The sequence below is a fragment of the Thermoleptolyngbya sp. C42_A2020_037 genome, assembly GCF_015272455.1.
Taxonomy (GTDB): domain Bacteria; phylum Cyanobacteriota; class Cyanobacteriia; order Elainellales; family Elainellaceae; genus Thermoleptolyngbya.
In genome coordinates this window covers 1-57,671 of record NZ_JACYLP010000040.1, presented here as the reverse complement: position 1 = coordinate 57,671, position 57,671 = coordinate 1, and the positions used below count along the sequence as shown (strand labels likewise).

The following is a 57,671-nucleotide window of genomic DNA, read 5'->3' as shown; positions in this document are numbered from 1 at the left end:
AGCACCGACGCAATCTTGCCTTTTTGCGCCGCAATGTCCGCCCAGGCCTGCTTGCGGATGTAGCGGTAGGCCGCTTTGCCGCCAAACAGGACTGATTCGGGTTGCAGGCGGAACAGGGCACGGGGGGCGATCGCCTGCACCACAAACGCACCCGCCACGTCCTTCGCGCCATACACATACCAGCCCGTCTCGTTATAGGGCGATTTTTCCAGGTCGTGGGTGGTCGAGGGATAGCTGCCATAGGCCTTGGCCAGCACCACCTCCGGCAGCCGCATCGTTTCCAGCTTGCCGCTAAATTGCCGCGTCGCCCGGTCAAAATGCGTCACCACAAACTGGTCGCTGCCCGCCACCGGCCGCTCAAACCGCACCAGCGCGTAGAATCGTCCCGTAATTTGCACAGGCGTATCGGCAATCAGCAGCACGTCGCCCTGCACCACCACAGGCGGTTCCAGCCGCACGATCAGATCATCCACCGGATGCCCCGCCGCCAGCGACTCTAGCGCGTTCACTCGCCGCCAGTGGTTGAGCCGATCGGGATGCACCATGCCGCCGTAGCGACTGCTGAATTCTGCCTCGGCGCTAAAGTGGACATCCTTCACGACCGAGTTCATGCTCTTTTGCACGTTGGGGTAGTCCACCCAGCGCAACCGCACCCGCTGCCCCACCAGATAGCGGTAGCCTTCTGGGGCATGATGAACTTCCAGCCAAGTTCCCTGGACGTGCGATCGCTCTTCTGGCTTGGGCAAAATGAGCCGTCCCATCCACTCACCGATGGGGCGATACCACTGGGGGTCAACGGTTTGGGCGATTGGGTAATAATCAGGTCGGTTGAACGCGGCTGCCTGGTACAGGGCATAATTGCTGGGCGTTTGGGGAATCCTGTCGCCGGCCCGCAGCGCCTCCCCCCGCAAAATTTGCAGAATCGTCTCGATGGTCTGCTGCAAATGGGTGCGGCCGTCGGGCAGCGTTGCCTGGGGGTCCATATAGCCGCCAGGAACCTGATGCCCCACCGGCCCAGCCGAGAGAACGGTGACTTTGCCCTTGCGCTTGCCCCGATTCCAGTAGGACAGCGGGAACAGCTTCCAGCGGCCGGGAAAGATCATGGGGCCGACCCGCTCCACCACATCCTTATCGCCGACGATGTGATAAAGATGCTCCAGCACCAGCACGTTGTTGTTGGCGCTCATTACGCCGCCGAGAGAAATTACGTCGATGGGGGCATTGGTAGACCGCTTCAGGTAGGGTGCAGCCGCCACAGACATTTCGCCGCCGCCGCTATAGCCCAGCAGCGTAATCGGCACGCGGCTGCCGGGCCGATAGCCCCGCCGCACCAGCCCGTCGAAAATCACCTGGGCAATGCCCTGATTGTAGATTGGGCCATAGCGCTTATCGGACGACACCGCCACGATCAGCACGTTTCGCAGATTGACCAGCATCCCCAACAGCGCCGCTGGGTTGTTCCACCGCATATTGTCTGCCAGTCGCCACAAAAACGCCAGCGGCCGGTCTTCATACAGCGGACGATTCAGCACCGAATACAGCATCAGCCCCTCGACCAGTTCTATCCCTCTGGGCAGAGCCGGCTTGAGGGCATTCAAAAAGTCTTCGATATCGGGGGTATATTCTTCGCCCGACTGGGCAATGCCGTCCAGATACACCAGGTAATGGTTGATTGGTGGAAGATGGGGATCAGGGCGATATTGCTCCGCAGCGCCGGGGCGATCGCCCGCCTGCAACCCCTCCGACCCCGTTTGAGCCGTTTCATAGAACGACGACTTAACCGCCGTCGTGTCTAGGTCGTCGCCGTACCAGCCTGCCCACCAGCCCAGCGACTCCAGCGGCGCAATGATCCCTGCAAACACCGTCGCTACGACACCAATCCAGGCTAAATCAAACGTCAGGCGAAACGGGGTCGGCAGGCCGTCATACCAGCCAAACAGCCCATCCCGCACTGGGCGCATCAGCACAAAAATCAGCCAGAAGGCGATCGCCAGCGCCAGCAGCCCCAACACCACCTTTACCGCCTGAGGAACGCCGCGTGTTTGATAGTCAAGCTGCAACACGGGGTCATCTGCTTCTGGCACGTCCAGCGGACGCAGCGAATAGCCAGAAGACGGCCGCTCCAGCACCGCCTGAGACACGCTGCGAGCCGCCTCTGGATGCGATCGTCCCGCAGCCGCCACCAACTGACGCACCTCCGGCAAAGCTACGTCCGACGCGGGGATAATTGGCTCTGCGGGGCGGGCCCCAGACAAAACGCGCTCCTGCAATTCGCGAGAGCCTTTGGCCAACTCGACCCCCGCCACGCGATCGGCCAGACGGCGACCAAACTCGGCAATCGGCTGGGCGATCGTGCCTTCCAAAAGCTGCTTTACGACCCAGCCCAGCAGCACATAGGTCAGGGCTTCGCTGGCGCTGAGCCGGGCCACCACCGCAAACCCCACCAACATCGACAGCAAGTTCCACACCGACAGTAAATTCTGAATCGGGTAGCCCAGGTAGGGCAGCGCTCCTAGAAATCCAAACAGCAGCGGCGCATAGCCCAGTCCCAGCACTGTCACCAGCGTTGAAAAGGGCACTCGCACAAACCCCGGCAGCAGCCCAATTAGCCAAGTGCTAAGGGCAAGAAACAGAAACCCGAAGGCAAACAGGATGGCATTTAGCAGCAGGCTAAAGACAAAGCGGCTGGGCTTGACGCGATTGACAAATAGAATAATGCTCTGCCCTACTCCCAGCGATAGCCCTGCCAGCAGCACGATGAGCAGCGCTAGCCAGAAGCCGCCGGGCAGCGTCACAACCCGCCGAAATGCATCGAATTGTAGCGAAAAAGCCCCGCCGATTAGCTCAGTTGCCTGATTCCATGCTGTCTCAGCCATGATTTCACTCCTGAATGGCGCAATGGGCGATCCTGCTGACGGCTAAACCGTTGCTGCGATGATAAACCGCGCCGGGCCAATTCAGAAGTTAAGTTGCCACAAAAAATTGCCGCAAAGCAAATTCACGCAAGCGCTCAGGCCGAAACTGGTCTTTCGGCAATGCCATTGCACCGGCCGCTATTCCACCAGATGGTGATCCATCACGTAGCGGACGAGTTCGGCGCGGTTGCTGGTGTTGGTCTTGCGGAGGAGGCTGCTGACGTATTTTTCGACCGTGCGGGGGCTGAGGTGGAGGCGATCGCCAATTTGCGAATTCGACAGACCATCCGCCAGCAGCGACAGCACCCCCTGTTCTCGCAGCGTTAGACCCAGATCGCTCTCTGGTTCCGCAGCGGAAGGCTCCTCGGCTGACCGATGCGGGCTGGATTCCGCCGCCTCCGATGCGCGGATCTGCCGTCGCCATTCGGTCTGGATTAACTGCGATCGCTCCAGCAAATTTCGCACCACCGCCCCCAGTTCCTTCAGGTCAAACGGCTTCGGCAGATAGGCATCACACCCAAGCTGATAGCCCCGAATGCGCTCCTCTGTGCGGCTCAGCGCCGTCAGAAAAATCACAGGCAAGAGCCGGAGCGCGGGCTGCGATCGCACCTGCCGCACCAGCTCAAACCCATCCATGCGGGGCATGGCCACGTCAGTCACGATCAAATGCGGCTGCACTTGATCGACCAGGGCCAGGGCCTGCTCACCGTTTTCCGCCATCACCACCAGATAGCCAGACAACTCTAAATAGTCGCCAATCGAAAGCCGGGTGCCCAGATCATCATCCACCACCAGAATCGTCAGAGGCATTGCGGAGAGCCTGAGTTCAGAACCATTGAGTTAATACAATAAATACAATAATTTCCACCGATTTCCACTAGCCTAAGCCAAGATTGTCAGAATCCGTCAATTTTCCCCAACCGAGCCGACCCAAACGCCAGGAAGGGCGATCGCCTCTCCGCTGCGTCTCAGCCTGCTTGATAACCAAATCTAGATACCTTTGCCCATCGAATGCCTGTTTAGCTTGGGACTTTAAATTTGAACCTTAAAACTAAAGTGGCAGTAGTACGGCGCGATTCCCTTTAACCTGTGGACATGCCAGACGCTAAGCCGGACTAAAAGCGATGCTTGCGATCTGGGAAGGGCGCGTGGGGGCTGTTTGACGGAGCATTTGTGGCGTAGCCCAGCAATACGGAACTTTCAGAACGGAACCTTCAGAACGAAACAGCAGTCTTTTAGGGTCAGATGGAGACAGGGCGACCCGCGACCCGCTGCCCTAGCAAACCAGCTTTACAAAATCAACCTGGAATTGGCTAGGCAGACCGCAAGACAAGCCACAACCAGCAGGTCATCGAGAAAAGTGGACTAGTAGAAACCTGACGCAGGAAAAATCGACACAAGAAAAACTGACACAGGAAAAACCGACACAAGTGAAACTATATCCTGATCATCAGCCATCCAGAATAAAGACGACTGCTGATATCATAACTTTGTCAAGATTTGTAAGTTTTCTTCAAACTGCCCCGTTCACATCCAGCGGCTCCAAGCCGTCCTGATCAATGGATTGGGTCAGCGCTCTAAGAGAATAGCGGCTCCAAATTAGCGATTGTGGTGTAGGAGAGTGCAGGCGTGCAAAACGGATTTGTTGGAACTGCGGATACCTCAGCGCCACGCGGCTCGCATGATCCCATTCGAGTTGGCGTGATCGGCGTTGGCAATATGGGCCAGCACCACACCCGCGTCCTCAGCTTGCTCAAGGACGTAGAACTGGTGGGCATTTCTGATGTCAACGTTGAGCGGGGGCTGGATACGGCAAGCAAGTATCGGGTTCGGTTCTTTGAAGACTATCGCGAACTGCTCAAATGCGTAGATGCGGTCTGCGTAGCAGTTCCTACCCGGCTGCACTACTCTGTGGGGCTGACCTGTCTCCAGGCGGGGGTGCATGTGCTGATCGAAAAGCCAATTGCCGCCAGCATTGCTGAGGCAGAGCTATTGGTCAACGCGGCGGCCGAGTCCAACTGCATCTTGCAGGTGGGGCATATTGAACGGTTTAACCCGGCGTTTCAGGAACTCAGCAAGGTGCTGAAAACAGAAGAACTGCTGGCGCTGGAGGCTCACCGCATGAGTCCCTATTCCCAGCGAGCAAACGATGTGTCGGTGGTGCTGGATCTCATGATCCACGATATCGACCTGCTGCTGGAACTGGCCGCTGCACCGGTCACGCGATTGACCGCCAGCGGCAGCCGCGCGTCGGATTCTGGCTATCTGGACTATGTAACGGCGACGCTGGGCTTTGCCAACGGCATTGTGGCCACGCTGACTGCTAGCAAAGTTACCCATCGCAAGATTCGCCGCATCGCCGCCCACTGCAAAAATTCCCTGACGGAAGCCGATTTTCTGAACAACGAAATCCTGATCCATCGGCAGACGACGGCCAACTATCGAACCGACTACGGGCAGGTGCTTTACCGTCAGGATGGGCTGATCGAGAAAGTGTACACCAGCAACATCGAGCCGCTGCACGCCGAGCTAGAGCATTTTGTGCAGTGTGTGCGCGGTGGCAAACAGCCTTCGGTAGGCGGCGAACAGGCCCTCAAGGCATTGCGGCTGGCCAGTCGCATTGAGCAGATGGCGCTGGACGGGCAGGTGTGGCAGCCAGATGATCTGAGCAGCGTGCAGTCGGAGGTGTCGGCGATCGCCCTCTAGCCCCTTCTGGCCTCTTTTAGACTCTGGTCGTCGCAGGTGGCTTCAGGCGCTACCTTGGGCTGGGCAAGTCTTCTGACGAATCTGGCGCTGATCACGAATCAGGCGACAAATTCAGGCAACCAATCAGGGTCGGATCTTTGGGATTTATCGACAGGCTCCCCACTCTTTACTATGGAAAGGTAAGTTGTTTTGAGTGCGAGAGGCTATGGGGCTTGCTCAGCAGCGGCTCGTGCAGCAGGTGGCGCGGGCCTTTCCAGACGGACTGTTCTATAAAGAAACCACCGAGCGCGTGGTGGCGTTGACCATCGACGACGTGCCCACGCCCGGCGAACCAGAGGATGAGTCTACCCAAAAGATTTTGGAGGCGATCGCCGAACACAATCGCCAGATTGAAGATCCAGACCGTCATGTACGGGCCACATTCTTCATCATCACCAGCCACCTCAGCCCCGAAAGCACCATCATTCCCCGCATTCGCGCCTATGGGCACGAAGTCGCCAACCACGGCATCGTAGACGACACAACCGCCCTCCAGCACCCCGAACTGTTTGCCCTGCAAATGCGTGAAGCCCACAACCGCATCTGCAAAGACTGCAATCAACCCATCCGCTGGTATCGCCCCGGTCGTGGGCTATATGCCAAGAGCATGGTGCCCAAGCTGCAAGCCATGCCCGGCTACGAACCTCGGTTTGCCCTGGCCTCCATGATTCCGGTAGACACCTTCAAGCCAACGGACAACGCCCTATTTAGCGCCTGGTATGTGTCGCGCTTCGTGTTTCCCGGCGCTATCTTGGTGATGCACGGCGGCTCTGCCGAGCGCTCCGAAAAAACCGCCGCCGCCATTCCCCTGCTGCTCGACTACTTGCAGCGTAAAGACTATCGCGTCGTCACGCTATCCGAACTTTGGGATAACTATTAGGCTGTGGAATGGGTAGGCTGTGGAATTAGGCCTTGGAAATCTAAAATCCAAAATCGCAAATCCAAAATCAAGAATCGACCTAAACCCTGCGATTGGCTTCCATTGCTCCTGCCCTTTGCATTGCACCCCCAAACCTGTCATGATCAGCCTATGCTGATTTACATTTTTTCATGTTTGCTGGCAGCGCTGCTCTGGCTAGGCGCATTGCCCTTTGGAATCGCGGCTAAGGCAGCCCCGACACAACCACCGGAGCCGCTTCCGGTCGAGCTTCCATCGCTGAGCGAGCTGCGCGAAAAAGCCTTTGACGCAACCAACCGGGGCAACTTCGCAGAGGCAGAAACCTATTGGACGGAAATCCTGAAACAGTTGCCCGACAACGCGGCCGTGTGGAGCAATCGCGGCAACTCGCGGGTCAGCCAGAACAAACTGCAAGCGGCGATCGCCGATTTTGACAAAGCCACCGAGCTGGCTCCCGATGCCCCCGATCCCTATCTCAACCGGGGCGCGGCGCTGGAGGGGTTGGGACGCTGGGAAGAGGCGATCGCCAACTATAACAAAGTGCTAGAACTCGACCCCAACGACGCGGCTGCCTATAACAATCGGGGAAACGCCAAGGCAGGACAGGGCAACTGGCAGGCGGCGATCGAAGACTACCGAAAAGCCGCAGACCTCGCGCCCGATTTTGCCTTTGCCAGGGCGAATTATGCGATCGCCCTCTACGAAACCGGGCAGACCAACGAAGCCATTCGCACCATGAAAAACCTCGTCCGCAAATACCCCCGCTTTGCCGACATGCGGGCCGCCCTCACGGCCGCCCTCTGGGTCGCGGGTAATCAGGGCGAGGCCGAGAGCAACTGGTACGCCGCCGTCGGGCTGGATGCGCGATACAAAGACCTGGACTGGGTTGCCAATGTCCGCCGCTGGAGTCCATCGCTAGTCAGCGCTCTAGAGAAGTTTTTGACGTTGAAGTAAAACGAAGTAAAACTGAATCCAGCCCCGCCCGGAGCCTGACGAGTGATGAGTTTCTCTGACATCCAAAACCATTGGGCAAAAGCGTTTATCGAGGCGTTGGCCGAGCGTGGCATTGTGCGGGGCTTTGAGGACGGCACATTCCGCCCTGAGCAGACGATTACTCGCGCTGAGTTTGCATCCCTCCTGCGTTCTGCCTTTTCGGTTGCGCCCAAGCGACCTTACGTGCCGTTTCAGGATGTGCCAGAGAGTTTTTGGGCTGCCCCTGCGATTCGCTGGGCTTATGAAACCGGGTTCATGTCTGGTTATCCTGACGGATCGTTTCGTCCCGCAGAGGCGATCGCCCGTGTGCAGGTTTGGGTGGCGCTGGTGAGCGGGCTGGGGTTTGCGGCATCGGGTCAGGCTCCGCTCTTCGACCTATATGCGGACGCGGGCGAGATCCCCGACTGGGCACGACGGGCGATCGCCACGGCCACAGAAACGGGGCTGGTGGTAAACCATCCCGACCTGAAACGAGTGCGATCGCAGCAGGCGGCTACACGGGCCGAGGCGGCCAGCTTTGTGTATCAAGCACTGGTGTGTTTGGGCCAGGTTCCCGTAATCGAGTCGGTGTGGATTGTGCGCTGGGTGCGGACGGTCGCAGTGTCGCATCGGCGCGAGTTTCGGGCGGCGTGGGTGGCAATCGTGTGGAATATCGACTTTCCCAGCGCCCGCACGCTGACCACCGACCAGCAGCAGGCAGAACTGATTGCCATTTTTGACCGACTGCGATCGCTCCATTTCAACGCCGTAATTTTGCAAATTCGCCCCGAAGGGGACGCACTGTATGCCTCAACGCTGGAGCCGTGGAGCTTTTGGCTGACGGGCACTCAGGGCAAACCGCCCAGCCCCGCCTACGACCCGCTGCAATGGGCGATCGCCCAGTGTCGCCAGCGCAACCTGGAAATTCACGTCTGGTTCAACCCCTATCGCGCCCGCACGTCTCAGCAAACGGTCAACGTTTCGCCCCACCTAGCGGCGACGAATCCTGATGTGGTCTACCCTTGGGGCAACCAGCTCTGGATGGACCCCGGCGCAACCGTTGTGCAGGAACGCACCTACGCCGTGATTCTGGACGTGTTGCGCCGCTACGACGTAGACGGCATTCACCTGGATGATTATTTTTATCCTTACCCAATTGCTGGGCAGAGCTTTCCCGACGACAAAACCTATCAGACCTATCGCAACGGCGGCGGCACGCTCTCGCTGAAGGACTGGCGGCGGGATAACGTAAATCGCCTGGTGCAGCGCCTTTCCAGCGGCATCAAAGCCACCAAGCCGCACGTAAAATTTGGCATCAGCCCGTTTGGAATTTATCGCCCCGGCCAGCCGCCGCAAATCCAGGGACTCGATGCCTACGACCAACTTTTCGCCGATGCGCTGAAGTGGCTCCAACAGGGCTGGGTCGATTACCTCGCACCGCAGCTTTATTGGCGCATCGACCCACCCGCCCAGAGCTATCCCGTGCTGCTAGAGTGGTGGGCAGATCAGAATATCCAGAAGCGCCATATCTACCCTGGCAATAACTTATCTCAGCTTGATGGCAAAGCCTGGGACGTAACCGAAATTGAGCGGCAGGTGGCTATCACGCGCCAGCTAGAAAGTAAACTCGCCCTCGGCAATATTTTCTATAGCATGAAGGCGCTGCTGACGAATCGCGAGGGCATTGGCGATCGCCTCCAGACCAATATCTACCGCACCGCCGCCCTGCCGCCCGTCATGCCCTGGCTCCGCAGCTTGCCCCCCGTGCCGCCGCAAAATGTGCGCGTCTTGGGGAATCGACTGGTCTGGAGCAGCGCCGCCAGTGCCCGTTCCTGGACGCTCTATCGCCAAGCAGGAAGCACCTGGACGCTGCAAAGTATCTTACCTGCCGCCACAACGCAGCTTACCCTGTCGCCCGGAACCTACGCACTGTGTACGGTCGATCGGCTGGCGAATGAGAGCGCGGGCGTAGTAGCAGTCGTGTAAAGGGAGATAAGAAGAAGAACAGTTAGAGAATCTTTGTAAAGCAGGTATCTGCTATGCACATCATACTCTACCTTAGTCTTGCTAATTTATTAAATTCATTATCTTTGTGATCCACTGATTTTGTGATTCATCTAGAGCAATGATAAGATACACGGGCTGCAAGTAAGATTTTCCAAAGTCGCAGGCTCAATCTAATCTTTGTATATTAGTTACAAACTCGTGTATTAGTTACAAACTCAATTTCATATATTCCTTCAGAAATCAGACGATTCTCTCTTGGAAAGGGGTTCAATCTATGTCAGATGAGAAGCTGAATGAAAAACGAAGAGTGCTAGCTCAAGTTGCTGGGTTCATAGGATCTGTAGCAATTGCTACTATCGCTTGGACTATTGTTGCACAGGATGGTGCAATTCTGGAGAAGCAGCTTTTTTCAAGATCCGAAACGGCTTTGGAAACAATTCCTATCTTCATCTCGCAACCAGTTCTCATCTCTCCACAAACGCCTTCTCAACCAGAGCAAAGTGTATTACCGCTGCCTGACGAGATATATGAGTATCAAGAAGGCGGACAGACTAGAGTATTTGTCCGCGTTTCAGATGTGGTTTGGCATGAAGTGAATGAGTTTGGGGAAACCTTCAACACGTTCAAGGAGATTGAGCGAGATTCTAACTTCATTATAATTTACGACAAGGAGAGGCGAATGAAAATCAAGATACCCATCGAAAGAGGTTATTTCTTAATTACTTGGGAACCACGAGGCTGGATTGATATTCCGTATCGTTATGTAGTCAAAAAAGCTGATACAAAATAGCTATCCAAGCAGCTTTCGTGGCGTGCCGTTCATGTTTTGCATTTATGCTCAAAACTAAGAGCTTAGCCTTCCTCCTTTTCAAGTTTCGCCATTCAACCAGATTCACAACTCTACTCTCGAAGATTTCCAAACAATATACGTTCAGGGTTGCATTCTATCCTCAGAGGAGCATATGCAGAAATCTATTGCTTTAGTATTAGTTATCTCGACCTTGTCGCCAGGACTTGCCGCTTGTGATCAATGGTCAATTTTTCAGTCTGCTCCTTCTTTTGAGGAGAATAGCGCTTTTATTAAGGAGACTAATCAGACTACAGTTTCTTTTACCACTTGTAAGATAGATACCACTGAAGTACCAGAGGCTGAGTCTGACAGGGAGCTACTCTTAACTCTATGTCAGGATTACTATGCGAGAATCCGGCAAATGCTGGGTTCGGACGGCGCTGAGCAGCCTAGCAGCATACAGATCAGGCTCAAGAAAGGGAGGACAGATCAGGTTGCTGATGTCTCTGGTGGCACAATTAGTCTTTATGAGAATTGGTTTATGAAGCACCAAGGAGATCCAGACCGAAGAGAGATTAAAGGAGTTTTGGCTCATGAGATGACTCATATTATGCAAGCTTACAAGACTGAGGTGCCACAGTGGGTTGTTGAAGGTATAGCAGACTACGTTCGACATGCGATGGGGCTTAGCGATAAGAGCGCTGTGCAATGTGAGGATGGAAAGCATTATGAGGAATCTGTGTATCGATGTGCACCTGCATTCCTGACATATGTAGAGGAAAGCTATCCTGGGACGATCGCCCAAATTAATACGCAGTTTAGGACAACTGGATATGATGCCGACTTTTTTACTCAGGTAACTGGCAAGCCATTAGATCAACTATGGCAGGAGTGCCTGGGTACAACTTGGTGTAGCGGCGGACGAGAAGCGCTTGGCGGTTAGGTGTAGCACTGAATGACAATCTTGCTGATGAGCGCTTTGAGGAATTGTCATTCACCGAATTGCCATTCAGCAACCTCATCAGAAATAGAGGATAATCAGCTTGAGCAAGAGTTTTGCCCCCTTACTCTGCTTCTTTATAAACCTATGGCATCTACTGTTTCTACGTCGGATTCTGCTTTGGAACCTGTGACCGTTTTTTTCTCGTATTCACATCGGGATGAGCGACTGCGAGATAAGCTGGCCCCTCACCTGTCGATGCTGCAACGGCAGGGAATTATTAAATCCTGGCACGATCGCAAGATTAGTGCTGGAATCGAGTGGGCAAGGGCAATCGACGAGCACCTCAACGCGGCAGAAATCATTCTGCTGCTGGTGAGTGCTGATTTTCTGAATTCTGACTATTGCTACGACATTGAGATGCAGCAGGCGATCGCCCGTCACGAGTCTGGCGAAGCGCGGGTAATCCCGATTATCCTGCGCCCAGTGGATTGGAGTGGTGCGCCCTTTGGTAAGCTCCAGGCATTTCCCAAAAACGCCAAGCCTGTGACCAAGTGGAGCAACCAAGACGAAGCGTTTGCCAACATTGCTCAGGGTATTCGCCAAGTGGCGCAGGAGATGGCAGTGGCGCTGCGCGATCGTCCCTCAGAACCTGCATCTAATCGTTGGACTATAACTCCGCAAAACTTGAGCGTAGCGCAACGGACTGAAACCTCACCGACTGAGGAATCTGTTGTAGCTTTAAGCTTTGGAGAACTAGAGGAACTGGGCGGGCAGGTGCCGCTGGATTCTCCTTTCTATGTCTATCGACCGCCAATTGAGGAGCGATGCTACGAGGCGATTGCCAAGCCGGGCGCACTGATTCGGGTAAAAGCACCCCGACAGATGGGCAAGTCCTCCCTCACAATTCGAATTTTTGATTATGTCGAAAAACAGGGATATCGCACGGTTTGGCTAAACTTGCAGCGGGCAGGTGAGCAGTCCCTATGGAGTTTGGATAGTTTTCTCAGGTGGATTTGCGATCGCACCAGCCGCAGCCTGCGCCTGCCCAATCAAGTGGAAGAATACTGGCAGGGTATTTCGGGCAGCATGGACAAATGTACTGACTATTTTGAACTGTACTTGCTGGAAGAAATTAGTGCGCCGCTAGCAATTTGCCTGGATGAAGTGGATGAAGTATTCAAATATCCCACAATTGCCAGCGACTTTCTAGGGCTGCTGCGCTCCTGGCACGAAGAGTCCAAGATCAATCCAGTATGGCGCAACTTTCGTCTGGTGCTTACTCATTCAGAGGAGGTCTATGTGCCGCTGAATATCAACCAATCACCATTCAATGTTGGTGTGTCAATTACTTTGCCACCCTTTACTCATGCTCAGCTTGCGGACTTGGCGCAGCGTCACGGACTTCACTGGTCTTATGCCGAGGTGGAATTACTGATGGACATGGTGGGTGGCCATCCTTATTTAACGCGGGTGGCGCTCCAACAAATTATGCGGGGAGAGGTGACGCTGGCACAGTTTTTGCAAGTTGCGCCGACGCAGGAATGGATTTTGGGTAGTCATCTACGGCGACATTTGGGAAATCTGGAGGAGCGTAATTTGGCGATCGCCATGAAACAGCTTGTGACGGCAGAGGGGCCTCTCCGGCTGCCAATTCCCGAAGCGTCAAAACTGGTCAACCTAGGGCTGGCTCGATTTCAGGGCAATGATGTAGTCCCGCTTTGCAATCTCTATCGCCAATATTTTAGGGAGGTGCTGAAATAGGGAGCAACAAGCTCGAAAGGGCACAACAGCACAAGCGGGCAAACAGAGCCTATGGCAAGATTCATCACAAAATGCAGCAAAGCCCGAGTCAGATCCCTGTAAAACTGGGGGCAAAGATTGAGGCACTGCTAGCAGCAACAGGACTTATGAAGGAATGACGAACCGTTTCCTGGCTGCCTACGATTATCAGAGTGAGGGCGGGGCACTGCCTGCTGACTCACCAACCTACGTGATGCGTAAAGCAGACGATGAGATGTTTGAAGCGCTGCGGGCGGGGCGGTTCTGCTATGTGCTAAACGCGCGGCAGATGGGCAAGTCCAGCCTGAAGGTACGGACAATTCAGCGGCTTCAGTCAGCAGGCATCGCCTGTGTCGCTGTCGATTTACAGGGTATCGGGACATCTGTAACGGAGGAGCAGTGGTATTTCAGCATTTTGAACCGCATCGTGCGATCGCTCCAACTACGGCAACAGTTTGACCTCAGTCGCTGGTGGGAAGAGCATCACCGCCTGAGCTATGGGCAGCGGTTTAGCCTGTTTTTGGAAACGATACTACTGACGGCAATCGCTCAGCCCATCGCGTTGTTTATCGATGAAGTAGATCTCACCCTCAGCCTGCCCTTTAGCAGCGATGACTTTTTTGGCGTGCTGCGAGAATGGTGTAATCGCCGTGCTGAGCAGCCCGAACTGCGGCGGCTAACTTTTGCTCTGTTTGGTGTAGTAGCACCAACTGACCTGGTACAGAATAAGCAAATTACGCCCTTCAACGTGGGACAGCCGATCGAACTGAGAGGGTTTCAACTTGCAGAGTCTTGGCCTTTGCTGCCTGGACTCATGGCTAAATCAGCCAATCCCCAAAAACTGCTAGCTGCAGTGCTTTACTGGACTGGCGGACAGCCTTTTCTGACCCAAAAGCTCTGCAAACTGATTGCCACAGCCAATACAACGCCTGAACCGGGGCAGGAAGTACCCTGGGTTAAGGCACTGGTTCAGTCTAAAATTATTGATAACTGGGAAGCACAAGATACGCCACCTCATTTAACCACTATTCGCGATCGCCTCCTATACGCCAAAGAGCAGACTGGAGTACTGCTAGGCCTGTATCAGCAAATTCGCCAGCAAGGCGAAGTGACTGCCAACGGCAGTCCCGAACAGATGAATCTACGCCTGACAGGCTTGGTTGTAAAACGAGACGGCAAACTGCGCGTATACAACCGCATCTACGAGCGTGTGTTTGGGCAAGATTGGATCGATGGTGCTTTGGCAACGCTGCGTCCACCCTATTATCAAGCAGCCTTGACCGAATGGCAAAAGTCAGGCGACGAGTCGCACTTACTACGGGGAGAAGCCTTGCAAAACGGGCTGCGCTGGGCCGAAGGCAAGCAACTGAGCGACCTGGATGGGCAATTTTTGCGGGCTAGCCAGAGAGCCGAAATGCAGTTTGTCCTTCAGCAACTAGCGGCCGAATCTAAAGCCAATCAAATCCTGATGGCAGCCAGGCAGCAGGCCGAAGCTGAGTTAGCGAAAGCAAGCCAACAACTCCAAGCCACAAAACACAAAATTCGACAAAGCACACGAACCTTAATCATCACAGCTGGGCTGGCAGGAGTTGCGCTGATGCTGGCGATCGCCGGATTTGATTGGGCAGGTCGGCAAGCAACTGTTGCAAAAGCCATACAAACTCTAGCTCAGATCGAACGGTTGAACGCTCAAGCACTCGGACAAAAAGATCAGGTGATGGGCTTAGTAACGGCCCTACAGTCAGGGCAGCAACTTCAGGCCTTGATAAAAAGCCAGAAACTCCAGACCCAAGATTCTACCTTGGTCAATCGCCAGACTCAGGATACTACCCTGGTTAACCAGCAGTTAGAAATAGTCCAGTATCCTACTGCTGTCCCGCTTTACGCAGCAGGACAAATCTTGTCATCTATTCAACATCGCTCTGTGCAAACTCGGCAAGGTGGAGTCCTCAGCATAAGCTGGAACTGTGACGGAAAAACACTCGCAACAGGCGGGAGCGACGGCACAGTCAAGCTATGGAGCCACACTGGAGAACTGCTAAAAACACTAGAAACCCAGCACATCAAAGTAAGTAGCATAAGCTGGAGTAATGATGGACATACCCTTGCCACTAGCGGCATCAACAGTACAGTCAATCTATGGAGTCGCACGGGGGAGATGCTGACCGCGTTTGATACTCAGCAAGGCTCTATCAGCGGCATAAGCTGGAGCGACGATGGGGAAACCCTTACCACAGGCGGCTCTGATGGCACAGTCAAGTTATGGAGCCGTACAGGGAAGATGCTGAGTGCGTTTGACACGCAGCAAGGTACGATTCACAGCATAAGCTGGAGCAGCGATGGACAGATCCTTGCCACGGGTGGAGTCAATGGTACAGTGAAGCTGTGGAACCGAGTAGGGAAACTGCTGCACTCCCTCGACACCCAGCAAGGTACAATCCACAGCATAAGTTGGAGTAGGTATGGACATATCCTTGCTACCTCAGGAGAGGATGACAAGGTGAAGCTTTGGAGTTCTACTGGTCAACCGCGACCTACCCTTGAAACCTGGCAAGGCAGGATCTCCAGTGTGAGTTGGAGTCGCGATGGGCAGACACTAGCTTCAGGCGGAGAGGATGGTACGGTCAAACTGTGGAGCCTTAGTGGAGAACTGCTGGATACGTTCCCTCATACCTATGACCAGGGTATCGCAAGGATTAGCTGGAGTTTTGATGGACAAACTTTGGCAATTGGGGGGGAGGACGGTACGCTGATCTTGTGGCATATTAATCAGCAGAGGCAGAAAACCCTCGAGACACCGCACGATTTTGTTAGGGCTATAGGCTGGAGTCACGATGGACGAACCCTCGCAACAGGTGGAGACGATGGCACAGTGAGGCTGTGGAGCCGTAGTGGACAACCTTTAGAAAGCCTCAAAACCCAGCACCAGACTGTCAACAGCTTGGATTGGAGCAGCGATGGAGAGGTTCTAGCGACAGGCGGGTATGATAACGTTGTCCGAATCTGGAGCCGTAGGGGGCAACTGCTGAGGACTCTCCAGACCCAGCACCGTATTATTAACAGCATAGTCTGGAGCGGCGATGGGCAAATCCTTGCTACTAGCGGCGAAGATGGCACGGTGCAGTTGTGGAGTCGCGCTGGCGAGCTGCTGCATTCCTTGCATACACAGTATCCGCGCGTTCAAAGTCTAAGCTGGAGCAGTGACAGCCAAGTCCTCGCTATTGGCGGAGATAGTAGCACTGTCCAAATTTGGAGCCGCACTGCGGAGCATTTGGATTCCTTTGATACGCAGCATCGCTCTGTCTGGCGGCTGAGCTGGAGTGGTGATGGGCAAGTCCTAGCAATAGGTGGCTCTGGTAGTGTTCTAGAGTTTTGGAGTCGAAACGCGCAGCTGCTGTCTCGTCTGGATACCCAGCAACGCTCGATTTGGAGCATAAGCTGGAGTGGTGATGGGCAAATTCTGGCAACGGGTGGAGACGATGGCACAGCGAAGTTGTGGAGCCGCACTGGTCAGCCGCTAAAAACCTTTAAGACTGAGCATGGCATTATCTTGAGTGTGAGCTTGAGCCATGATGGGCGAACTCTCGCCACTAGTGGGACTGACGGTACAGTCAGCTTTTGGTCGATCAAAAACTTGGAGGAAATGCTGGCTCAGAGTTGCGACTGGCTACGAGGTTACCTGATTGCCTCTCCAAAAGATTTGCAAACCCTGCTCATTTGCCAAACGCCTGAACTACTGCACGCCGCGGCTATTAACTTAGTGGCAGATAGTGACGATCTTGCGGCTGGCGGCAATTTGGAAGATGCTATTGCAGGCTATCGTACAGCCCAGAAGTGGAACGCCGAAATTCGCTTTGATCCCAGACAGCGGGCTAGAGAGCAGTGGTTGAAAATACAGCGCAAAACCCGCAGCAGATAGAACTTCCGTCAGATACAGAAATAGGAGCTATCACTCTGCAACATCAGATTCGGGGGTTGGACTAATTTTCACTGATGTTCAGAAGCTGATCCTGATTGGCTTTCTAAAGTAGCACTATAGACTGGTTGAGGAAGGACATGAAAAAATTTGTGACGAAGAGCCTTGCCTCCTTGAACCCTAATGTAGCTAAGATTTGCGGAATGGTTATAAGACTTCAAACAGTCTGAGCCACAGCCTATAATGCTCGCTACGCTAAGTTAGAGTATATTGTGCTGGTGCTGTGCGATGACGGTTTCTTCTTCTGCACCCAAAACGGCTAGCCAATCTACAGATATTGTTTATCCCACTGGGGATGGCTCTCCTGTGGCGGAAACCTTTGACCATTTATATGCGCTGCTGATCACGCTGGAAGTGCTGAAGCAATACTTGCGTGGGCAGCAAGCAACCGTCCTGGGAAACCAGTTCTTGTACTATGCACAGGGCTATCCCCGCGCCCGCACTGCGCCCGATGTAATGGTGATCTTTGGGGTGGAACCAGGCGGCCGCGACAGTTTCAAGATTTGGGAAGAAGGCACAGTCCCCAGCGTTATTTTTGAAATTACTTCCCCCAGCACGCGAATAAAGGACGAAACCTTCAAGAAAGACCTGTATCTTCAACTGGGTGTGCAGGAATATTGGCAGTTTGACCCAAAGGGCGAGTGGATTCCCGAAAAACTGCGGGGCTATCGCTTGCATGACTTCACCACGTTTGCTGGACAAGAGGAATCGGTATACGAACCAATTACAGACGGGCAGTGCCAGCCGCTGCAACTGCGCCTTGTCGCTGAAGGCAAGTTGATCGCGTTTTATCGGCTAGATACGGGCGAGAAACTGCTGCTTCCTGAAGAAATGGCAGATGCGCTACGACAGGAAACGCTAAGCCGTCAGGAAGCAGAGGCGATCGCCCAGGCAGAGCGACAGCGGGCTGAAGAACTGGAAGCACAACTGGAACGCTATCGCGAACGCTTTGGTGAATTGCCGGAGGACTAGCCCGCATCTTGAAACAGACGCTCTAGCATAATGATTTGCTGCCATCGATGGCGATCGCGCTTCTGCTTAATGAACACAGAGATCGCCGCGCTCAGCAGCGGAATTGTGAGCAGCCAGAATCCTGTAGTTAGGGGAAAACTGGGCGGCGTGGGTTGGGGCGATCGCTGATAAGCAACACTGGTGCAAACAGGAGGAATAAACGGTTGCATAACGGTATTGGGGCTGAGCGAGACGATCGGCTAAACGCGCTGGCGCTGAATCAGTTGGCTAAACAATCCAGGCTGGGTGGCCAGCGCCTCAAAGTCGCCCTCCTGCATGACGCGGCCGTTTTGCAGGACGTAAATGCGATTGGCATTGCGAATCGTGCTGAGACGGTGTGCCACCACAATTCGTGTCACGCGCAAGCGATCCAGACTCTCGCTGACAATGGCTTGGGTGCGGTTATCCAGGGCGCTGGTGGCTTCGTCAAACAGCAGAATGCGGGGACGCAGGGCCAGGGCGCGGGCAATTAGCAAGCGCTGGCGCTGTCCACCCGAAAGGTTTGTGCCGCCCTCGCTGACGACCGTGTGCATTCCCATCGGCATCGCCTGCACGTCATCGGCCAGTCCTGCCATGCGGGCTGCTTCCCAGGCTTCCTCCATGCCAATCAGCGCCCCGCTGGCAATGTTTTCAAAAATCGATGCAGACATTAGGCGGCTATTTTGCAGCACCACACCAAGCTGTCGTCGCACCGCTTGCATATCCAGCCCAGACAAATCCTGTCCGTCATAATAGACCGTGCCCGACTCTGGCGTGTCAAAGCCCAGCAGCAGCCGAAACAGCGTCGATTTGCCACTGCCCGATGGGCCCACCAGCGCAATGAACTCTCCCGGATCGGCGTGAATGCTCACATTATCCAGCGTCAGCGGTCCGTCTTCGCGATAGCGAAACACCGCGCGATCGACAGCAACTTGCCCGGTTAAACGATCCGGATCGGCCTTGTCATCCGCCACTTCTGGTACGGCATGAAGAATAGGTAATGCCCGCTGCCAGATGGGTAACACTTCCATCACATCGACTACTGTAGTGCTGAGACTGGTCGCCCCACCGATAAACGTACCGAACGCGGCATTGAACGCTAGAAACGTGCCGATGGAAAAGCTGCCGTCCTGAGGTTGGGATTGCTGAAGTAACTGTACTGCGAATGCAAACAAGACGGCTGGCGTTAAGGCAGATAACAAGTTATTGATCACTGCCAGATTATCCTCAATGCCCTGCGATGCCAGCGTTAGCTTCAACTGCTGGCTGTATTGCCGTCCCCAATAGGCAAAGGCGCGAGTCTCTGCTCCGGCAACACGAAATTTTGCCACGCCGTTGATGATTTCTCTCATGATGCCTTGCAGTTTGCCCTGGCGATCGAGCAGGGGACGTGCCTTTCGCAGGGTCAGGATACTGGAGATGACCGTCACGCCGATGTTAATCAGGGCAACGAGGAGGGCGATCGCCGCTAGGGGCGGACTGTAGTAAAACAGCAGACCCAGGTTCAGCAGCGAGAATATGCCAGAGAACAAGCTTTTGAGAATAGTATTGCCCAATTTTTGCCGAATTTGGCTGACGGCAGACACCCTTGCGCTCAGATCGCCGATGGAATATTGCCGAAAGAAGGACAGCCGCAGCGCTAGCAGTCGATCCCACACTGCCGCCTGGGTTGAGGCATCGGCAACGGTTTCCAGCCGCATCAGCGCAATGCTCTGGGTGATCTGAAACAGGGTCGCACCGATCGCCGTAGCCAGCAGCCCCAGCGCGATTTGCAGCAGCAAGCTGCGGTTGGCATCAGGAATGGCCTGATCGATCAGCAGGGCCGTTGCCTGGGGCGTGACCATGCCCAGCAGCGTTGCCCCCAGCCCGGCCAGCAGCACGACCCACAGTTCTTTGAAATGTCCCCGCAGGGCAAATTTCAGCAGCGCCAGGGGCTTGGCGACGGCGGGCAGCGGGCGATAGAAGGTGTAGGCAGTGGGCGCAAGGGTTTCCGCAGCGCGGGCATCGCAGATCGTGCAAGTTTGGCGCAGCGGGTCAAGCAGTTCGTAGCGCGAGGCAGAGCGAGGCAGCAGCGCCACGGGACGGCCGTCTTCTAGCGAGTAGGCCAGCAGCGGGCCACCGTCCTGATGCCACCAGCCCTGTCGCAGGGTGACGCGGCGAATGCGGATGTGGGAGGCACGGGCGATCGCCTCGATGGGATCTTTTAGCCGCCGCAGATCTTCTGACTTGCCAGGGGGTGAAATGGCAATCCCCAGGGCCCGCCCCACGGCCCCAGCCGCCGCCAGTAGCGCCATTTCTGGGTTCGTGGCGATCGCCGCGTCTGCTGCATGTCCTGAGAATGTATGTTCTGACGAAGTGGGCGCAGCATCAAACACGGTCGATAGTTCGTCCAGCGTCCGCGCCACCGCTTCCGTATTGAGCTGCTGCCGTTCGCGATAGCGTGCGAGTTCCTGATGTTGTTCCTGAGCTTCGAGCATCTGGATTCCCTGCATCACCTTTGCTTGCAGATGGCTCAGTCCAGCTATCAGGGCGATCGCCGACCGGGCTTCACTGGTGCAGGTTTCCAGTTCTACAATATCGCTAGCTTGGAGCCAGAGATGTCGTTCCAGCGGCAGCCACACCCCCAGTTCCAGTGGCAAACTCGACACCCCTTGCAGCATTGCAGTTCCTTGCAGCACGCGCACCCAGGTTACGGCACCCTGAGGCGGCTGAAACACTTCTCCCGCACCCAGCACGCCATATCGATTCATCGGTGTTGGCATCTTTGTTGCGGTCATTCCTGCCAGCGTGGTGCCCAACCGATGAACCCAGCCCTCGATCTGCCGCTGGGCTACCTGCGGTTCGTCGTGCAGCCATTGGAGGAACTCGGAGGGCGATCGCCCTGCCAGATCCGTCTCTTCCAGGGCCACCGCCATCAGTTGATACGGCTGCGATAACCCCGATTTGCTAAACTCGGCTGTGTCGGCTGCAAATACAGCCTCGCCCGCGTTGACGCTGAACAAGTATCGCCGCCGCCCGCGTGGAATTCCATCTTGCATTGGCACAGCAAACAGCGCCAGTGAACCGGATTGTACCTGCCAAACTGTCTGGTGGTCTAGCAGTAAGGGTTCATTTCCGTGCAGCGAGCGGGAGGGATGAATTGGCTCAAGCTGTCTCTCTTCTGTCAGCATTCCTGCGTTCCTTCTATCTTATTTTTCAGATTGCAATCTGCAAGTTATTCAATCGAGCCGCCTTCGCTGCGAATGAGTTGGAGATAGGGGCCTTCCTGCGCCTTAAGCTGGTCATGGCTGCCTCGCTGAACCACTTTTCCGCGTTCCAGCACGATGATTTCATCACAGTCTCGAATGGTGCTGAGGCGGTGCGCCACAATGAGACAGGTGCATCCGCGTAGCCGCAGGTTGTAATCAATGATGCGTTCCGTTTCTGTGTCCAGGGCGCTTGTCGCCTCATCCATGACCAGAATTGAAGGATTGCTGACCAGCGCCCGCGCAATTTCCAAACGCTGCCGCTGTCCGCCGCTGAGATTCGTTGCACCTTCCGACAGTTCCGCCCCATAGCCCCCTGGCATAGATAAGATAATGTCGTGTACCGCAGCATCCCGACAGGCTTGAATCAGTTGTTGATCGGAAAGCGTTGTGTCCCACAGGGTCAGATTGTCGCGCACGCTGCCTGCAAACAGCAGCACCTCTTGCTCAATCATCGCCAGGGAATTTGCCAGTACAGAACGCGGGAGGCTCTGGCGCGGCTGTCCGTCAAAGTAAATCTCGCCTGTCCAGGGCTGATAGAGTCCGCACACCAGTTTAGCGATCGTCGATTTGCCGGAACCACTGCCGCCCACTAGTGCGACCCGCTGACCCGGCTGGAGCGACAGACAGAAATTTTCAATCAGCGGCGGTGCCGTGCGGCTATAGCCAAAGGTAAGGTTATGAATGTCCAGATAGCCTTCAAGTTTGGTGAGGGTGGGAGAGGTAGCGAGAGCGTGGGTTTGTTCCGAAGCAGGAGTGGCGTGAGACATGGCAGGTGAGTTGTAGGTGGGTGTCATGTGCTGTTCTAGAAGCGGATCTTTGGGATTCTGCAAGACATCATCCAGGCGGGTCAGCGTCCCTTCCAAGTCTTGAAAGTCGCCGCCCAGCCGAATCAGTTGACTGACAGGCTGCATGAACTGCTGAATCAGGGATTGAAACGCCACCAGCATCCCGATGCTGAGGTAGCCCTCCATCACGCGGAAACCGCCGACGACGAGCAGCAGCATGGTGCTGAGGCTGGTCAGCAAGGTGGGCAACACGCCGAGTTTTTGATTGAGGCTGTCCAGGTCCTGACGCGCATTCAGCAGCTTGGCATAGTAGCCGGCCCAGCGCGTGAAAAAGTCTGACTCTAAACCGGATGCCTTGAGCGTTTCGATACTTTGCAAGCCGGACATTGCCACACCGTTTACCTTGCCCTGTTCTTGCATCAGCCGAAGATTGGTATCAGTACGGAAGCGAGAGACTGCCTGTAATGCCAGCAGGTTAATACAAACGAACGCAATTCCAATCAATGTCAGGATGCCGTCGTACTGCCACATGACCAGTCCATAAAAGATGACCATGACGGCAGAGATTACCGTGGTTGCAAGCTGTCCGGATAGCAATCCGGCAAGGCGATCGTTTAGCTGGACGCGACTGCTGATTTCGCCTGCATAGCGCTGATCATAAAAGCTAACCGGAAGGTAAAGCAGATGCCAGAGAAAACGACTGGACATGCCCATCGCCAGCTTGACTCGCAAACGGCGGAGTAGCTGAAGTTGCAAGCGCGTGAGCAGTCCGGTGACCGCTGCGGTGAATAGCATCACGAACACCAGCGGACGCAGCCAGTCCTGTCGCCCTTTCAGCAGCACCTCGTCCACAAACACTTGAGAGAATGCGGGCATCGCTAGCCCCGGCAACACCAGCAGAAATCCTACGGCAACACAGAACATCAGCGAGCCGACGGAACCCCGCAGCCGCTGCTTCAGCGCTCGCAACACGCTTGGTTTTTGTCCACCTTTTTGAAACTCAGCACCCGGCGCAAAGGTCAGCACTACGCCCGTAAACGCTTCGCTGAATTCGGCGAGAGAAACGGTGCGTGGGCCCGTTGCCGGATCGTTCAAATAGACCCGCTGGCGATGGAACCCTTGCACGACCAAAAAATGGTTGAAATTCCAGTAGACGATAAACGGTGGCTTTAGCCGTTGCAGTCCGGCAAGATCTAGCTTAAAGCCTTTTGCATCCAGCCCGTAGCTGCGGGCGGCGTTGAGTAAGTTTGAGGCTTTGCTGCCGTCGCGGGAGATACCGCAAGCTTGACGCAGGTCAGCAAGAGGGGCGATCGCCCCATGATAGGCCAAAATCATCCCCAGCGATGCGGCTCCGCATTCCACCGCCTCCATTTGCAGCACCGTGGGAACGCGATAGATGCGGCCGTGCCCCCAGAGGGTGGTGGGCAGTTGCCGAAGCGTGTGCGGAAGCTGGCGGAGGTGTTGGGGAAGCTGTTTGCAGTGCTGGGAAGCCTGCTGGAGGGCTTGGGAAACCTTTTGAAATCGCTGGGCCCAGCTTGGGGGGGAAGGTTGTAGAAGTTGTGGAGTCATGCTAGCTCATCCCCGTCAGCGATTTGAAAATGGGCAGCACGTAGGAAATGGGCGATCGCGCTTCGGTGGTGATGCGTCCGGTCGCCGTTGTGCCTGCTGTAATCGCCTGGCGCGGCCCGTTGGAAGACGACCAGACATACTGGAGCGTGTCGTCGGACTGCCGCCCCGATTCGCGGGTTTCTAGCCGCACAAAAATAGCCAGATGGGGCTGCTCATTCATTAAGGCAGGTAAGATATCGGGATTGCCGACTAAGCTGGCGGCTCCGGCCCGAGTCAGCGGAAACTTAGACACTTCAAACACTTGCCCCTGAATGCCGCCGTATTCTTCCCGCTTAACGGTGGTAGGGGTTAACTGCACGGTCATCCCTGGCATAATTTTCTTACCTTCGCTGACGGGTAAGAACATCACCCCCACCAGCGGCGTAGCATCGCCTTGGGCCGACAGCGTGACGATGCTTGCGCCCGCCTCTAGTCGCTCGCCCGGTTTGGCAGAGACTTCTAGCACTTGCCCATCATAGGGGCTGGTGATTTCGCTGTTTCTCTGAAGCTGTAGCTCTAGCTGGGCGATCGCCCGCTGGGTTTCCTGGATCTCCTTTTGCCGCGCCGTATTGGCGATTAAATCCTGCTCTCGTCGCGCCGCCGCCTGGGTTTCCAGGTTCTTGATTTGCGCCTGCAACTCGTTACTCTGGTTTTCGCTGCGGAGATACTCACGCTGGGCATCGGCTTCCTTTACGTCAAGCTGCTTGAGTTGGGATTCTGCCTGATTTAGCTGGGCGCGGGCGTTGAGGTATTCCTGCTCTGCTTGTAGCACCATATCGCGAGACAGTGCGCCTTCTTCGTGGGCGGTTTGGCGGGCTTGCCAGCGCTGCTCGTAGGTGGGCAACTGGTCGCGCAGGGCTTGGAGCCGCTGTTCTAGCGCAGTCCGCTCCTGCTGAATGGCTTCGATGCCCTTTTCGCGGATGACGGGCGTGAGGGATTGCACCGTGCGTAGGCTCTGCTGGAGTGCCTGCCGCTGTTGGGCGATCGCCGCCTGTTCAAAGCGATCGCGCTGAAGTTGGGCGGTGCGGGCTTCCTCATCCTGCCGCTGAAGCTGGGCCAGCTTTTCTCGCGAAAGCTGCAACTGCTGCTTGATCTCCGACTGATCCACCGTTGCCAGTACGTCACCTGGCTGGACGCGATCGCCCATTCGCACAGGCAGCGTCAGCAAACGCCCAGACGTGGGAACCTGAACGCGAATGATTTGACTCGGATCAACGCGCCATTGATCGGGCCCCAACTGGGCAACGGGAAGGGGCACTAAAACCCCCTGTCCCGGAACAGTAATGGGAATGCGACCCAGCACGCTCCAGACCGTACCGCTGATCACAATCGTACCCAGTGCGAGTAAGGACAGCCAGCGCTTGGGACTGACAACTTGCACCAGTTGATCGAGCTGCTCTGGGGAAGCGCTGCGCTCTAACGCTTCTGTGCGAAACAGCTTGTTTTTTGCAGAGGAGTTCACAGGTGTTGGTGATATTGGACTTGCAGATGAATGCCCCCCGGATGAACTGAGTGAAGGATTTGGCAAACTGTTTTCTGGCATTACCATTGCAAGTCTCTCCCGTTTTCTTGTTGCGCTTGAATTCGCTTGAGCAGCCACTCAAACCGCGCTTCGGCAAGAGAAATGCGGGTCAGTAAACGGCTACTCAAATCGTCGCGATTGCCCATCGGTTCTGCCCTTTCATCTGCGGAACCCAGGGTTGCGGCATAAAGCTGATGCAGCATTGCCTCATATTCCGTAGCGAGTAATGTGGCCAGCACCCGGTAAAACCGCGTAGCAAAGCTAGGATCGTGCAGCAGTTTTGCCGCCAGTCGCCAGCGCGGAATCGACAACACCTGCGAATCGCGCAGAGCGCTGGCACAGAGCGTCAGGTCATGGGCATTGACCAACTGCATCTCGCCCACCAGATCGCCCCGCGACAGCCGTGCAATTTCTTGATGGGGTGCAGAGGGATTTTCAGCAGGTGCAAGCGTTTGGGCAACCAGGCTAGATACTTCGACAGGCTGGCTCAGCAGCAGCGCTCCCTCCAGGACAATGTGTAACGCATCGGGCGATCGCCCCGTAGACAGCAGCACCGTCTGCGCTGGCAGGGATTGAACCATTCCTACTGTTGCCAGCCAGTCCAAATCGCTGTCCTGCAATTCAGCAAATAAGGTAATAGATTGCCGCAGGGGCGATCGCCGGACGGGAAGGTTCTGATACTCAAACTCGCGCACCAGTCGCCGATTTCGAGCCGACATCAACAGCGCAACGGTTCGATAAAACCGGGATGCAAAGCTTGCGTCTTCCTGGAGCTTTTGCAGCAGCACGGCACGCGGAATGCAAAGAACCTGGCACGGAGACTCAGAAATAATCGAGTAAGGAAGCAATCTAGAATCCAAAATCGTAGACAGGTTGGCAAAGTCACCCGGCAGGACTTGCGAAAGTGTAGTAGCTGACCATGATTCCGAAGAGGATGCTTTCTCGAACGAGTGGGCGATCGCCGCTTGTCGAATTGGCGAGGCGATCGCCACCATGCCTTCGAGAATCAAAAACACATAGTCAGACGGCTGAGCGGAATCAACCAAAAACGTTTCTGCGGGAACGCTGCGATACGTTGCGGCCTGCACTAGCCAATTCAAATCTGAGGAATCCAGTTCCTCAAGCAACAAACAAGTCATTGATAACCTCCCGATCGTCATGAGAGCAAGAAATAAGGAACAGACAAGATACGGTCTCTAATAGCCAAATAGCCTGCCAATGCTGGACAACGCTTTCATCAGGCTATTCGTTGAGTCAAATCCTGTCAGATTAATCTGGAACACGGAGAAGCGCGTCTGCGAAGACTGGCTGGCTTGCGACAGAGCCGCGTAGTCCGACTCAGTAGATACTAAAGACAGTTCATCGCTGCCATCAAATCTGACCAGGGTGAGGGATAAATCGACCCCGCCTGAAATTTGCGCTAGATCTTGCTCTGACAACTCGATGGGAGCAGCGGTGGATGGAGGCGGTTCCGCCGGATAAAACTGAGGCGCATGAGACATGGGACTGTCCGAATTCAACACTTAGGCGTTTTACTGCACAGGGTCACACTGGCGCGTTATCGATTCAAAAGGACAATCGCACGACACCAGCAGTGACCCCTGTGGGCTTATCTATTTACCGAGAGATGTGAATCGATTTGCGCCAGAAATCGTGCGCTCGAAGTCGAGGGTCGAAATCGTGCCGCTACCATTTGGGCCCGCAAAGGTCGCCTGGCCCAGAGACAGCCGTTCTTGCCCAAAGAAACTGGATGACCCGTCCATTAGGCTGCTGAAATCGCCCAGGCTCAGACCGCCCGCGCACTCATCCAGATCAGCCTCAGAAAGTTCGGTCATGGCCAGGTCGCTGGGGGGAATCTCCTCGATATAGGTTGCAGTGAACCGTTCGGATTGCATCGATTCCATGTAGATTTCTCCTTAATGTAAGGTCGGATAGTCAGGAGGCGCGGATGTCTTGCCCTCCTGTACCGCCATATTTTTGGTGGCTGGAAGGGTATACAGATTTTAGATTTTAGATTTTGGATTAGTCATTTAGCGAGTACAGGAATTCTGCATTTGAGGCAGATAAACTCAGATAAAAAAGCGATCGCCCTCCAAAAAGAGCGATCGCCATTTACTTGTGTGGGAATAACCAGGTAAGTATGTTGAGGGATCAGTCGAGCGTTCAGAACCTTTAGCCAGAACCGCTTAACCTAGATAGCCAGAATGTTCTCATTGCTAAAGCTAGGCTTTGCTTCGGCACGATATTGTGCGCCGCGATAGGTCAGATTTACGAACACCTGTGTAGGCAGTTTAGAGGGGGAGTGCATCGTCATCTCTGCGCCGCGATAGCAGCCGTTGAAGCTTTGGCTTTTGGTGGGCAGTTGGTTGCTGGCAATGTATTCGGTACCACGGTAGGTCAGATTCATGGTTGTGTCTCCTGGAAGTGAGATAGTGTGAGGTGCGTTTCGTTCGATGCTTTGGTTATAGAGCGATCGCCCCGGTCAGCGCGATACTGAAAAGTTAAGGACTTTTTTCCGGCTTCACTCCTTAACTTTTCTGAATAGAGCGATCGCCCTTTTCGTCCTATAAATAATTTATGGCTCCAAAGCGGTAGCTCGTCAGCCAGAGGTATGCCTCGACACCCCTCTATAACTTCCTCTACAACCCCGTCTACAACCTCCTCCAAACGCTCCCATGTTCTACACCACTGATGCTCCCGGATTGTCAATCGATGCCTCACCCGACCCGGCCCCATTCTCTGTCGCAGAAAAATCCAGCCACCCCGCAGAAGCAGAGCATGGCGGCTGGATTGGGTTTGCTGTCCTGGCAATGCTGATGGCGCTGGGTTTTGCGGGTTTGACCTTCGGCTCTATCAAACTCGCCGAAGGAGCCATCCTATCCCAGCAAAGCATCGTTGGCCCTGCCCTGATGCGCTAAGATTTGTTGCATTGTAGGCTGGATAGTGGGTTAGACAGCGGGCTAGGACGTTGGGCTAGACGACGGGCTAGAACCTCAGACTGACTCGCTGCGGCAGCACAGCCCTGGTTTTCTGAATCGTCCAGTGTGGCAAGACCGATTGCGTTGATCCGTCTGTAAACGCAGACACCAGCGCCTTCACGTTCTGCCGCATGGTGGCGATGTAGTAGTCCGGCTGCAAGGCTTCGGGGCCGCCTGTTTCCATCGGGTCAAAGGTGCTGATATTCACGTCCAGGTCTTGGGCGATCGCCGCAAACACATCTTCTCCACTTTGAGGCTCCGTCAGCAGCGTTTTGAGATTACTGGCTTTTACCGTATCCATGACGCGCTTCACATCCTGGGGCGACGGGTTGACATCGGGCACATCCACTAGAAACTCAGCCTTTAGCCCATAGCTTTCGGCAAAGTAAGGCGCAAAGTCATGAAAGGCAACAAACGTTTTGTTGGCAAACGGCCGGAGCTGTTGGGTAATCTCTTCATCTAGCGCCTGCAACTGCTGAATGTAGGCGGCTGCATTGGCAGTGTAAACGGCTTGCCCATCGGGGTCGGCAGCAATCAGCCCGTCGCGAATAGTTTCGACTTGCTGAATGGCCCGCTTCGGATCGAGCCAGATGTGCGGGTTAAACTCACCGTGGCTGTGGCGATGGGCAGTTGGTTGGCTTGCTGCTGCTTCAGCATGATCATGGGCGTGATTATGAGCGTGACTATGGCTGTGCCCGTGATCGTGCGCCTCTCCTTCAATAGATTCAGTTGTAATTGTGGCAATCCCAGCGCTGGAGTCAATCACTTTCAGATCTGCATTTCCTGCATTTTCAATCAGGCTGTCCAAAAATGACTCCATTTCCAGACCGTTTTTCACCAACACATCGGCCTGGGCAATCCGCTGGGCATCTTCGGGGCGGGCTTGATAGTCGTGCGGGCCAACATTGGTGGGCAGCAGTTGCGTCACCTCAGCGCGATCGCCCGCCACGGCCTTTGTGAACTGGGTCATTGGGATAAACGTGGTGACGACCCGGAGTTCTGGTGTATCGGCGGCGGCTATCGGCGGCTGAGATTCGGCATTGTTGCTAGTGGAAGCAGTGGTGCAACTGCCCAAACCGAGGGCGATCGCCGACGCAACGACAATGGAAATGCGCTTTGGAGAGACATAGCGAATGGCCGAGCCTGCCTGTTGCCAGGTTGCTTTGGGAGGGGTCATGGTACTCATCCTCAGGTACAGGTCTAGTGGGAAAACGATTAGAAAAGCAGCTAGCAGCTATGAGAATGATTATCATTTTCTCTAACGTTATACCACAGAACCAAACGCTTGAGCGATCTGTGCTGCCCAAAGAACTTGGGAGACCGACCCAATCGATTCGACATTTATTTCATCAGATGTCGAATCAGATTAGCGACTCGAAGGGTTGCAGGCTGTGGCATCGTCTTGAGTTCATAATCCGTGCAGTCGATGGCCAATTCCGACAGCGCCCGACAGGGATGCACCGCACATTTCAGGTGATACTCCCCAGTAAAGTAAGCACAGCGGCTGCACGGAACCTGATGCAGTCGCCTGAGTCGCGCTATCCCATCCTGAACTGCAAAACAAACGGATAGACAAAAACAGACTGTGATCAGCCAGATTCCAAGAATGCAGAGAGGATTCATTTGAGAATAATGTTGGTAAGCGTAGCTGTAAGGAGCGAGGTAATGATGACAGAAGGCTTCCCCCTTAGCCCGCAGACGCAATCTCGAATGCAGGGTATTGGGCAGGCAGACGTGAGAAGGATTGCCAAAAATCTAGAATTTGCTCAGCTGTAGACTGAGGAAAGTGATAGTGAAAGAAATAGCGCCCACCCAGACATTGCCACAGGCGATCGCCCGGTGGTGTCCAGCCTGTTTCATCTTTTGTAAAGAAGCCTTCACCCTTGAGCCAGGGTCGCCAGCCGTCCAGCGCATTGGGGTCGATAATCGTGTCTTCTGAGCCACCGCAGACCAGCAGCGGCACGGGAACTCCGCCAGGAAACAAGCTTGCCCGCCGATAGAGCGTGTGGGGCGACAGTGAGTTGTCTAGGTCTTTTTCCAAAAGCTGAATCAAGTCTTGCGTGACTGGCCAGGATTGTCGCCCAAATAGCGTGGGCACCATTTGCGCCAGCACCGTTTCGCGGCTACAGGGCAGTAGGGCAAAGCGGCTATAGTAGTGCGCCTGCCAGTCTACCAGCGGATATACGCCGACGGAGAGCAGGGTGAGCGATCGCACTCGTTCAGGATGCCGCCGCGCATAGAGCAGGGCCAGTGCGCCGCTGATGCCGTGCCCGAGTAGATGGACTGGGCGATCGCCCTGCTTCAAATAGTCATGCAGTAGCACCAGCGCCGCTGCCATCGACACGGCTTCGTCCTGGGTTTGGCAATACTGCCAGTGAGCAACTACTCCATATTGCGCCAGATGCTTCAGCAGCGGGCGATCGAATTTTTGCAGCGCAGGGCTGACGCTGAGCCACAGCGCATCGGGCGATGAAGACATACAGAATTCCTTGCAAGATAAACACGAATGGAGCCACTAGATGAGAATTTAAGTCAATTAGATTTTTGGCCTCATCTGGCATTTGAGTTGCGAGGCATTGGGCAGAGGGGGAGTCGGGAGGATGCTAAACGCCCAATCCCAATGCCTGCCACGCTACGAAAAACGGCTTTTAGGAAATCTTGAAAAGCCTCGCAGTGCTACACACCAAATTCTCGCTTGAGCTGAGCAACCCAGGTTTTCACGCGCTCGTCCGATAGGTCAGACTGGTTATCTTCATCGATTGCCAGACCTACAAACTTGCCATTGCGTACCGCTTTCGACTCGTTGAAATCATAGCCATCGACCGGCCAATAGCCGACTGTTGTGCCCCCCAGCGATGAAATCTTCTCTTCTAAAATGCCCATCGCATCCTGAAAATTGTCTGCATAGCCGACCTGATCGCCCGCGCCAAAGTACGCAACCTTCTTGCCAGAAAAGGCGATCGCATCTAGCTCGTCATAGAATCCTTCCCAATCGCTTTGCAGTTCGCCAATGTTCCACGTCGGGCAGCCCACAATCACACACTCATACGCTTCAAAATCCTCAGGGCTAGCATCGGCAATGTCGATCAGTTCCACCACACTGTCGCCACCAAATTCCTTTTGGATTTGTTCTGCGATGGTCTGAGTATTACCCGTTTGCGTTCCAAAAAATAGCCCAATCTTCGCCATAGTCTCTCCGACTTCTATCCATTGAACGTTCTAAAGAAAAGTGTTCTCCTTTCTCAATGGATCGTTGGAGCCAAGGAAAAAAGTTTCTCGCAAGTGTACGAGACTCATTTTCTAGACCCGTGCTAGACACTCATGATCACATTCTGCGAAGTGTTCGGCAATCTTGCAAACCGCCTGCATTTTTGCCTACACTTTAGCCTACAGTTCAAGCCTACAGTTCAAGCCTGTGCTGCAAGCCTACACCTCAATCGTATTCAGCGCCTGTTCTACACGGCGAAAATCGAAGCCCATCGCCCGCAGCGCGTGCCACAGGTGACCCTGCAAAAAGAAAAACGCCAGGAAGAAATGAGCATTTGCCAGCCAGCAGCGCGGGGTGTGTGCCCCCATTGGAAGCTCGACGGTATCTGCGAAATAGGGCGCAACACCGAGCTTGACCGCCAATGGCGGCCCGTAGAACTCAACGGGATAGGCCAGCGTATTGACCGCGCAGAAATAGGCTGCGACAAAGCCTGCCAGCGCGATGCCGCCCAGCGAGTAGGACAAGATTGCCTCTCCAGAAAACATCAGCACCTTCTTTGCCCAGCCCAGGGGTGGCACCAAGATATGCCAGATTCCGCCCCCAATTAGCATCAGCCCTACATAGATATGTCCACCGACCAAATCTTCCAGATTATTGATACTGGCGAAATGGGTTTGATAGCCATAAATCACAGCAGGGTTAAGCGTTGGATTAGTGACCAGGCGCACGGTTTGCGTTGCAGCATCATACAGTCCGCCCCAATACATTGCCTTGGCCGCCAACAGCAGTGCTCCTGCGCCCAAAAACAGGAGATGATGCCCTAGGATGAGGCCAAGCTGTTTTGGATCATCCCATTTGAAATCGAACAGTTTGGCACGACCGCTGGCTTTGGATAGATCTTCGGGCGCTCGGAAGGTATGGAACAATGCCCCTGCGCCCAATACAGCCGACGAAATGAGATGCACTGCACCTACCACGAAGTAAGGATAGGTGTCGATGACTTCGCCACCGTTGCCTACGCCCAGACCGAGCGTGGCCAGGTGCGGCAGCAGGATTAATCCCTGTTCGCCCATTGAGCGCGTCGGGTCAAACCAGGAAATTTCAAACAGGGTGAAGGCACCGGCCCAAAAGGTGATGAGTGCAGCCTGAGCTACATGGGCTGCGATAAACAATCCAGAGAGATTGGCAAAGCGGGCGTTGCCAGCCCACCAGTCATATTTCACATCGGGATTATCGTAGGTTTGCATAAAGACAACTGTCCTCACATGTTAGGAACTGCAAGTCATCGAGGATTAATGAGAAACATCCTCAATAAGAAGCCTACCCCACAAATCGGAATAGTTCTCAATAGTGAATCATAAAGTTTTATATCAAACACTGGATCAAGCGCAAAAAAGAGGGCGATCGCCCTCTCTAACCCAAGACTTCGTTTCTGCGTGGCCCAGTGGTTCTACACGCGCCGCCGCACCAAATAAAAGCAACTGCTGTAGGCCTTGCCTCGCTGCATCGACCAGTTGCCCGTGAACGGCGTAACGCTGCTGTCGTCTGCGGCCCGCACCAGCACGCTATATTGCCCAGGCTTTAGCGTATAGGTTCCCTCTGCGCCTTTTTCAGGGCAGGATCGGGGAGGCGTGCTGTAGACCTGACAGTCACGGCAGGGCGGCAATTCGGCAAACTGCGGTTCTGGGCCACTAAAGACAATGCGTAATACATTGGGCGAGTCGTTGCGAATTTTTACCACACTGCTGCTGTTGCCGGAAGACCCCAGGGGTTGTGGCGGTGGAATCTTGCCTGCGCCTGTTTCATTGGCTTGGGCAACTAGGGTACGGGCGATCGCCGCTTCAGCATCCCGCGCTTCGGCGGCGTTGGGATAGTCGTTCAGCACGCTGCCGTAATGCTGTATCGCGCCTGCGTAGTCTTTTTGCGCCTCATCCTTTTTGCCACAGGCGAAGTGCAGTGACGGGGCTTGGGTTGCGGGGTCAACCATGAGGTTTTGGTTCACTAGCGCCGTCATGCTGGAACAGACTTTTTCATCGGCCAGCGCGTCGGGGCTATGCTGCTGAAACAGCGTCCTGGTTTGCTGCTGGACGGTTTCGCGGAGGGCAGTGTCGGGGTTGAATGTCAAAAACTGGCTGTAGCTGACCAGGGTGGCACTGGGGCCGGCCGCTTCTTGATCCGTGCCAATTTTCAAAAATTGTTCGCATTCGCCACGCAGTGGGGTGGCGCGAGTCACGTATTTTTCGGCGTTGAGGTCTTGCAGGCGAGTAAATTGGGCGATCGCCGTTTGGCAGTCGCCTGTCTGGTAGGCGGCCTCGCCCTTGCGGTAAATTCCAGAGTTTCGCAGTTCTGGATAAACCACGCCGCCCAGCAGCGCTAGCACACCGACCAGACCCACCCAGAGCAGGGGGCGCTGGCGACGCGGAGACGCAGCAGGCGTAGCAGGTGCAGTACGATGGCTCATGGTTGGCTCCCGTTGGACAAGGAATGGGGTTACGCCAATTCCTATTGCCTACGCTGCTGCACCTATGTATTTAACGTGAGTGAGGATAGAGGCTTGTCGGCCCTCCCTCCTCCCGCCTTCTAAGCGGTTCAACTCACGTTTTAGCTAAGACAAGGGCGCGGTTTTCGCCAAATCGGTCTGGGCCACGTCGGACTGTACGGCAGTCAAGGGCGTGGGTGTCGCTTGCAAGACCAGCACTGCACAAGGCGCATGGTGCAACACGTAGTTGCTGACGCTGCCCAGGAGGGCTTCCGTGAGGCCGCTGCGACCGCGCCGACCCAGCAGCACCAAATCAGCATCCCAGCTTTTCGCCAAGTCGCAAATGCCACGTCCGGCATCGGTGCAGCGATAGCTAAATTGGGTAGACACACCCTGGGCGATCGCCCCTTGACACAGATCATTCAGCCAGTCGCGCACCTCTTGGGTTTGCCGCTCCAGGTAGTTTTGCTGCGCCTCATAAGCTTGCGTCACCAGTTGCGGAGCCAGCCCCATTTCGCCTGGCAGCAGCATCGGACCCAGGATCAAATCAGGGTTCAACGCATGATACAGCATCAGCTCAGCGTTTTGCGTTTTCGCCAGCTCTAGCGCCTGTTCATAAATCGATTGCCCCAGTGGAGATTGATCCAGCGCCGCCAAAATCTTCTTGAATGTCATAACAGTTTCTCCCTACCAACTTTTCCCTAACAAATTGCAGCGAAGCGGGAATTAAACGATGGTTATTCGCAGAGGACGCGATGGAGTTGATGCGTATATCTGCTTATCTTCAAGCTATCGCATTTTGCGTGGGTCATCTCAGGTTTGCAACAGGACTTTACGAGGGGTAGTACGAGGGGTAGAAAGTTGGAAACTGAGGCGCAGGCTAAATCGCAGGCGGGCGAATCGAGACAAAATCGGCTTTGGTGATTTGGGACTTGGCGATGCCAGGGAGGATGGCCAGCAGATCGCTGCCGAGGCTGATGCGCGTGACTTGGCTAGATCCGCTGCCCTGCTGCACGATTTTGAGCCGTGGGAACCGGAGACCAAGCGAGAGTCCGAGGCGATCGCCCCCATCTTGAAAATCCAAAATGCGGATCGACCCCGGCCCCCGCTCTAGCGCAAACACATCGCGCCCCTGGTTGCCCCGCAGCGTGTCGTTGCCCGTGCCGCCAAACAGCGTGTCGTTGCCGCGCCCGCCCGTCAGCGTATCATTTGCGCCCAAGCCGAGAATCGTGTCGTTGCCGTTCAGTCCGGCGATCGCATCTCGCTGTGGCGTGCCAATCAGCAAATCATTGCCATTCGTCGCGCCTGCATCTTGGATGGTGATAGTTGTAGAATTTACGTTCCCAGTGAGTGTATCCAGCGTTCCTGCTAGTGGGTTATTGACGGGTACGACAGACAGCAAAATCGTTTCATTTCCTTCAACCAGTGCATCTGTCAAAATGGGAATTTCGACAGTCTTGCTGGATTCGCCAATGCCGAACGTGATCGTTTTCGGAAATAACGAAGCATTGAAATCGGCACCTGCCGTTGCCATTCCACCGGCGATCGCCACGCTGACCTGCGACAATCCCGCCAGCGTTCCGGTGCGATTCAGCGTCAGGGTCGCAACGCCTGCGGTTTCGCTGACCAGCAGCGTGCTTTGGGCAAACTGCACGCTGGGCGCTGGCGGCAGGGGGGCGCTGGGCGGCGGGCGGCGGCGCGTGTCATCAAAGGTGACAATGTGCGTGTGGTTGAAATTGCTGAGGCTTGAGCCATCATCGCTGCTGAGATCGGCTAGCTCAATCTGCTCGGTGGGGCCAGAGCCATCGGGATCAAAAAACAAGGATGCGGAAGAGTCACCAAAGCTACTTAAGGTAAGAATGAAGCGATGGTTGGCTGTAGTTGCGTTGCTGCCAATGACAAACTGGCTAGGTAAAATAGCGCTGTTGAGAGTCAGCCCAACGTTGCGAAAGCTAGACGATTCTGCGGTTCCTATGTAAATACCAATCGTATCGTCTGCCAGGCTGAAGTCACGAATAGAATCGTCATCATTAAATCCGGGACGATAGGTGTAGAAATCGAAGCGATCGCGCCCATCTCCGCCTTCTAAACTGTCTTGTCCAGGGCCACCCGATAAGTAATCATCCCCTGCATCACCAAATAATTTGTCGTTATCAGCTCCGCCGAAAATAACATCGTTGTCGTTACCCCCGCTTAAAACATCTCGTTCGTCTGTAAAAGGGTTTTCAGAATCAGGGTTATCCAAGCCAGGGTCAGGATTGTCGCCATAGATTAGATCATCGCCCTCCATCCCATCAATTGTGTCCCAGCCTCCCTCGCCATAAAGCGTATCGTTGCCTGTACCACCATTTAGATAGTCACCTGCTGGGCGGGTATAGCTGGAATTTTGAGAATCTATAATTCGGCTATTGCTGCCGCGTAGCAAGTCATTACCAGCTTCACCGTAGAGCATGTCGTCGCCATTGCCACCTACTAGCCAATCGTCACCCTCTTCGCCCCGCACGGTATCATCGCTATCGCCTGTGTCAATTGTGTCGCTACCTGCCCCCGCATAGATCACATTGATGCCGCTAGTGTTGCCAATGCCGCTGCCGGGAATGGTATTATTTTCTGCTCCAAGCTGAATAGGCAACGGGCTTTGAGCATCTTCGATGATAATGATGATTTCCTTGAAGCGTCCGCCAGGAATGAGGCGAGGCGTGTTGAATGGGCGACTAGCACCATCAACTAAAAATGTTTTTGACAGGTAATCTGCCAATTGTTCTGGTTGAGGATAGGAAAATCGATAAGGGTCTGTGAAAACATCACCAGCGATTGCATCCCATGATTCTTTCAAGATATAAGTTTCCTGAGTAAAACCGACTGTATCTGTCGGATCGAGCGATAGAGTAATCGTGTTAAATCCGTCTGTATCGTTGCCAATGCCGTCATTGTTGACATACAGCGGCAGAAAAAGCTGAGAGCGTCCCTGCAAATCCGTGTTAAAAGATAGCGGATCGATGGGGCTAAATGTTTCGCCTTCTGGCAGTTCCCAAATGGGTAAATAGTCGTCTATATCCCAGTCCACACCGTCACCATAGGGTGAGGAGTAGTTAACACCTTTTCCCTTGCCCTTCTTTTTTGCCATTGCAGATTGTCTCCAGAAGCAATTCTCGAATATTCTCCAGGGAAAACTTGCATAATTCGGGAATTGATCGAAAAGTCTGAAGATTTCCGCAAACTTCTGTCAAATTCACGCTTTTAGCGCTTTGGAGTGTCGTTATGATCGAGAAAATGACTGATCTGTGATTCGGATAGTTGATTCGGACGCTTTAGCCATGCCGTCGCCTTTTCCTGGAATGGACCCCTATCTTGAAGGCTATCTCTGGTCAGATGTACACAACGCCCTTGCCAACAAAATTCGGCAAATGCTCGTGCCGCTGCTGCGCCCTCGCTACACCGCACGATTGGAGGTGTACCTAGTCGAAGATGCGTCGCCAGAGAGTGAAATCGGCATTTTGTATCCTGATGTAGAAGTGCTTCAGGTGCAGCCGACTGAGGCAAGTCGCCAAACAGGCCCAGCGTCCCAAGGCGCAACGGCAACCACGCCCGCCCTCTTAACTCTGCCGCTGCTCCTACCCGTCGAAGTCCGCATTCCAAGCATCGAGATTCGCGATACGGCTCAGAATCGGTTGATTAGCTGCATTGAAATTCTGTCTCCGGTCAATAAGCGAGAACCTGGATTGAGCGAATATCGCCGCAAGCGGCAACGGCTCTATCAAGCCAATGTTCATTTGATTGAGATCGATTTGCTCCGCAGAGGCACTCGTCCGTATAATCATCCGCGCTTGCCTGCGGTGCCTTATCTGGTGACGCTGACTCGCGCCCATTCTGGAGTAGTGGAGGTTTGGGCGATCGCCCTTGCGGATGAGCTACCCACCCTTCCAGTGCCGCTGCAAGCGCCCGATGAGGCAGTGCCGCTTGATTTGGGGGCAGCTTTGAGGGCAATCTACGATGAGGCTGCCTACGACTTGTCGATTGACTACCGCCAGCCACCGCCGCCCCCCGCGCTCTCTGAACTGGAAATAGAATGGTTGCGGTCACAAATTGAAAAGGCTTAGAAAAAATCGGGTGGACATCACGATGGTACTTGCTGCTTCAACTTCCAATCAGGTTAACGAGTTGCCCGTGTCCTATGCCGATGTGGCAGCGGCGGCAGAACGGCTGGCGGGCGTGGCCCATCGCACGCCCGTTATGACCAGCCGCACGGTGAACGATCGCACGGGTTGTGAAGTCTTTTTCAAGTGCGAGAACTTTCAGCGGATGGGCGCGTTCAAGTTTCGCGGGGCGTATAACGCGCTGTCGCAGCTTTCGCCCGCAGAAAAGCAGCGGGGCGTGCTAACTTACTCATCGGGAAACCACGCCCAGGCGATCGCCCTCTCTGGCAAACTGCTGGGCATTCCCACCACCATCGTCATGCCGGCCGACGCGCCCCAGGTAAAGCAAGATGCCACGCGGGGCTATGGCGCAGAGGTGGTGCTGTATGACCGCTCCGAAGCCGTGCGCGAACAGGTAGCCCAGCAAATCGCCGAGGAGCGTGGCGCGGTGGTGATTCCGCCCTACAACCACCCGCACGTTATCGCCGGACAGGGCACGGCGGCGAAAGAACTCATCGAAGACGTAGGCGAACTGGATTATCTGCTGGTGTGCTGCGGGGGCGGCGGGCTGCTGTCGGGCTGTGCGATCGCCGCCCACACGCTCTCGCCAAGTTGCAAAGTGATCGGCGTGGAACCCGCCGCCGGAGACGACGCGACCCGCTCGTTTCACACCAAAACACTGCAAACCGTGCAAAACCCCGACACGATCGCTGACGGCGCACGCACACACGCGCTAGGAAGCCTCACCTTTCCCCTGGTGCTGCACTACGTTCACGACATGGTGGCCGTGCCCGACGACGCGCTGCTGCGGACGCTGTTTTTCCTTTGGGAGCGGATGAAGCTGGTGATCGAGCCGACGGGAGCGCTGGCCGCCACAGCCCTGCTCGAAGGCTACTTGCCCCAAGTGACGGGGCGCGTCGGTGTGCTGATCAGCGGCGGCAATGTAGACCTTCGGCAAATTGGGGCGCGGATGGCGGAAATCCTCCCTGCTGATAGGTGAGGAAACAGGAAGCCAGATGACAAAATATGAATGGGGTAGCCGTCTTGCTGCTTAACCCAACCCCAAATCCAAAGCCCCAAAACCCAAAATCCAAAAATCTAAATTCCTATGCCCCTGCGCGATCGCTTTCAACAACTCAGCGGCAAAACGCGGTTTGTCGTATGCCGCATTTTTCTGCATTTAGCCGGCCGCGAGGTTGCGCCGCTGCTGGGCGTGCTAAATCAGGCAGGACAACGGGCGATCGCCGCCGAAGGCGACCTGGATGTGCTGGGGGAAGAACTCGTTACCCTCTGCGACCACCTGCTGGAGTACGAACCGTACTGGCAATCTGCCGCCAACGAGGGCGATGTCTTTTGGGATGAGGGCGAAGCGGGCGATTACGTGACAGAACTCTTCACCGACTCGGCCCAGCGCTACGGCAGCGGCGCAGAACTGCTGGACTCGGACACCGAGGATGCAGAAACGCCGCTGATTTTGCCCATTACCCAAAACTTGGTGGTGATGATCACCGTCGCCTATGAAGGCGAAGTGCCTACCCTGGAAACCGACCTAACCAACGCCAGCGCCCTGCGAATGGGGCTAAAGTCCATCATCAACCTGCACCACAACGAAAAGCTGCGGGCGATTCAGGTGCATTTTTCTCCAGCGCAACTGGGCGATGAACTCACCTACGACGAGCTATTGCAGCATTATCCCGAACTCGTTCCCCTATAGATTTTTGAACTGTCTGCTGCTGCGCTGTGACGGGCTGCGCTTGGGCCAGGTCTTGCGTCTGGTTTAGATTAGAGTCAGGGCCGATCTTTATCGAGCATTCAGCCCAGTTAACTTGCTTTATCAAACCCTTGTCAACCCCGACGTCTGATAAGTTCCCTTCTTTGTTTCACCCATTGATTCTCATGATGCAGTTTTCTGTCCTTCGCAAGCTGGTTGCCCTCACGGCAGCCTTCACACTAGCCTTCACCACGCTGGCCTGCTCGTCCTCTCTGGGGGATTCGGGGGCGATCGCCCCTGCCGATCAACCCGTAGTGGCTGCTGCGCCGTCCCAAGCTACGCTGCCCGATGGCAAGTATCCTGTGCAGCAAGCCAGCTACAACGACCTGGAAGGCGACTATACGCTGATGTTGCTGAATACGCCGCCGGGAACGTCTTCTATCTTCCAATCTGCCGACTTGCCGATGGCGCGGCTGACGGATGAAGAAATCAGCGCAGGCGAAAAGAGCTATCTCAAAGTTGAAAACGGGCAGCCCTCGCTGCATCTGACGGAAGACTTTCGGATCGAGTATGTCCACAACGTCACCGAAACCCAGGTTAATCCGCAGACTGGGCGACAGGAAGTCGTTGTGGTGCGTCAGGAGCCGAGCTTCTGGTCGCCCTTTGCCGGAGCGCTGGCAGGTCAGGCAATTGGCAGCCTGCTGTTTACGCCGCACTACTACTTTCCGCCTGTCTATGTCCCCGGTCGCGTGATGACGGGCTACGGCGGCTACGGTCGCACCTATGGGCAAGCGGTCGAGCGCTACCAGGCGCAAAACAAGACCGTGCCCAATGCGGTGCGTAATCGCCAGCTTCGCACATCGGGGCAACTGCGGGTTCCCAACACGGCCCGCCCAACGACCGCTCGACCCAAGACCACGGTGAATCGCCCCAGCGGCTCTGGGTTTGGCTCCACCAACCTGCGCCCGAATACGGCTCCCCGCCCAAAGACGACGATTCGCCCCGGCGGTGGCTTTGGCAGCGTGCGTCCACGTCCCTCCTTGGGTGGCGGAATGCGCGGCGGTGGGTTCCGTCGTCGCTAGGCTGAGCAAACAGTTTTGATTTGATATAAAACCGGAGGGGGCGATCGCTCCCTCTTTTTTTGGGATAAGGAAGCTGTTGATGTCCCTTCTTCTAAATGGTGCTACGAATAAAATTACTGGAAGCCTCAAAGACGCTTGACTGGCAATCCAAAATCACCAATCCAAAATCACCAATCCAAAATCGCAAATCGACATTATCCCCATCCTCAGCAGGGGCATCGCAAATTTAACTCGAACTCGGTAGGCTATGCCTTAATTCGACAGGGCTACCTGTCGTCCCAAAGATAATCGTCCCAGTGATCATTGTGAGGAAATGGGTATTTATGCGATCGCTCGATTTACCAAAACTTTCAGTTGCAATTCTGACATCCCTGGCTTGCCTGAGTGGGCATAGCGGATTGGCAAACGAACCCGTAGCGGTTGTTTCTCCAAATTCCGGTGTTCCGTTTTTGGGCGTGAATGGCGTGTTCACGCTGGATACAGCCGTGCCCTCCTCGCTGAATGACCCGAGAAATCCAGGGCGCATTGTCTTTAACCAGATGGAGCAGTTTTCTTTCTATCGAGATCTGGCAGGCGAAAATGCGATCGCCGAAAACTGTCAGTATGCCTATCGCGGCGCTGCGCCTGACCCGTTCTACTATCCCCGCTTTCAGTCGTCGATTTGGGATTTGTTTGAGCTAGTGTCGGATGATGCGGCTTGCAGTGGTTTCAAATATGTGGCGCTCCGCGCTCCCCACGGCCAACCCATTCATATGCATATGCGCTATGGCGGGTTGAGTTCCAGTTTTGAGGAATTGCTGGGAAAAAGCACGGGCGAATCAGATACTAGTCAGCTTGACCCGTGGTGGAGCGTGTATTGTGCAGAAGGAGTGACCGCGTGCGATTAGAAGCCAGGGTTAAGCGGCATCTAGGGCGATCGCTCGACCTGATCTTGCTACTGGGCACGCTAGCCGTTCCAGCCCTGGCCCACGAAGTCGGTTTAAGGGCCCTCGTGCAGGCGCGGGGTGCGCGGGGGGAGAGCATTACCTACAGCGAATCTACGCTGCCCCAAAATGCTCAGATTATCTCGGTAGAAATCATTGCCGACTACAGCACTGGGGAACCGATGGCAGGCGCACAGGTCTTGATCTTTGCGCCGGGGAATCCCGGTGTGCCCTGGAGACGAGGGACGAGCGATCGCCAGGGTCGCTACAGGTTTACGCCGGATTTATCCAGACGCGGCCGCTGGACAATCCGAGTAGAAGATGCAGGACACAGCAGCTTCATGAACCTGATGATTTAGGCAAAACCTATAGCAGGCAATTTATAGCAGGCAATTTAACTTTAGGACGGGTGCAGTTGGATGATTTCTGGTGGGCTATACCTGCGAGAGATCATTCAACTTTCTGCAAGAGTCGTCTCAATTGCATAACTTCTGAACCCACAACTTATGCAAGAAAACCTCGAAAAATAGGGGTGCTGGTTAGGAATAGCTCGACATAGCCTGGCTGATTTTCGGAGCAAGGCACTGAATCGAGGTGACTATAAGGCTTTTTTATGGATAAGGAATTATGTCAGTTCGACTGTGACTCGTGCCGATCTTTTAATGTTAAGAAATATCTTAGCCATGCTTTTGTTAACCTACTTGCAGGTGAAATGTCTTCATTGAACGTTTGGTCTGAGTTCTCCAGTTTCCTCTGGCTTTACGCTGCTTCAGCCTGATGGATTACGTTCGTCCGAGTGAGTTGACCGATTACCTGCTCAACTTTTGAGAATTGAGCTTTAAATCACTTGTAATGCTGTAACTGATCAGTTAAGCTTTCGGAAAGCGTATTCAAAGATGCAGAACGGTGTAGTGACCATACCTCCTGTGCATATGCGGCTTTCTTGGGCCGCATGATTCCAGGCTAAAAAAACTTGCGGTGGTAAGCCCGTTAATTTGTCTTGAGTGTACGCTTGATGTCCATCCGAGTCCTCTAGAACAAGCTCTCTAAGAAAATAGTTGGCTCAAACACGAGAGATACAGCATACGTCATAAAGGATCGCGCTCAAAATCACGGGTTCAGGATACTCACGTTGATTCTGGTTCAGGCATTTCACCCTTATCATCTCTCATCAACTTTCAGGGAAAGGTAAGCTGGTTGTGCATCCGTTATAAGCCGGAATAATTTAGGAAACGGTCTGGGTCTGAAGCGCCCCGAAGACAAGAGTGGCGTAAGCTTTGTGGGCTTGCGTTCTGTGAGCTGAGTTTAAAGAATTGACAAAAATCGGCAGAACCGTCTAAATCCTTGGTTTCCTGTTCTTCAGAGCAGATTCTAGCGCCTATCTCTACGCCATCTCTGCGATATATCTCTAGCATCTATCTCCAGCACTCAGGTTTCGTATTTTTACGAACCTAATTTGCGGCCAGCATAGGTTGCTTTAACCCCCAAAAGTCAACTCTCAAGGGCTGTCTCGCTATGAATTTAACTGACCCCAGTCGCACTCATCCGGGTGTCTCTCACACTGCATTGCTAAAGTCTATCCCCAAGCTTCAGCTCACTCCTGAATGGCGGCTATTGCAAGAAGATATACGAAATCTCTTGCAGGAGCTACAGGAAAGGGAAAACGTTGCGGCTCCCATTTCTTTTCCGCTAGGAACTGAGCTAGTCCGGGTCGCTGCCATAATTGATAGCCCTCTTACGTCTACGTCGCAGGCTTCTACTTCACAGGCAGATACCTCGTCTGCTAGTGCTGAGGTTGCTTTGTGGATAATTCAGCAGGGGCGAGTGCGGCTGTTGTGTCCAATGGCTGATGGAAAGCGTGAAGGAACCGCGGTGGTTCTCGAAGCGGGAGATACGTTTGGGGTAGAAGTTCTACTAGGCGTGGAAACCTTAAGCTATCGGGCGATCGCCGCAAGTCCGGTTGAGCTGATTCCTATTTCTCATAACATATGGCGATCGCTGCTGGCTACATCATCAACCTGGCGAGACGTGCTGATGCAGCAGGCTAGAATGCGGGAGCGTATGATTTTTTTGCGCCATTGCCCTGATTTGCAATCGCTCAGCAGCCGCCAAATCCAGAGATTTCTTACAGACTGGAACCCATGTCATATTCCCACAGGCACACCGCTTCGAGTTGCCTTATCCAGCGGCGGACGGTTCTGGCTCCGGCAAGGTAAGATTCAGAACTGCTCTTCATCAACCGATCCAGCATCCCCAGTGCCCCAGGTCGGCGACAGTTGGGGTGCGCCAGATCCGATCCCCGAAAGCTGGGTTGCTCAAACCGATTTACGGGTCTACCAATTACCTGCGGCGAGTTGGGAAGCCCTAAGCCTATTGCTGCATAACTCTTGTTCAACCCATGCACCGACTTTTTCTGGTGATGCTGTTGGCGAGAGATCAAGCCACGAACGGCGTCTCCTTTTCACGGGCGATCGCCCAGAGCAGAGTAGCCCGTCTCCGGCTGCCCCCAGCCAGCCTTCTCCAGCCCCAGCAAACACCCCATCTCAGCCGGCCCCAGATTTACCGCTAACCTTTCCAAAGCCCATTCAGCGGCGAATTCTCGATGCCTTTCATCGCTATCCCTGGGTAGAACAGCAAAGCTCTTCTGACTGTGGAGCCGCCTGTCTTTCGATGGTGGCTCGATACTGGGGAAAACAACTGCCCATTCATTTTTTGCGAGAGCAGGCAAATGTCGGCCGCGCTGGTGCATCGCTCAAGAACCTGGCCAAGGGCGCAGAGCGGATCGGGTTGCAGGCTCGCCCCGTGCGGGCCAGCCTGGGGCGTTTGCTAAACCAGAGCAGCCCCTGGATAGCCCATTGGGAAGGCAATCACTATATCGTGGTCTACCACGCCAGCCGCAAACGGATTATCATCGCTGACCCCGCTCATGGCAGGCGATCGCTTTCTAGCCAAGAATTTCAAGCACACTGGACGGGCTATGCCCTGCTGTTAGAGCCGACCAGCCAGCTCAACGACCTCGAAATTAAGCAAATCTCGCTGGGGCGTTACCTCAGCACTTTCATCCCCTATCGCATCATCGGGCTTCAGATTATTCTCGTCTCGCTCCTGATTCAGCTCTTCAGCGTAGTAACGCCCTTATTCACCCAAATCATTCTGGATCAAGTCGTTGTCCAAAAAAGTCAAACCACACTCAACGCCTTTGTTATCGGTCTATTTCTGTTTGGTGTATGGAGCATTTGCATGGGGTCAGTTCGGCAATACTTGCTAACCCATCTGGCAAATCGACTCGACCTGACCCTCATTAGTGGATTTATTCGCCACACGCTGCGGCTGCCGCTGCAATTTTTTGAGTCTCGGCGTGTGGGAGACATCCTCACCCGTGTGCAGGAAAACCGAAAAATTCAGAATTTTTTGATTGGCCAAGTCATGCTCTCCTGGCTTGACTTTTTGACAGGCTTTATTTACCTAGCCCTAATGCTCTACTACAACTGGCGGCTAACCCTGCTGGTGCTGCTGCTGATTCCACCGATTGTGCTGCTCACACTCGGCGCAACGCCATTTCTGCGGCGCGTATCCCGCCAGATTTTTCATGAAGCAGCAGAGCAAAACTCATCCCTAGTAGAGATGATGACAGGGATTGCAACGGTCAAATCCTTAGCCGCAGAACAAGAAATTCGCTGGCGCTGGGAAAATCATTTGGTTAACCAGATGAATGCCGGATTTCGCGGAGCCAAACTGGGCATTGGGCTGGGCGCAGCAAACGGACTGATCAACTCGATTGGGAGTACAGCATTGCTGTGGTATGGCGCAACTTTGGTCATTCGGGGGGATTTAACGATTGGCCAATTTGTGGCATTTAACATGATGATTGGTTATGTCATTAGCCCAGTCATTACGTTAGCCAATTTGTGGGATGAGCTTCAGGAAGTGCTAATTTCTGTTGAACGCCTAAATGATGTATTTGAAGCGAAACCAGAAGAATCATCCCAACAATTTCACCTGCCATTACCCAGGCTGCACGGGGCAGTTGTGTTTGAAAATGTGACATTTCGATATGGCGAAGACGAGGAACGCAACACGCTGCAAAATCTCTCATTTTCGACCCAGCCGGGTCAAACGATTGCCATTGTTGGGCGGAGTGGTTCTGGTAAAACAACGCTAGTTAAACTGATTCAGGGACTATATTTTGCCAACCAGGGGCGTGTGCTGCTGGATGGACATGATATTCGACATGTCCAGCTACATTCTTTGCGGTCGCAAATTGGCGTGGTGCCGCAGGAATGTTTTCTATTCTCCGGTACAATTCTCGAAAACATTACGCTGTATCGCCCTGAGTATTCACTGGAACAAGTAATTGAGGCAGCTAAATTAGCGGAAGCTCATGCGTTTATTCAGGCTTTGCCACTCGGCTATAACACCCCTGTCGGAGAACATGGTTCTACGCTGTCTGGCGGGCAGCGACAGCGAATTGCGATCGCCCGAGCGCTTTTAGGAAAGCCAAGTATTTTGATTTTGGATGAAGCCACTAGCTCGCTAGATACTGAATCAGAACGACGGTTTCAGCGGAACCTTGTGCAAATCAGTCGCAATCGCACTACCTTTATGATCGCCCATCGACTTTCCACCGTCCGCAATGCAGACCGTATTTTAGTCCTCGATCGAGGCATCTTGGTGGAACAAGGAACCCACGACGCATTGATTCAGCAACAAGGTCTATATCATTATCTAGCCCAACAGCAGCTTGAGCTTTAGTCTGCCCGATAGACCTGCCACAGAGTTATAGATTTGTGACAGACCTACCTTTCAGAACCGCATTCCAAAACCGTCATGCTGGTCATACCACTCTGCATCACTTTTGTGGAGCAATGCGTGCTTTAGCAATTTTTAGCCAAATTTGTTTTTGGGCAAATTCTGTCATTTTTGTATTCCGGAGATCTTTTGAATCGCAAGATCTTCGCCTAGACTCTTTGAGCAATCTACATCCTGTAAAAGCTGATACAGAAAACTGCCAATTTGGCAGCTAGCCACTCAGAATTCTCTTAGGATATTTCTAACCTTACTTTATCCAATCAGGAAAGTTGGTTTGAGTTTCGCCCCGTCTGCACTTCAGACTTTCCTTCAGTCCCCAGAAGGTAAATACCAGGTCACTGCTTATGTTCCTAGACGAACAGCCCGCCAGTCAACCAGGACTCAATGCCACTTCAGAAACAACGACGGATGATCCTCGTTCCCCTTCAGAAGCCCTCCCGCCCGCTTGGAGTCAATCGTTGCAATCTGTGCTAGATCAGCCTCCTGCGTCGCTGCCAGGCCGTATGGTTGGAGTTGGGCTGGCATTTTGCTGTGTTTTTGCAGCTTGGGTCTGGTTTGGCAAAGTGCAAGACGTGAGCCAGGGGGTGGGGCAATTGGTTCCCCTGGGGCGCGTCTATAAGGTGCAGCCCGTCAGCCAAGGTGAAGTTATACGGCTGCTAGTTCAGGAGGGCGATTTTGTGAGGGCGGGGCAAGTCTTGGCTACGCTCGATAGCCGAATGCTTGAAGCGGAGGTGAGTCGCCTCCAGCAGAGCCTTTCTGCATATCGCCTGCAACTGATTCAGAGCCAGGAATTGCTGCATCGCACGGCGCTAGAGGCGGAGATGCGGTGGGCGATCGCCAAAAGTCAGGCGCAAGCTCAATCTGCGTCCCTTACAGAGGCTCAGGTTGCCGTCGCGACCCAGCAAGAACTGCTGAAGCAGACTGAAATTGACCAGACTGCATATCAAGCGCGTCTAGCACGCCTAAAGCCGCTGGTAGAGGCAGGTGCGATCGCCCAGGAACAATTGTTTGAGGTCGAACAATCTTTGCGCGATCGCCGGCGTGTGCAGATTCAAAGCGAAGGAGATTTGCAGCGGGCGATCGCCAGTGCCCAAAGATATCAGGCAGAATTCGCCCAGCAGCAATCGGAGGTTCAGCGGAGCCACCTAGAAAAACGTCAGCGTCTCCAACAAATCCAGGTCAACGTATCTGAGCTAGAGGCAAAAATTAAGGAAACGGAAACACTGCTCAATGCCGCTCAAACCCAGATCCAGTCTACGATGCTGACTGCGCCCATCGCGGGAACCATATCGGCACTACATATCGACAACGTAGGCGAAGTCGTCCAGCCCGGACTCACGATTGCCGAAATTGCCCCCATCGACTCACCTTTGGTGCTTTCTGCCAAAATTCCAAATCAGCAAGCGGGCTTGGTTCAGGTTGGAATGCCTGCTCAGGTCAAAGTAGATGCTTTTCCGTATCAAGAATACGGCGTTTTGTCAGGCACAGTATTGACCGTATCGCCAGCTGCCAAAGACGATCAGCGCCTGGGCCCTGTTTACGAAGTAGAAATTTCCCTAGATCGTTCAACCATTCGCCATCAAGGTCAGACCATCTTACTGCGAGCCGGGCAAACCGCCACCGCCGAAATCGTCCTGCGGCAGCGTCGAATTCTCGATGTGCTGCTTGACCCCTTTCAAAAGCTCCGAAAAGATAGCCTCAAGATGTAAAAATGCGGTTCGATTGAACTCTGAAAATCTGCGTCAATCAGACAGAATAGTACTTCATCGGCAACGCCCAATCTTGAAGTCTCTGCACTATTCTGATCCAATTTCTATTTTGATCCAATTTATAGGAGAGTCGTGCTGTGAATTCAAACCTCTCAAGTCGCCTGGATAAGGCAATGAATCCTGAACAGTTCAATCAGGTTGTATCAGCCATTCTAGAGGGCAAGTATTCTTGGGCTTGCCTGTTGATTCTTCAGTTTGCGGGATACAATCCACTGCACTATATCCCCTACCGCACCTACAATCGCTTAATGAAGGAAAACAATCCGCATAAAAATCAAAAGACAACATCGGAACTTTCCAAACCACAGCCGCCCCAAGAAACATTATCTCTTCAGGACTGCATTACCCGGCTCGAAGACCTGGGCTATCTGGAACCTTTGAAAGAAGTTCAGGCAGAGGTTCGCGGGGGAGATTGTTGGATCGAGGGCGATCGCCCCTGGTTCAAAGTCTCCCTTTGGAATTAACACCATTTGAATTCCATCATTCCCCCGGAACTAGCCCCAACATCTTGTTTATCATCTATCTCTTGGAACTCAAGATTTAGAAATCATAGCAGGCGCAACTTCGTTCAATGCACAAACCCTTCCCTTAGGAAAAACCATGCTAATTCACAACCTAGATTATCTCGAAAAAGTAGACGAAGCCTCAAATCTCGTCGGAGGCTCAGCCAATTCTAGCGATCTGTTGATTGAGCTTTCTGGTAGAAACTTACTCCTCAAACAAGGAGAGTCAATCTTGTTTAGTAGCCCTGTGTCACCTCCTCAAACAATCACGATCTCTTTTCAGAATGTAGACTCTCCTTTTGTATTCAGCAGCTCTGTTACAGAAGTAATTAATGGCGTGACAACCACCAACTGGACACTCTCCACCCAATCGCTGAATTTCCCGACCCCCATTGTTCGTCCCCCCCGCCGCCGAACCGGTCTTTTCTAAGAAATTTGCACTGCAATTTGCAATCTAGAATCAAGAGGATAGAAAATCCATTTCTATCCTCTGTTTTGGCGATCATGATTATTCTCAAAGAGAACATTAATTCTCTTGAGCAGCGCTACGGATGTAACTGCTGGGAGCCTCTAAGCGTTGGGCTGGCGAGACAAAATCAAACATTCAAGATTGAGAACCGATCTCAGGAGCAACAATTTCAAGACATGAAATCCATGCAAAGAGCCTGAATTCCTGAATTCTATATTTGCCAAGTTTTTTGATCAGATCTGTGATTTTTATCATTCAAATCTGTTATTCAAACTTCTCATTCAAAACTCAAAGCTATGTAAATTCAAAATATGCCAAAATGGCAACCTCAAACAAGTCAATCTCATAAGATATAAACAACATCTCAAACAAGAGATGTGCATCTAAAACAACTCACCTACATGGGAGAAAGTCAATGATTATTGCTGAGCTAAACTATCTGGAAACCGTTGCTGAAGCAGGTGTGCAGGGTGGAACCTTCTATCGTCCGGGTCGCAACCTGTCCAGCACCTACACTCAAGATGACAAAGTAAGTGTTCGTTTTGACACGACCAATCGCTTTGAAACTGTCATCAAAGCTCCTGGCAACGTTCATAATATCTCTGCATCTGCTGGTGCGAAGGGTGATGCTATTGTTCGCTATGAGGCTTACTCCTTTACGAAGGCAGATACTCTAGCTGTAGTTGACGACAAGGGCAACTCCTTCTCGCTCAGCACTTCGGCTGCTCTGATTAACTGGTAGTTTGTTCCATCTCAGAGGGCGGATGCAATCTCGATTGTGTGGATCTTTCATGAAAGAAGAGCCATCTCAAGCATCTCAAAACCCGCTCTCTATTTGAGAGAGAGATCAGGAAGCCGTCCACTGAAGGCTGAGAATGTTCTGTCTTTAGTGGACGCTCCTTCTCTAAATTGGATCTGCGTTGGATCTGTGTTGGATCTGTAGTGTCATTAATCGCCAATCTAAAATCCAGAATCGATATAGGCCAGAGTTTCCGATGTCTCTACTAAATTCCCAAGGTGTAAAGCCCTTCGAGAAGGCTCAAGTGGGTCTTTCTCCTCCAGGATTGCTCAAGATTCAAGACTTACCTCACCTTAAAGCAATACCCGATCTAGACGGTTGTCTGGGCCCAAGCGATTGTGTGGGTGGATATGCAGCCACCGATACGTTTGCTGAAACTGGACTAGGATATGCCTCAGCGGGGGCGATCGCCTTTGCGTCTGGAGAGTATGCTCTAACCAAAACTCGCACGGTTGCAGTGGTTCGACAGATGCCGCGAGTGACGATTAGCCGCGCTTCGGCTACGGCCGTAGCCATCTCGGTTACTCCAGACGGAATCGATCGCAGCTTCAGCCACTCTCGTTCTGTTTCGGTATATGTTTCCTAACTAGGCGATAGCGTTTTTGAAGCCAGTGCTTGTGAAGCTCGCGAGGGACGCGGGTGGCCAGTCTCCCCTGTGAGGAGCAGTGCGTAATCCAAGCGTAATTCGACGCGCAAGAAATGCAGCATCCATCCAGCGACCTGTTGAGATGCGGCAATTCAGACTTGATGGACAGATTGCAGGCGTTTACAGGCAGTGACATCATGAGCCTTGTATTTTATTCTGGTTTACCCGATCTAGACTCGCTGTTCGGTGCCGCTTCTACAGACAGTTCTATTCTGGACGGTTCAGTGATCAGCACCTCAAGCAGTAGCGCTGTTGCCTACGTGAATGCCAACGGGGCTGGCGGCAGTAGCAGTTCCTCTGCGACATCTCCCTTGGGCACAAGCAGCAGCAGCGATAGCGTGTTTGTCCCTGGCGCAACCTCTATCAGCGCTGGTGCATCTGCCAATACGACTCCTGGGAAGCCACCCGAAACAACGGCAGTCGTGACGGTTCCTGCTGCCGTTCCTGGAGAGCCGCTGGAAACAATCGCAGTGGCGATGGTTCCGGCATCGCTGGATTGGGCTGATCTAGATTTTGCAGATGTTGCTCCACTGCTGCCAGAGTTAGTTGTGGCGATGGGTACAGGTGATTGGGACTATGCCCAAGACGGCGCGTCGGTCAAGAAGGCCGTTGGCAATTCAGAAGGCAATCAGTTATCTGGCACATCCGAGCAAGATTGGCTGGGAGGAAAGGGAGGGGGCGATCGCCTCTTCGGCAAATGGGGCAACGATGTTTTGCAAGGCGGTGCTGGCCCCGATGTCCTGCTGGGCGGACTGGGAATGGATGTGCTGCTGGGAGGCAGTGGAGACGATTTGCTAGATGGTGGCGGCGGCATTAATCTGCTGATTGGCGGTAGAGGGGCAGACACTTTTAGATTGAGCGGAACAGCCGCTAAAATCAAAGACTCTCAACCTAGTATAATTGCTGATTTCAATGCGTCTGAGAGTGACAAAATTCAACTGCCGACTGGTCTTTTGCTTCGAGACTTGAACCTTGTGCCTATCACTTTTACGGATCAAAGTATCCGTAGTGCCACGCTAATTACGGTTGGAATGGGGGCAGAGACAACGCTTTTAGCAGTGGTGCTGAATACTGTCATCAATGATGGCTCGAGCCACGGAGTGACAACGACTCTGACGAGCGCTAATTTTCTGACATCAACTTAAACCTGGCTGCTTTTTGACCTGAATCCTGATATTTATTGCCTGTCTATTTCCTGTGTTCTTGCGTCAAATTTATTGACCCCTTTAGGGAGTAGTTCATGCAAGATCGGTGTTCACAAGAAGAAGTTTAAATTTTCATCGCAATGATTCAGAAAAACTATAAAATCTCACTAATTTCAGATTTTGAAGTGTGCTTTTTTAAGCAGAAAATCAGTGCGTTTGTGCTGAGCAGGAGTAGCTTAGACGAAAGTTGTTTCACGATATGGCTTAGTTATGCTGTCAAGTTTGGATATGATAGATTTTGCGGGTACATCCTTGAGTGCTGAAGATATTGTAGATTGTCTCAGACGTAATCTACAGATTCGGGATGTCTGCCAACAGATTATTTATCGCTCTATCATCGAGCAAGCAGCCATAGAATATCAAATTGAAATTGCTCCGGAGGAGATCCAGTCTGCCGCAGATCAAATGCGTTATGAGATGCGGTTGGAAAGTGTGGCTCAGACTTTAGAATGGCTGTCGGAACAGCTTATTTCTCCCCAACATTGGGAACAAGGAATTCGCGATCGCCTCTTGCTAAAAAAACTGCGAAACTCCCTTTTTTCAAAGGACGTAGATCGGGTATTTGCCCAGAATCGGTTGGACTATGAGCAAGTTTTTATCTACAGAATTCAGGTGCCCTATCGCCCCCTTGCCCAAGAACTGCTGTATCAAATTGAAGAGGGCGAACTGAGTTTTTATGAAGCGGCGCACTTGTATGATGTAGACGAAGAAAGACGGCTGCGATGTGGCTATGATGGGCGACTGGGTCGCTGGGATTTTCCACCCGATATCGGCTCTGCTGTATTTGGGGCAGCGCCCAATGAGTTGTTGGGCCCCTTTCCTGTGGGGCAAAGCTATGACCTGTTAATGGTAGGCGGTTTCTTGTCGGCTGAACTCAATGATGAAACTCGTGGTGCGATTCTAGATCGCATGTTTCAAGAGTGGCTAGAGAGTGAATTTATTCACTTCTCGCACTACCAAAATCACTCCTAAGCCTGAATCTTTCAATCATCTCAGGGCTAATACAGAAGCTTTTTCAAAATGGATTGGCGATCGCCCAAGAGAAAATAGAGTTTTGCAAAAATTCTGCCAGATTGGCAAACCTAAAAAATGATTTTTTTATAAGTTTGGAGAATGGGATATTTTGTCGGACTGATTGTCAGCTCTGATCGCTCATGTCTGACTATTTCAACTAATCTTTAAAGGGAGTAGCTAGAGATGGAACATCCGTTTAATTTGAGCCTCTCAACCCTGAAGACGCTCGATCTTGAGTTTGAAGATGACTTAGCTTCTGCAATGGCATCGGATCTCAGCGGTGGCCTCCGATATATCACGCGGCGAGGGGGAGAACAGGGGCGGTGTGCCCTCGGTTCGTCCTCCCAAACCAGTTCCCATCGATCCGGTGATCCCACATCCTCCCGTTACGACTAAGGCGATCGGCGAGGAAGGGGGGTGGCAGCCGCCCGAAGTTACCACTCTAGCGCTAGGCGAGGAAGGGGGCTGGGCGACGACCTTGGCGCTGGGTGAAGAAGGCGGCTGGACTGAGTGGTAGGTAAGCCTGGACGGCCCGTTGAGGTGTGCATGAATGTTCTGATTTTGGGCGATCGCACTGACCCTCATGCGGCCCATGTGGGTCAGGCCGTTGCCCAGGCGGGGGCATCGGTTTACTACTACAACACTCAGCACTTTCCGACGCGCATCCAGCTTTCCTGGAGTCCGTCTGCCCATACTGGGACGATTGTGTTGCCTGAGGGCGATCGCCTCGATTTGCACCAAATTCACAGCATTTTTTGGCGCAGTTTCTATGGCGTGCAGGTGCCGCCACTGCAAGATGCCCAGCAGGCCAGCATTGCCCACAAAGATGCGCTGAGTACGCTGCGATCGCTGATGCAGGCTTGCCCGGCCCACTGGATCAACTCATGGCAAGCGTACCAGTTTCATCAAGAAAAGCCTTTACAACTACATCGAATTGCCCAACTGGGCGTGCCGATTCCGCCGACGCTGATTAGCAATGATCCGCAGGCGATTTTGCAATTCTACGAGTCTTATCCAGACCTGATTTTTAAGCCAGTGTACGGCGGCGCATACACCCAACGAATCACGCCCGACCACCTGAATTTAGATAGGCTGGAACTAGCCAGTAAGATCGCCCCCGTCACGCTTCAAGAATATGTTCCAGGTACAAATGTCCGCAGCTACGTGATTGGCACTGAGGTCTACACGGCAGAAATCCGCAGCGACGCAGTGGACTTCCGAGAAGATGCCGCCGCCACGCTAATCCCTGCTATCTTGCCAGAAGCCGTGCAGCAGCAGTGTGTGGCGATCGCCCGCTGCTTATATCTGGAATGGACAGCAATTGACTGGCGGTTGACACCCGATGGGCAATATGTCTTCTTAGAAGCAAACCCTAGCCCCATGTTTCTCCATTTCGAACGGCAAACCGGATTTCCAATTACGCAACTGCTGGTAGAGCGACTGATCGGTTGAGCATCAGATAATGAGCGTAAATAAACATTAAACCCCACGACAGAACCCGGCGAGCTTAGCCACCGGGATTCTGTTCAGTTTGCGGATGTCTCAGCAGAATTTATCCCTGAAACTTCTCCACAATGCGGCGCATCGCCTCGTTCACGTTCTCGCGGCTATTGAAGGCGGAAATGCGGAAGTAGCCCTCGCCTGCCGCACCAAAGCCCGAACCCGGCGTGCCGACAACGTTGCAGGTGTGCAGCAGCTTGTCAAAGAAATCCCAGCTTGACAAACCGTGCGGCGTTTTCACCCAGACGTAGGGCGCGTTCACGCCGCCGTAGACCTGAATTCCAGCATTTGTTAACTGTTCCCGAATAATGCGGGCGTTTTCCATATAAAAGTCGATTAGAGCGCGGGTTTGAGCCTTACCTTCGGGTGAGTAGACCGCCTCTGCGCCGCGCTGCACGATGTAGGACACGCCGTTGAACTTGGTGGACTGGCGACGGTTCCACAAGCCCCATAACTCCACGTCAGAACCATCAGCCGCCTTGCCCTTGAGGGATTTGGGAACGACGGTGAAGGCACAGCGAGTGCCCGTAAAGCCCGCATTTTTGGAAAAGGAGCGAAACTCGATGGCACACTCCCGCGCCCCTTCGATTTCGTAAATGGAATGCGGCAGCGACGGATCGGTGATAAAGGCTTCGTAGGCAGCGTCAAAGAAGATGATGGAGCCGTGGGCGCGGGCGTAGTTCACCCAATCCGCCAAGTGTTCTTTCGTTGCGGTTGCTCCCGTCGGATTGTTGGGGAAGCAAAGGTAGATCAGGTCTACTTTTTGGCTGGGGATTTTGGCAGTGAAATTATTTTCCGCGCTGATGGGTAGGTAGACGAGGCCGCCATATTCGCCGCGCTCGTTGGCATCGCCCGTGTGCCCTGCCATAACGTTGGTATCGACGTATACCGGATACACGGGGTCAGTGACGGCAATTGTGTTGTTGCTGCCAAAGATGTCCAGAATGTTGCCACAGTCGCACTTGGAGCCGTCGGAGACAAAGATTTCGTCGGCGCTGATGTCGCAGCCGCGTGCTTGGAAGTCGTGGGTGGCGATCGCCTCTCGCAACCAGCCATAGCCCTGCTCTGGCCCATAGCCTTTGAACGTGGCGCGATCGCCCATGTCTTCCACGGCTTTGATCATGGCGGCGCGGCAGGCTTCGGGCAAGGGTTCGGTCACGTCGCCAATGCCCAGCCGGATGATCGGTGCGTCAGGATTCGCCACCGCAAAGGCATTCACCCGCCGCCCAATTTCGGGAAACAGGTAGCCCGCTTTGAGCTTCAAGTAATTATCGTTGATGGTCGCCATAGTCTTTTGCGTCTAGTCGCTTGCGTCTGGAGAATCGTCTCAATAATCTAAGCCTCAATCCAGCTTACGGCAAACCCTGGTGCGCTAATGCGATTTTGGATTTTAGATTTTGGGGTTTAGATTGCCAATTTAGATTTTTAATGGGGCTTCTAGCGATTTCATGGGTAGTGCTGGATGGGAAATTGAGATACCCTGAGCTAGGCAATTTCTGTGCAGGTTAAGGGTTTGAGGAAGCATGATCAAGAGTCCGTTGCGCTATCCCGGCGGCAAGTCGAGGGCGATCGCCCAGATTTTGCCCCTGCTGCCAGAGCGCATTGCCGAATTTCGCGAACCATTTGTGGGTGGCGGGTCGGTGTTTCTCGCCGCAAAACAGCAGCTACCGTTTTGGTCAGATCAAACGCCGCGCCTGTTTTGGATCAACGACCTGAACCGCGACCTGGTTTGCTTTTGGAAGACTGCCCGCGATCAGAACGAGGCACTGGTCGAAAAAGTGTCCTGGCTGCGCTCCAGTTTCCCGACCGGGCGTGAACTGTATACATTCCTGCTGGATGAACGAAACAGTTCCACGGATTTTGATCGCGCTGTTCGCTTTTTTGTGATGAACCGCATTACGTTTTCGGGTGTGATGGATTCTGGCGGCTATTCGCAGCAGGCCTACGAGCGGCGCTTTACGGAATCGGCGATCGCCCGCCTCGCCAAACTGCCTGCCTTACTTTCAGACGTACAGATTACGCAGGGCGACTATGCAGAACTGCTGCAAAAGTCAGGTGAAGACGTGTTTATCTTTCTCGATCCGCCTTACTTATCTGCTACGCACTCTAAACTCTACGGAATCAAAGGCAACTTGCACACGGCCTTTGACCATACGCGGTTTGCCGCTGCCATGCAGCACTGTTCCCACCGCTGGCTGATCACCTACGACGACTCGCCAGAGGTGCGGCAGTTATTTCAGTTTGCGACCATTGTGGAATGGGAGCTGCAATACGGCATGAATAACTACAAGCAGGCGATCGCCGCCAAAGGTAAAGAGCTATTCATCAAAAATTACTGAACGAAACCTAAAAAATCACTCGACTGAGGGATGGGCAAACTATCCGGACGGAGCATCAGCCTACGGCGATAGATCTATTACCATAGTCGCAGATTGGCGAAAGGCTGGAGTTCCATGTTCACATCCCTGGTTTGTAAATCCCGGACGCGCGTTGCTATAGCATCTACCTTACTTTCCGTAGCGCTGCTAGCGGGATGTGGTTCTGCGCCTTGGCTGTCTCCTGCGCCCGTGGAGTCACCCACAGCGTCACCCAGTCCCTCGGAACCCAGTGGCGGGGCGATCGCCCAATCTCCTGCTGCAACCCTAGACACCACGATCGTTCCTGGCGAACGCTTTGGCCCCGTAACGAAAAACACGACCCGCCAGGATCTGGCCGCACAGTTTGGCGAAGCCAACCTAGAAGATAAAGAAATTGGCATGGGCGAAGGCGAAACCGAACTGGGAACCGTCGTAAACCTTGGCCCAGACCGTTCCTTCACCATTATTTGGGGCAACCCAGAACGCACCGAAGCCGCTGCCGTCATGAACCCTGGCCCGGCCTGGCGCACACCAGAAGGCATTGGGGTGGGAACCTCGTTTGCAGAGCTACAGCAAAAGCTGGGCCCCTTCAAGTTCTATGGCTTTGACTGGGACTATGGCGGTACAGTGTTGCTGGAAGGCACTGAACTGCGGGACTACTATGGGCTGTTGGTGATGCGGCTATACATGGATGACACAGCCCGCACCCAGTCCGCTGCCGACTATCAGGCGCTGATTGGCGATGAACTGTTTGAGTCCAGCAATCCCCATGCCCAAAAGTTGAACCTGACGGTGGGCGAATTGCTGGTGTCTTTGCGCGAAACGAATAACTAGTGCGCCCAAATCTGGTGGGGTCATCGGCGTGGGCGATCGCCCAATCGGGTGATTTCTCAAAAAACTCGCCC

General features: G+C 53.8%; 45 protein-coding genes and 1 pseudogene (1 of these 46 running past the window's edge). 28 read left to right on the top strand and 18 right to left on the bottom strand.

Annotation, left to right across the window (positions count from 1 at the left end; genetic code table 11):
• Window positions 1–2,876: the 5' portion of a CAAX protease gene (locus IGS16_RS12890; RefSeq protein ID WP_297086019.1), read on the bottom strand. The gene continues 901 nt to the left of window position 1, outside the view; 2,876 of the gene's 3,777 nt are visible here — the first part of the coding sequence; its start codon is at window positions 2,874–2,876; its stop codon lies off the left edge, out of view.
• Window positions 2,877–3,053: 177 nt separating this feature from the next.
• A complete protein-coding gene (locus IGS16_RS12885; protein WP_068507250.1) occupies window positions 3,054–3,725 on the bottom strand; it encodes a response regulator transcription factor in 672 nt (223 codons plus the stop codon).
• Window positions 3,726–4,544: 819 nt separating this feature from the next.
• Here IGS16_RS12885 and IGS16_RS12880 point away from each other — a divergent pair.
• From IGS16_RS12880 to IGS16_RS12840, 9 genes are all read left to right on the top strand, one after another.
• Window positions 4,545–5,621, top strand: a complete 1,077-nt coding sequence (locus tag IGS16_RS12880; protein WP_297086016.1) for a Gfo/Idh/MocA family oxidoreductase — start codon at window positions 4,545–4,547, stop codon at window positions 5,619–5,621.
• Between the two features lie 205 nt (window positions 5,622–5,826).
• Window positions 5,827–6,540, top strand: coding sequence for a polysaccharide deacetylase family protein (locus tag IGS16_RS12875; RefSeq protein ID WP_068507249.1), 714 nt, complete (start codon window positions 5,827–5,829; stop codon window positions 6,538–6,540).
• Window positions 6,541–6,690: 150 nt separating this feature from the next.
• Window positions 6,691–7,512, top strand: a complete 822-nt coding sequence (locus IGS16_RS12870) for a tetratricopeptide repeat protein (protein ID WP_297086014.1) — start codon at window positions 6,691–6,693, stop codon at window positions 7,510–7,512.
• A 45-nt stretch (window positions 7,513–7,557) separates the two neighbouring features.
• Entirely contained in the window at window positions 7,558–9,516 is a 1,959-nt protein-coding gene (locus IGS16_RS12865; protein WP_297086012.1) for a family 10 glycosylhydrolase, read from the top strand.
• Window positions 9,517–9,811: 295 nt separating this feature from the next.
• Window positions 9,812–10,327, top strand: coding sequence for a hypothetical protein (locus tag IGS16_RS12860; protein ID WP_297086009.1), 516 nt, complete (start codon window positions 9,812–9,814; stop codon window positions 10,325–10,327).
• A 172-nt stretch (window positions 10,328–10,499) separates the two neighbouring features.
• Window positions 10,500–11,270 (top strand): basic secretory protein-like protein, encoded by a 771-nt coding sequence (locus IGS16_RS12855; protein ID WP_297086007.1) that lies wholly within the window; start codon window positions 10,500–10,502, stop codon window positions 11,268–11,270.
• Between the two features lie 144 nt (window positions 11,271–11,414).
• Complete coding sequence (locus tag IGS16_RS12850) at window positions 11,415–13,031, top strand: AAA-like domain-containing protein (protein WP_297086005.1); 1,617 nt, start codon at window positions 11,415–11,417, stop codon at window positions 13,029–13,031.
• Window positions 13,032–13,185: 154 nt separating this feature from the next.
• Window positions 13,186–16,968, top strand: coding sequence for an AAA-like domain-containing protein (locus IGS16_RS12845; protein ID WP_297086004.1), 3,783 nt, complete (start codon window positions 13,186–13,188; stop codon window positions 16,966–16,968).
• A 285-nt stretch (window positions 16,969–17,253) separates the two neighbouring features.
• Window positions 17,254–17,997, top strand: a complete 744-nt coding sequence (locus IGS16_RS12840) for a Uma2 family endonuclease (RefSeq protein WP_297086002.1) — start codon at window positions 17,254–17,256, stop codon at window positions 17,995–17,997.
• Here the strand turns inward: IGS16_RS12840 and IGS16_RS12835 are convergent.
• The 8 genes from IGS16_RS12835 to IGS16_RS12800 all read right to left on the bottom strand — a co-directional run bounded on the left by IGS16_RS12835 (window position 17,994) and on the right by IGS16_RS12800 (window position 27,585).
• Window positions 17,994–18,206, bottom strand: coding sequence for a hypothetical protein (locus IGS16_RS12835; protein ID WP_297086000.1), 213 nt, complete (start codon window positions 18,204–18,206; stop codon window positions 17,994–17,996). The two genes, IGS16_RS12840 and IGS16_RS12835, sit on opposite strands and share 4 nt — an antisense overlap.
• 30 nt (window positions 18,207–18,236) lie before the next feature.
• Window positions 18,237–21,185: an NHLP bacteriocin export ABC transporter permease/ATPase subunit gene (locus tag IGS16_RS12830; protein WP_297085998.1), complete on the bottom strand. Its 2,949-nt coding sequence runs from the start codon at window positions 21,183–21,185 to the stop codon at window positions 18,237–18,239.
• Between the two features lie 44 nt (window positions 21,186–21,229).
• Window positions 21,230–23,617 carry an NHLP family bacteriocin export ABC transporter peptidase/permease/ATPase subunit gene (locus tag IGS16_RS12825; protein WP_297085996.1) on the bottom strand — a complete coding sequence of 796 codons (2,388 nt, stop codon included), beginning with the start codon at window positions 23,615–23,617 and terminating at the stop codon, window positions 21,230–21,232.
• A gap of 1 nt (window position 23,618) precedes the next feature.
• Window positions 23,619–25,118 (bottom strand): NHLP bacteriocin system secretion protein, encoded by a 1,500-nt coding sequence (locus IGS16_RS12820; RefSeq protein ID WP_297085994.1) that lies wholly within the window; start codon window positions 25,116–25,118, stop codon window positions 23,619–23,621.
• 80 nt (window positions 25,119–25,198) lie between these two features.
• Complete coding sequence (locus tag IGS16_RS12815) at window positions 25,199–26,317, bottom strand: cyclic nucleotide-binding domain-containing protein (RefSeq protein WP_297085992.1); 1,119 nt, start codon at window positions 26,315–26,317, stop codon at window positions 25,199–25,201.
• A gap of 57 nt (window positions 26,318–26,374) precedes the next feature.
• Window positions 26,375–26,680, bottom strand: a complete 306-nt coding sequence (locus IGS16_RS12810) for a bacteriocin (protein ID WP_297085991.1) — start codon at window positions 26,678–26,680, stop codon at window positions 26,375–26,377.
• Window positions 26,681–26,791: 111 nt separating this feature from the next.
• Window positions 26,792–27,082 (bottom strand): CTB family bacteriocin, encoded by a 291-nt coding sequence (locus tag IGS16_RS12805; protein ID WP_068507239.1) that lies wholly within the window; start codon window positions 27,080–27,082, stop codon window positions 26,792–26,794.
• Window positions 27,083–27,369: 287 nt separating this feature from the next.
• On the bottom strand, window positions 27,370–27,585 hold the full coding sequence (locus IGS16_RS12800) for a DUF4278 domain-containing protein (protein WP_297085987.1): 216 nt from the start codon (window positions 27,583–27,585) through the stop codon (window positions 27,370–27,372).
• A gap of 268 nt (window positions 27,586–27,853) precedes the next feature.
• Between IGS16_RS12800 and IGS16_RS12795 the strand changes: the two genes are divergently transcribed.
• Complete coding sequence (locus tag IGS16_RS12795; protein ID WP_297085985.1) at window positions 27,854–28,096, top strand: hypothetical protein; 243 nt, start codon at window positions 27,854–27,856, stop codon at window positions 28,094–28,096.
• 67 nt (window positions 28,097–28,163) lie between these two features.
• On the opposite strand, the gene IGS16_RS12790 is transcribed toward IGS16_RS12795, so the two are convergent.
• The 7 genes from IGS16_RS12790 to IGS16_RS12760 all read right to left on the bottom strand — a co-directional run bounded on the left by IGS16_RS12790 (window position 28,164) and on the right by IGS16_RS12760 (window position 36,970).
• Window positions 28,164–29,333, bottom strand: coding sequence for a zinc ABC transporter substrate-binding protein (locus tag IGS16_RS12790; RefSeq protein ID WP_297085982.1), 1,170 nt, complete (start codon window positions 29,331–29,333; stop codon window positions 28,164–28,166).
• 510 nt (window positions 29,334–29,843) lie between these two features.
• Complete coding sequence (locus IGS16_RS12785) at window positions 29,844–30,635, bottom strand: alpha/beta fold hydrolase (protein WP_297085980.1); 792 nt, start codon at window positions 30,633–30,635, stop codon at window positions 29,844–29,846.
• A 197-nt stretch (window positions 30,636–30,832) separates the two neighbouring features.
• Window positions 30,833–31,345, bottom strand: a complete 513-nt coding sequence (fldA, locus tag IGS16_RS12780) for a flavodoxin FldA (protein WP_297085978.1) — start codon at window positions 31,343–31,345, stop codon at window positions 30,833–30,835.
• Window positions 31,346–31,582: 237 nt separating this feature from the next.
• The gene (locus tag IGS16_RS12775) at window positions 31,583–32,611 is read right to left on the bottom strand and encodes a chlorophyll a/b binding light-harvesting protein (protein ID WP_297085977.1); all 1,029 of its coding nucleotides are present in this window, start codon (window positions 32,609–32,611) and stop codon (window positions 31,583–31,585) included.
• A gap of 203 nt (window positions 32,612–32,814) precedes the next feature.
• The gene (locus IGS16_RS12770; protein ID WP_297085976.1) at window positions 32,815–33,825 is read right to left on the bottom strand and encodes a hypothetical protein; all 1,011 of its coding nucleotides are present in this window, start codon (window positions 33,823–33,825) and stop codon (window positions 32,815–32,817) included.
• A 144-nt stretch (window positions 33,826–33,969) separates the two neighbouring features.
• Window positions 33,970–34,518 (bottom strand): universal stress protein, encoded by a 549-nt coding sequence (locus tag IGS16_RS12765; RefSeq protein WP_297085974.1) that lies wholly within the window; start codon window positions 34,516–34,518, stop codon window positions 33,970–33,972.
• A gap of 205 nt (window positions 34,519–34,723) precedes the next feature.
• On the bottom strand, window positions 34,724–36,970 hold the full coding sequence (locus tag IGS16_RS12760; RefSeq protein WP_297085973.1) for a Calx-beta domain-containing protein: 2,247 nt from the start codon (window positions 36,968–36,970) through the stop codon (window positions 34,724–34,726).
• 190 nt (window positions 36,971–37,160) lie between these two features.
• Here IGS16_RS12760 and IGS16_RS12755 point away from each other — a divergent pair, with 190 nt between their 5' ends.
• The 16 genes and pseudogenes from IGS16_RS12755 to IGS16_RS12680 all read left to right on the top strand — a co-directional run bounded on the left by IGS16_RS12755 (window position 37,161) and on the right by IGS16_RS12680 (window position 54,361).
• Window positions 37,161–37,943 (top strand): DUF4058 family protein, encoded by a 783-nt coding sequence (locus IGS16_RS12755; protein WP_297085972.1) that lies wholly within the window; start codon window positions 37,161–37,163, stop codon window positions 37,941–37,943.
• 22 nt (window positions 37,944–37,965) lie between these two features.
• Window positions 37,966–38,979: a threo-3-hydroxy-L-aspartate ammonia-lyase gene (locus IGS16_RS12750; protein ID WP_297085970.1), complete on the top strand. Its 1,014-nt coding sequence runs from the start codon at window positions 37,966–37,968 to the stop codon at window positions 38,977–38,979.
• Window positions 38,980–39,093: 114 nt separating this feature from the next.
• The gene (locus IGS16_RS12745) at window positions 39,094–39,693 is read left to right on the top strand and encodes a DUF1517 domain-containing protein (protein ID WP_172358953.1); all 600 of its coding nucleotides are present in this window, start codon (window positions 39,094–39,096) and stop codon (window positions 39,691–39,693) included.
• Between the two features lie 182 nt (window positions 39,694–39,875).
• Complete coding sequence (locus IGS16_RS12740; protein ID WP_297085968.1) at window positions 39,876–40,772, top strand: hypothetical protein; 897 nt, start codon at window positions 39,876–39,878, stop codon at window positions 40,770–40,772.
• 398 nt (window positions 40,773–41,170) lie between these two features.
• Window positions 41,171–41,659 carry a hypothetical protein gene (locus IGS16_RS12735; RefSeq protein ID WP_297085966.1) on the top strand — a complete coding sequence of 163 codons (489 nt, stop codon included), beginning with the start codon at window positions 41,171–41,173 and terminating at the stop codon, window positions 41,657–41,659.
• Window positions 41,650–42,054 (top strand): carboxypeptidase-like regulatory domain-containing protein, encoded by a 405-nt coding sequence (locus IGS16_RS12730; protein ID WP_297085964.1) that lies wholly within the window; start codon window positions 41,650–41,652, stop codon window positions 42,052–42,054. Before IGS16_RS12735 ends, IGS16_RS12730 begins: the two co-directional genes overlap by 10 nt.
• Before the next feature lie 1,441 nt (window positions 42,055–43,495).
• Window positions 43,496–46,447 (top strand): annotated as a pseudogene (locus tag IGS16_RS12725) (ABC transporter transmembrane domain-containing protein); the annotation flags it as partial.
• A 401-nt stretch (window positions 46,448–46,848) separates the two neighbouring features.
• Entirely contained in the window at window positions 46,849–48,213 is a 1,365-nt protein-coding gene (locus IGS16_RS12720; protein WP_297085960.1) for an HlyD family type I secretion periplasmic adaptor subunit, read from the top strand.
• A gap of 137 nt (window positions 48,214–48,350) precedes the next feature.
• Window positions 48,351–48,737, top strand: a complete 387-nt coding sequence (locus tag IGS16_RS12715) for a HetP family heterocyst commitment protein (RefSeq protein WP_297085959.1) — start codon at window positions 48,351–48,353, stop codon at window positions 48,735–48,737.
• Between the two features lie 136 nt (window positions 48,738–48,873).
• A complete protein-coding gene (locus IGS16_RS12710; RefSeq protein WP_156434780.1) occupies window positions 48,874–49,206 on the top strand; it encodes a hypothetical protein in 333 nt (110 codons plus the stop codon).
• 454 nt (window positions 49,207–49,660) lie between these two features.
• Complete coding sequence (locus tag IGS16_RS12705; RefSeq protein ID WP_297085956.1) at window positions 49,661–49,987, top strand: hypothetical protein; 327 nt, start codon at window positions 49,661–49,663, stop codon at window positions 49,985–49,987.
• A 397-nt stretch (window positions 49,988–50,384) separates the two neighbouring features.
• The gene (locus IGS16_RS12700; RefSeq protein ID WP_297085954.1) at window positions 50,385–50,630 is read left to right on the top strand and encodes a hypothetical protein; all 246 of its coding nucleotides are present in this window, start codon (window positions 50,385–50,387) and stop codon (window positions 50,628–50,630) included.
• A 197-nt stretch (window positions 50,631–50,827) separates the two neighbouring features.
• The gene (locus tag IGS16_RS12695; RefSeq protein ID WP_297085952.1) at window positions 50,828–51,835 is read left to right on the top strand and encodes a hypothetical protein; all 1,008 of its coding nucleotides are present in this window, start codon (window positions 50,828–50,830) and stop codon (window positions 51,833–51,835) included.
• Between the two features lie 492 nt (window positions 51,836–52,327).
• Complete coding sequence (locus IGS16_RS12690) at window positions 52,328–52,867, top strand: peptidylprolyl isomerase (RefSeq protein WP_297085950.1); 540 nt, start codon at window positions 52,328–52,330, stop codon at window positions 52,865–52,867.
• A gap of 367 nt (window positions 52,868–53,234) precedes the next feature.
• The gene (locus IGS16_RS12685; protein WP_297085948.1) at window positions 53,235–53,426 is read left to right on the top strand and encodes a hypothetical protein; all 192 of its coding nucleotides are present in this window, start codon (window positions 53,235–53,237) and stop codon (window positions 53,424–53,426) included.
• Between the two features lie 29 nt (window positions 53,427–53,455).
• On the top strand, window positions 53,456–54,361 hold the full coding sequence (locus IGS16_RS12680) for an MvdC/MvdD family ATP grasp protein (protein ID WP_297085944.1): 906 nt from the start codon (window positions 53,456–53,458) through the stop codon (window positions 54,359–54,361).
• A 100-nt stretch (window positions 54,362–54,461) separates the two neighbouring features.
• On the opposite strand, the gene IGS16_RS12675 is transcribed toward IGS16_RS12680, so the two are convergent.
• Window positions 54,462–55,697, bottom strand: coding sequence for an LL-diaminopimelate aminotransferase (locus tag IGS16_RS12675; RefSeq protein ID WP_297085942.1), 1,236 nt, complete (start codon window positions 55,695–55,697; stop codon window positions 54,462–54,464).
• A 235-nt stretch (window positions 55,698–55,932) separates the two neighbouring features.
• On the opposite strand from IGS16_RS12675, the gene IGS16_RS12670 reads away from it, so the two are divergent.
• Both IGS16_RS12670 and IGS16_RS12665 read left to right on the top strand, forming a co-directional pair.
• A complete protein-coding gene (locus IGS16_RS12670) occupies window positions 55,933–56,748 on the top strand; it encodes a DNA adenine methylase (RefSeq protein ID WP_297085940.1) in 816 nt (271 codons plus the stop codon).
• A gap of 228 nt (window positions 56,749–56,976) precedes the next feature.
• Complete coding sequence (locus IGS16_RS12665; RefSeq protein ID WP_297085938.1) at window positions 56,977–57,600, top strand: hypothetical protein; 624 nt, start codon at window positions 56,977–56,979, stop codon at window positions 57,598–57,600.
• The last annotated feature ends 71 nt before the right edge of the window (window positions 57,601–57,671 follow it).

Excerpts from the sequence above, each read along its gene's own strand:
- IGS16_RS12885 (WP_068507250.1), bottom strand. The coding sequence starts at position 3,725 with ATGCCTCTGACGATTCTGGTGGTGGATGATGATCTGGGCACCCGGCTT.
- IGS16_RS12875 (WP_068507249.1), top strand. The coding sequence starts at position 5,827 with ATGGGGCTTGCTCAGCAGCGGCTCGTGCAGCAGGTGGCGCGGGCCTTT.
- IGS16_RS12870 (WP_297086014.1), top strand. The coding sequence starts at position 6,691 with ATGCTGATTTACATTTTTTCATGTTTGCTGGCAGCGCTGCTCTGGCTA.
- IGS16_RS12865 (WP_297086012.1), top strand. The coding sequence starts at position 7,558 with ATGAGTTTCTCTGACATCCAAAACCATTGGGCAAAAGCGTTTATCGAG.
- IGS16_RS12860 (WP_297086009.1), top strand. The coding sequence starts at position 9,812 with ATGTCAGATGAGAAGCTGAATGAAAAACGAAGAGTGCTAGCTCAAGTT.
- IGS16_RS12855 (WP_297086007.1), top strand. The coding sequence starts at position 10,500 with ATGCAGAAATCTATTGCTTTAGTATTAGTTATCTCGACCTTGTCGCCA.
- IGS16_RS12850 (WP_297086005.1), top strand. The coding sequence starts at position 11,415 with ATGGCATCTACTGTTTCTACGTCGGATTCTGCTTTGGAACCTGTGACC.
- IGS16_RS12845 (WP_297086004.1), top strand. The coding sequence starts at position 13,186 with ATGACGAACCGTTTCCTGGCTGCCTACGATTATCAGAGTGAGGGCGGG.
- IGS16_RS12840 (WP_297086002.1), top strand. The coding sequence starts at position 17,254 with ATGACGGTTTCTTCTTCTGCACCCAAAACGGCTAGCCAATCTACAGAT.
- IGS16_RS12835 (WP_297086000.1), bottom strand. The coding sequence starts at position 18,206 with ATGCAACCGTTTATTCCTCCTGTTTGCACCAGTGTTGCTTATCAGCGA.
- IGS16_RS12830 (WP_297085998.1), bottom strand. The coding sequence starts at position 21,185 with ATGCTGACAGAAGAGAGACAGCTTGAGCCAATTCATCCCTCCCGCTCG.
- IGS16_RS12825 (WP_297085996.1), bottom strand. The coding sequence starts at position 23,617 with ATGACTCCACAACTTCTACAACCTTCCCCCCCAAGCTGGGCCCAGCGA.
- IGS16_RS12815 (WP_297085992.1), bottom strand. The coding sequence starts at position 26,317 with ATGACTTGTTTGTTGCTTGAGGAACTGGATTCCTCAGATTTGAATTGG.
- IGS16_RS12810 (WP_297085991.1), bottom strand. The coding sequence starts at position 26,680 with ATGTCTCATGCGCCTCAGTTTTATCCGGCGGAACCGCCTCCATCCACC.
- IGS16_RS12805 (WP_068507239.1), bottom strand. The coding sequence starts at position 27,082 with ATGGAATCGATGCAATCCGAACGGTTCACTGCAACCTATATCGAGGAG.
- IGS16_RS12800 (WP_297085987.1), bottom strand. The coding sequence starts at position 27,585 with ATGAATCTGACCTACCGTGGTACCGAATACATTGCCAGCAACCAACTG.
- IGS16_RS12795 (WP_297085985.1), top strand. The coding sequence starts at position 27,854 with ATGTTCTACACCACTGATGCTCCCGGATTGTCAATCGATGCCTCACCC.
- IGS16_RS12790 (WP_297085982.1), bottom strand. The coding sequence starts at position 29,333 with ATGACCCCTCCCAAAGCAACCTGGCAACAGGCAGGCTCGGCCATTCGC.
- IGS16_RS12785 (WP_297085980.1), bottom strand. The coding sequence starts at position 30,635 with ATGTCTTCATCGCCCGATGCGCTGTGGCTCAGCGTCAGCCCTGCGCTG.
- fldA (WP_297085978.1), bottom strand. The coding sequence starts at position 31,345 with ATGGCGAAGATTGGGCTATTTTTTGGAACGCAAACGGGTAATACTCAG.
- IGS16_RS12775 (WP_297085977.1), bottom strand. The coding sequence starts at position 32,611 with ATGCAAACCTACGATAATCCCGATGTGAAATATGACTGGTGGGCTGGC.
- IGS16_RS12770 (WP_297085976.1), bottom strand. The coding sequence starts at position 33,825 with ATGAGCCATCGTACTGCACCTGCTACGCCTGCTGCGTCTCCGCGTCGC.
- IGS16_RS12765 (WP_297085974.1), bottom strand. The coding sequence starts at position 34,518 with ATGACATTCAAGAAGATTTTGGCGGCGCTGGATCAATCTCCACTGGGG.
- IGS16_RS12760 (WP_297085973.1), bottom strand. The coding sequence starts at position 36,970 with ATGGCAAAAAAGAAGGGCAAGGGAAAAGGTGTTAACTACTCCTCACCC.
- IGS16_RS12755 (WP_297085972.1), top strand. The coding sequence starts at position 37,161 with ATGCCGTCGCCTTTTCCTGGAATGGACCCCTATCTTGAAGGCTATCTC.
- IGS16_RS12750 (WP_297085970.1), top strand. The coding sequence starts at position 37,966 with ATGGTACTTGCTGCTTCAACTTCCAATCAGGTTAACGAGTTGCCCGTG.
- IGS16_RS12740 (WP_297085968.1), top strand. The coding sequence starts at position 39,876 with ATGATGCAGTTTTCTGTCCTTCGCAAGCTGGTTGCCCTCACGGCAGCC.
- IGS16_RS12720 (WP_297085960.1), top strand. The coding sequence starts at position 46,849 with ATGTTCCTAGACGAACAGCCCGCCAGTCAACCAGGACTCAATGCCACT.
- IGS16_RS12710 (WP_156434780.1), top strand. The coding sequence starts at position 48,874 with ATGCTAATTCACAACCTAGATTATCTCGAAAAAGTAGACGAAGCCTCA.
- IGS16_RS12705 (WP_297085956.1), top strand. The coding sequence starts at position 49,661 with ATGATTATTGCTGAGCTAAACTATCTGGAAACCGTTGCTGAAGCAGGT.
- IGS16_RS12695 (WP_297085952.1), top strand. The coding sequence starts at position 50,828 with ATGAGCCTTGTATTTTATTCTGGTTTACCCGATCTAGACTCGCTGTTC.
- IGS16_RS12680 (WP_297085944.1), top strand. The coding sequence starts at position 53,456 with ATGAATGTTCTGATTTTGGGCGATCGCACTGACCCTCATGCGGCCCAT.
- IGS16_RS12675 (WP_297085942.1), bottom strand. The coding sequence starts at position 55,697 with ATGGCGACCATCAACGATAATTACTTGAAGCTCAAAGCGGGCTACCTG.
- IGS16_RS12670 (WP_297085940.1), top strand. The coding sequence starts at position 55,933 with ATGATCAAGAGTCCGTTGCGCTATCCCGGCGGCAAGTCGAGGGCGATC.